A 56,480-nucleotide genomic window follows, 5' to 3' on the forward strand; every position below is an offset into this window, starting at 1 on the left:
TGCACGAGGTCGGCACGGACGTGGGGAACGTCCGCAACAACAGCCCCGAGCTGGTGCGGCCGGTCAGGCCTTGATCGAGCGGGTCACCTGGAACTTGCGGTTGCCGCCGATCCGCTCCGTGGGCCCCACGATCCTCCGCAGCCGCCCCGAGTAGGCGAGCGGCTGGTTCCACACCGCGAGGAGCGTCCCGCCGGGGCGGAGCACCCTCGCCGCGGCCTCGAAGAGCTTGACGGCGATGTCCTCGGTGACCGTGTTGCCAAGGTGGAACGGCGGGTTGAGGACGATGAAGTCCTCGCTCGCGTCGAGCCAGGAGGAGAGGGCATCGTCGGCCATCGTCTTCACCTCGACCCCGTTCGCGGCCGCAGTGAGCCGTGTCGAGCGGATCGCCGCGTGCGAGACGTCCGTGGCGGTGACGCTCACCTCGGGGTCAACGAGCTTCGCGTACGCGCTGACGGTTCCGTTCCCGCAGCCGAGGTCCACGATGCGGGGCGGGGTGGAGGACGCGAGCTCCTCGCGCAGCAGCGGCAGCAGGACGCGGGTGCCCGGGTCGATCCTCGAGGCGCCGAACGCGCCCGGCACGCCGACCGCCGTGAGACGCAAGCCCCGATCCAGCGTGTGCACGGTCCGCTCCTCGAAGCTCAGCTGCGGCAGCCCCGGCCTCGGGCCGGTGCACCACACGAGCCGGGCCTTCTGGCGGGCGCGGGACCCGGCGACGTCCTCGAAGGACTCCGCCAGCGCGGTGTTGAGCCCGGGGGAGAGGTGCTTGACCATCCCGGCGAGCACGAGCGCTCGACAGCCGGGGAGGCGGGCCACGGCGTCAGCCCACTCGTCCGCCACCGCATGCGCCCGGGGGACTGCGCCCACGGCGAGGAACGGATCACCGGAGAGCGCCGCCGCGAGCCCGTCGAGGTCCTCGAAGGCGACGAGCTCGGCGAGGCCTTCCCGCGCGGCGTTCTGGAAGACCGCGCTCCGGTGGACCTGCGAGTCCGTCACAACGAGGACGGGCCCGCCTCCCGGACCGTGCGGACCTGCCGACTGCCTCCCGGCTGGTCCCGCCTCGTCCTCGTCCGGCGTCCGCAGAGCCGCGGCGAGTCCGAGCGCCATGGCGCCGTAGCGCTCGCCGAAGACCACGATCCTCGGCGCGTCCTTCTCCTCCGCGAGGGCCGCGAGCACCGCGTCCACGAGGAGGCGGTCGGCCGCGTCGGCCGCCACGAGGTTCTCCGCCTCGACGTCGGGCCAGCGCGAAAGACGGCCGTACAGCTCCGCGAGCTCGGCGGCGGTTTCGCGGGGAGGGTGCTGACGAAGGGGCTCAGCCATCGATCCACGCCTCGCCTTCTGCCCGCGCCGTGACCTCGCCGTGGGAGAGGGAGGCGAGCAGCGCGTCCAGGTCCGTCGAGGCGTCGCCTGCGTCACCGAGGTGAAGGGTGACGGCGCGGCCGTAGTCGGTCCCGGTGACGGCGAACCCGGCTCGGCGCACCTCGGCCTCGATCCTGCCGGCTTCGGCGTGCGGAGCCTCGACGGCGTAGAGGGCCATCCGCCTCCGGGCGGTCCACCTGGCCTCGGCCACCGCCTCCGAGACAGAGGAGGAATAGGCCCGTGTCAGGCCTCCGGCGCCGAGCAGGACCCCGCCGAAGTAGCGGACGACGACGGCCGCCGTGTCGGAGACGGGCAGCCCGGCGTCGCGTCCCACGGGCGTCACCTCGGCGAGCGTGAGTGCCTCGAGCATGGGACGGCCTGCCGTGCCGGAGGGCTCGCCGTCGTCGTTCGAGCGCTGGACGCGGCGGTCCGGGCCCGCCGCGAAGGCCGTGCAGTGGTGGCGGGCGTCGGGGAAGCGGCGGCGGACGTCCGCGAAGAAGGCGCGGGCCTCCTCCTCCGACTCTGCACGGGAGAGCAGGGTGATGAACCGGGAGCGCTTGATCTCGATCTCGCGCTCGAGCGGGCGCGCGAGGACCGCATAGGCGTCGGCGTCAGGCATAGCGTCCAGTCTAGGCTGGGCACCATGAGCAAGCCTGTGCGCCCGGTGCCCCTCTTCGCGCTGACCGGCGGGATCGCGGCCGGCAAGTCCACCGTCGCGGAGCGGCTCGCAGAGCGCGGAGCGGCCGTCATCGACGCGGACGTGATCGCGCGGACCGTCGTCGAGCCGGGGCGGCCGGCGCTCGCCGCCGTCGTCGAGGCGTTCGGGGAGGGGATCCTCACGCCCGAGGGCAGGCTGGACCGGCCGGCCCTCGGCGCCCGCGTCTTCGGAGACGCGGAGGCTCGGGAAAGGCTCAACGGGATCCTGCACCCCGCGATCCGGGAGGAGGCGGTGGCGCAGACGGAGCGGGCCCGCGCGCAGGGAGCCGAGGTGATCCTCCACGACATCCCCCTCCTCGCCGAGACGGGACGCGGCCCCGAGTTCGCGTTCGCGGCTACCGTGGAGGCCGACGACGAGACGCGGATCTCCCGCATGGTCCGCGACCGCGGAATGACTGCGGAGGACGCCGCTGCTCGGATCGCCGCCCAGGCAACGCGGTCCGAGCGCGAGGAGATCGCCGACGCCGTCCTCGAGAACACGGGGAGCCGGGAGGAGCTGACGACGACGGCGGACGCCCTGTGGAACCGGATGCGGGCGCTGTCCCGGAACGTGACGCACGATGAGCCGGCACAGCGGATCGGCGGCCCTGCGCTGGTGCCGGCAGCGGAGAGGGACTGGGTGCGGACCGGGCGGAGGCTCTGCGCGCGGATCGCGTGGCACGCCGGGGACTTGGCTGCGGGGGTCGAGCACGTCGGCTCCACGGCGGTTCCGGGGCTCGAGGCCAAGGACGTCGTGGACCTTCAGCTCGAGGCGCCCTCGTGGGACGCGGCCGAGCGGCTCGCCGAGCCGCTGGCGGCTGCAGGGTTCGTGCGCAGGCCGGACGTGGTCGGCGACACCCCGCACGGAGGCCTCTCGGCCGAGCACTGGCGGAAGGCCTTCTACCAGAACGCCGACCCGGGGCAGGCGGTCAATCTCCACGTGAGGGTGAGCGGGACGGCGTCGCTCGAGTTCGCCCGGGTTTTCCGTGACGCGCTGTGCGAGGACGGCCGGCTCCGCGAGGAGTACCGGCGGGAGAAGCGGCGTCTGGCGCGGGAGCACGCGGGGGAGGTGGACACGGCGGGCTATGCGGAGGCCAAAGAGGCGTGGTTCGAGCGCGTCGCGTGGCCGGTCTGCGAGGCTCGTGTTCTCCGTCGGCTGAGTCCGTCTGCTTAGAGTGTCCACCCCTCCGCGTAGTCTGAGGATATGAGCCTGGCACAGAAGATCAATCGAGTCGTCGCCCCGTTCGAGGTCGTCAGCCAGTATGAGCCGGCCGGTGACCAGCCGCAGGCCATCAACGAGCTCGCGGAGCGTCTGGAGAACGGTGAGAAGGACATCGTGCTCATGGGCGCCACGGGCACGGGCAAGTCCGCCACCACGGCCTGGCTCATCGAGAAGGTCCAGCGGCCCACGCTCGTCATGGTGCAGAACAAGACGCTCGCCGCGCAGCTCGCCAACGAGTTCCGGGAGCTGCTGCCCAACAACGCGGTGGAGTACTTCGTCTCGTATTACGACTACTACCAGCCGGAGGCCTACGTCCCGCAGACGGACACCTTCATCGAGAAGGACTCCTCGGTCAATGAGGAGGTGGAGCGCCTGCGCCACTCGGCCACCAACTCCCTGCTGACCCGCCGGGACGTCGTCGTGGTGGCCACGGTCTCCTGCATCTACGGCCTCGGCACGCCGGAGGAGTACGTCTCCGGCATGGTCACCCTGAGGCAGGGCGAGGAGATGGATCGGGACGAGCTGCTGCGGCGCTTCGTCCAGATGCAGTACACGCGCAATGACCAGGACTTCCACCGCGGCACGTTCCGCGTCCGCGGTGACACGGTGGAGATCATCCCCATGTATGAGGAGATGGCCGTCCGGGTCGAGTTCTTCGGGGACGAGATCGAGGCCATTTACACCCTCCATCCGCTCACCGGGGACGTGATCCGGGAGGAGACGGAGATGTACGTCTTCCCTGCCTCCCACTATGTGGCCGGGCCGGAGAGGATGGCGCGCGCCATCAAGGACATCGAGGACGAGCTGGCGGAGCGCCTCAAGGAGCTAGAGTCGCAGAACAAGCTCGTGGAGGCCCAGCGTCTTCGCATGCGCACCACGTATGACCTCGAGATGATGCAGCAGATGGGCTTCTGCAATGGCATCGAGAACTACTCGCGGCATATCGACGGCCGCGGGCCCGGCACCGCCCCGCACTGTCTCCTGGACTACTTCCCGGATGACTTCATGCTCGTGGTGGACGAGTCCCACGTGACCATCCCGCAGATCGGGGCCATGTATGAGGGAGACTCGTCCCGCAAGCGCACCCTCGTGGACCACGGCTTCCGCCTGCCGAGCGCCCTGGACAACCGGCCGCTCAAGTGGGACGAGTTCCTGGAGCGGATCGGCCAGACGGTCTACCTCTCCGCGACCCCGGGCAAGTACGAGCTGGGACAGAGTGACGGGGTCGTGGAGCAGATCATCCGCCCCACGGGCCTTGTGGACCCGGAGGTGGTGGTCAAGCCCACCAAGGGACAGATCGACGACCTCCTGGAGCAGATCAAGGTCCGCACGGAGAAGGACGAGCGCGTCCTCGTGACCACCCTGACCAAGCGCATGGCGGAGGACCTGACGGAGTACCTCCTGGACCACGGGGTCAAGGTGGAGTACTTGCACTCGGACGTGGACACCCTCCGGCGCGTCGAGCTGCTGCGCGAGCTTCGCCTGGGGACGTTCGACGTCCTCGTGGGCATCAACCTTCTCCGCGAGGGCCTGGACCTTCCCGAGGTCTCGCTCGTCAGCATCCTGGACGCGGACAAGGAGGGGTTCCTCCGCTCCACCACCAGCCTCATCCAGACCATCGGCCGCGCGGCCCGCAACGTGTCCGGGCAGGTCCACATGTATGCGGACACGGTCACCCCGTCCATGCAGTTCGCCATTGACGAGACCAACCGCCGCCGCGAGATCCAGATTGCCCACAACAAGAAGCACGGGATCGACCCGAAGCCTCTGCAGAAGAGGATCGCGGACATCACGGACCAGCTGGCGCGCGAGGACGCGGACACGGACTCTCTGCTCAGCCAGTTCAACTACGGCAAGGGCAAGCGCGGCTTCAACGCGACGATCACGGACGAGCAGCGCGCCAACCGGGAGAAGGCCAAGGGCTCGGATGCGGCCACGCGGGTCCGCCAGGACGGGCTGTCCACCGGTGGCGCCGAGGACCTGGTCTCGCTCATCCAGGAGCTCACGGACCAGATGAACCAGGCGGCCGAGGAGCTCCAGTTCGAGCTGGCGGCGCGGCTGAGGGACGAGCTCGCGGACCTCAAGAAGGAGCTGCGGCAGATGAAGAGCGCCGGACACGCTTAGGTGCCGGCCGGGGAGGCCCGCTAGGATGGCACGCAGACGTAGGGGAGTATCCCACTTGCGCTGTGGACGTCAGCACGCACGGCACCTGCACTGAGCGGGAAGGCCGCGCCGGGCACAGCGAGCAGCCCCGATGCTGCCGGAGAGACTTGCGCACCTGGTGACCCCGGTACGTCGCGCCCTTGTACGGCCCTGCCGGGCGATCCGCTGACCGCCCGCACGCACACGGAAGGCCATTCCGCCCATGCTTCAGCTCCCTCTCTGGTTCGAGATCGGCTCCTTCGCCGTTCTCGGACTTATCCTCCTCGCAGACCTCCTCCTCGTGGTGAAGAGGCCGCACGAGCCCTCGATGAAGGAGGCCGGCCTCTGGGTCGGCTTCTACGTCGCCCTCGCGCTCGTCTTCGCCGGCCTCATGTACGTCTTCGCGGGACACGAGCACGGGACCCAGTTCATCGCAGGCTGGATCACCGAGTACAGCCTCAGCGTGGACAACCTGTTCGTCTTCATCGTCATCATGGCGCGCTTCTCGGTGCCGCGGAAGTACCAGCAGGAAGTGCTCATGGCGGGCATCATCATCGCCTTGGTGCTCCGCGGGGTCTTCATCCTCGCGGGAGCGGCCATCATCGAGCAGTGGTCCTGGGTCTTCTACATCTTCGGGGCGTTCCTCCTCTGGACCGCCTACAAGCAGGCCACGGATGACGGCGAGGACGAGGCGGGCGAGAACCCGCTCATCGCCCGCCTGCGCAAGGTGCTCCCCATGAGCGAGCAGTTCGACGGAGGAAAGCTCCGCACCCGGGTGAACGGCAAGACGGTGTTCACACCCATGCTCGTGGTGTTCGTGACGATCGGCCTGACCGACCTCATGTTCGCCTTCGACTCGATCCCGGCCATCTTCGGCCTGACGCAGTCGGCGTTCATCGTCTTCACGGCCAACCTGTTCGCGCTCATGGGCCTCCGCCAGCTCTACTTCCTGCTCGGCGGGCTCATGGAGCGCCTCATCTACCTCAAGCACGGACTCTCGCTCATCCTCGCCTTCATCGGCGTGAAGCTCATCCTTCACGCGATGCATGAGAACGAGCTGCCGTTCGTCAACGGCGGCCACCCGATCGAGTGGGCCCCCGAGATCGGCACCTTCGTGTCCCTCGCCGTGATCGTCGGCATCATCGCCGTCGCGACCGTCGCGTCGCTGCTCAGCCCCCAGGGCAAGGTCGCCCAGGCCAGCGCGAATCTCCGCAAGGCGTTCGAGGACTACGAGCGGGCTCACCGCGAGTACGCGGCAGAGCAGGAGGTGGAGCCCACAGGCGGCACGGAGAAGCCAGAGCTGCGCCAGGCCGAGGGTCAGCTTGTCGGCGCCTACGAGAACGCGGTGGCCGTCAACGATCGGACCTCCAAGGCGGACGTCGAGTTCCCTGAGACGGCGGAGGACCAGCCCTCCCTGTCCGAGACGGTGCGAGGACTCAAAGACCGCGGTGTGACCAAGGAGGACGCTTCCAAGAAAACCGCGGAGGACCGCGCACGCTGAGCACGGCGCAACGGATGATATAATCATCTCAACCGTTCAGCCCGCCCCAGCCCCTGCTGGGAGCGGGCTGGATCTTTCTTCGGTCAAGGAATCGGACAAGGATGAGGATGCCGAGGACACTCAAACCCCCAACGTCAGCAGCCGACCAGATCGAAGTCCTGATCAGGCGTGGTATGGCCGTTGAGAGGGCTCAGGCGGAGCAGTGGCTTTCGAACGTGAGCTACTACCGCATGTCGGGCTATTGGCACCCTGCCCGTCTCGAAGACTCAGGCAATGACCGCGGCGACCAGTTCAAGCCAGGGACGTGTTTCGCTGATGCGGCTGCGCTCTACGAAGCAGACCGAAAACTGCGAACCCTCCTCCATGACGGGTTGGAGCGAATTGAAATCGCGTTGCGGACACGTATCGGGGAAGCGCTGACTCTCGAGGGCCCGCTCACTTATACGCGACCTGAATTCTTTCGTCCTACTTTCGACCACGCGGAGTGGATGTCGGTGGCCGAAAAACGAATTTCACGCTCCCAGCGCTGGAACGAGTCGATTCGCCACCACGACCGAGAATATGGGGGACAGTACCCTTTCTGGGTCCTGGCCGAGGTGCTTGACTTCGCGGATGTCTCCAAATTGTTCGCCGGCTTGAGAGCTCCGGTGCAGCGATCTGTTGCTGAAGGACTCGGCATCGCCGTCGACAGGAGTCTCCTTTCAGAGCGACAGTTCAAGAAGGCTTCGAAGAACTCTCCGCTGGCACGGTGGTGTGAACAGCTGACCGTGGTCCGCAATCTCTGTGCGCATCACGGGAGACTGTGGAACAAATCGTTTGTTCCGGCACCGACCCCGGTCCTCAGGGTTCTGCCTGGCTTCCACTCTCTTCCTTCCGGGCAGAACGAGCGCGTATTCGGCGTGCTCGTCGTGATGAGCCAGCTCCTCCGGGTCATTTCTCCCGGAACAACGTGGCCCAACAAGGCTGCACGCCTCGTCAACACTGACTTCGTCCCGAATCCGCCGGTGACACCGGAAGGGCTCGGAATCACCGAAGGATGGAACGGAGAATTCTAATGGATCGGGCTGTCCTCAGACCGGCTAGCCGATCTGCAGCTCGCCCATCTCCTCCCAGCCGGTTCCCTCGACCTGCCGGCTGATGATCTTCGGCGTGGACTCGAGGGCCGGGCGCATCTTCTCCAGGCCGTCCTTGAAGTGCTGGCTCGTGACATGCGGCTCGGCCCCCTCGTCCGTGAAGGCCTCGACGAGCACGTATTCGCTCGGCCGCTCCACGTTCCGGGACCACTCGAACCAGAGGTTGCCCGGCTCCTGACGGGTCGCCTCGGTGAACTCCCGGGTCCGCTCGATCCAGTCCTCGGCGAACTCCGGCTTGACGGTGAACTTCACGACGATGAAATACATGCCTCCACCCTAGGACAGCAAGGCACCCTCGTCGTCTACTGCGCAGACGGCAGGCCGATCCGCCCGGCCAGCTCGCGGAAGATGACCGCGCCGTCCTGGGCGATGCCGTCGTGGTGGAGGTCCGAGCGCTCGTACACGCTCGTGCCCCGGATGGCCTCGGCGGCGGCGAGAGAGAGGCCGCGGTCCACGTAGATGTCGTCCGTGTAGACGCACGCCGCCACCGGCACCTCGTTCCGGGCGAGCTGCGCGCGGTCGTAGAGCGGCCCGAGCTGCGGGTCCTCCGCGATGATCTGCGCGGCTTCCCAGAGCGGGGCCGTGGCCGGGTCGGTCTCCACATGCCAGGGGTAGACCATCTCGCCGGTCAGCCGCGGCACCTCGTCCTCCTCGCCGTACCCGCCGAGCTCGCGTCCCACCCGCCATGCGGACCAGTCCGTGGCCGAGTCCTCGGCGTAGATGCTCTCGTGCATCACGGTGTAGAGCGGCGTGCTCTCCTGCGAGAAGACCTGCCACACGGCGCGCTTGAACGCGTCCGTGAGCCCGCGGCTGCCGTCCGCCCGGGTCTCGAACGCCTCGGAGAGCAGGTAGTGGAGCTGGTGGACGCGGGTGTTGCCGCCGAGGTACATGCCGAGCCGCTGGACGTGTCCCGGGCGCAGCCGGATCCCGTCGATCCGCTCGTCCGCCTCCCGAACCCGGCGCATGATCTCAGCGAGGTGCTCCCGGTCCTCGGGGTACCAGCCGAAGAACTCGTCTTCCCGGCGGGCCACGTCGGCGTAGGTCGCGCGGTAGACGTCGTCGACCCCTGCGGTCAGGGGCGGCAGGCCGCCCGTGAGCATGGAACCGGCGAGGGACTCAGGGTGGTTCGACAGGTACGTGGCGGTGAGGAAGCCGCCGTAGCTCTGGCCGTGCGAGTACCAGGTCTCGGCGCCGAGAGCCCGGCGCAGGCGCTCGGCGTCCTCGACGATCGAGTCGGCCCGGAACCTCCGCAGCGTCTCCGCCTGCTCCTCGGGCGTGCCGCCGAGCGTGTTGCGGTTGAGCGAACGGCTCTGCCCGGTGCCGCGCTGGTCCAGCTGCAGGACGCGAGCGTGCTTGGTGGCCTCGCCGATCCACCCGCCGAGCGAGCCGTAGCGCGTTCCGCCGCTGCCCGGGCCGCCCTGGAGGTAGACGAGCCAGGGGAGCTTCTCGAACTCGCTGCCGGGCCGCCGATACTCCCGCGCGAACACCTCGATCTGCTCGCCGTCCGGCCGCCGGTAGTCGAGCGGGGCGGTCACCCGGTGCTCCGTGATGAGCGCGTCGGAGCCCATGCTCCGCGTGGGGCCTTCCCGGTATCCGAGGCTCTCTGCCATGCGTGCGTCCTTTCGGTTCAGTTCCCGGCGAAGCCGGCTCGGGTGATGCGGACGACGGCGGAGCCGGACTCGTCCGAGGCGTCGAGGTCGATCTCCGCGTCGAGGCCGAAGTCCCGGTTGCCCTCCGGGTCCTTGAGGATCTGGCGGGCGGTCCAGAGGCGTCCGGTGCGGCGGAGGATGAGGAGGTCGGCGGCCCGCGCGGCGGGGGAGTCGTCGATGTCCTCGTACTCCTCGAAGTAGTCGTCGAGCGCGTCGGCCCAGTCGTCCGCCGTGAGCGTTCCCCCGGCGGCGGCCTCGGCGTCCGCGAGGGCCTTGTCCTGCTCGTCCGCGAAGAGCCGGACGCGCCGGAACAGCTCGTTGCGCACCATGACGGTGAACGCCCGCTCGTTGGAGGTGATCCCCGCCGGCGCGGGCGGCGTGGGGGAGGCGTCGTCGTCGGCGTCCTCCGGATGGGAGAGCTGCTCCCACTCGTCGAGGAGGGAGGAGTCCGTCTGCTTCACGAGCTCGCCGAGCCACTCGAGGATGTCCTCGAGCTCGTCGGTCATGGCCTCGCTCGGGATGAGGCGGCTCATCGTCCGGTAGGCGTCCGAGAGGTAGCGCAGGAGGATGCCCTCGCTGCGTGCGAGCCCGTAGTGGTTGATGAACTCCGGGAAGTTGAGGGCCCGGAGGTACATGTCCCGCACCACGGACTTCGGGGAGAGCTCCAGGCCTGCGAGCCACGGCGCGCCGTGTCGGTACGTCTCGAGGGTGGAGGTGAGGAGCTCCTCGAGGGGCTTCTCGAACGTCACCTCGTCGAGCTTCGCCATGCGCTCGTGGTACTCGAGCCCGTCGGCCTTCATGGCGGCGAGAGCCTCGGTCCGGGCCTTCTTGTGCTGCGCGGAGAGGACCTGCCGCGGATCGTCGAGCACCGCCTCGATGACGCTGAGGGCGTCCACGGCGTAGGAGGGCGAGTCCGGGTCGAGGACCGCGAGGACCGCGAGCGCGAACGGGGCCAGCGGCTGGTTGAGGGCGAAGTTCTCCGGGACGTCGGCGGTGAGGGAGTACCGGCGCCCGCAGGAGTCCCGGTTCGGGTGGCGCGCGATGAGGTCTCCGGCCCAGAGCTCGCGGAGGATTCCGAGGCCCTGGCGCTTGAGACCCGCATGGGAGCCCGGAGCCATGTGCGAGTGCTCGATGAGGTGACGAGCGGAGTCCAGGGGGTCCTGGCAGCGCGCGAGGAGGTTGACGGCCATCGAGTGGGTGATGCGCAGGCTGGGGGAGAGCGGCTCCGGGTCCGCGGAGACGAGCTTCTCGAACGTGGGCCGGCCCCAGGAGACGAACCCCTCCGGCGGCTTCTTCTTGGCGACCTGGCGGAGCTTCTTCTCGTCGTCGCCGAACTTGGCCCGGGCCTTGTCCATGGCCTTCTTGTTCTCGATGGCGTGTTCGGGCGCCTGGACGATCACCGTGCCGGCCGTGTCGAAGCCGGCGCGGCCGGCCCGCCCGGCGATCTGGTGGAACTCCCGAGCCTGGAGGATGCGGGACTTGGACCCGTCGAACTTGGACAGGGCCGTGAGCACCACGGTGCGGATCGGCACGTTGATGCCGACGCCGAGCGTGTCCGTGCCGCAGATGGCCTTGAGCAGCCCCTTCTGCGCCAGCTGCTCCACGAGCCGCCGGTACTTGGGCAGCATGCCGGCGTGGTGGACGCCGATCCCGGAGCGCACGAGCCGTGAGAGCACTTTGCCGAACCCGGCGGAGAAGCGGAAGTCCCCGATCACCTCCGCGATGGCCTCCTTCTCCTCCGGCGTGACGAGCTTGAGGCTGGCCAGGCCCTGCGCCCGCTCGATCGCCTCGAGCTGGGAGAAGTGCACCACGTACACCGGGGTCTGGCGAGTGGCGACGAGCTCGGCGAGCTGGTCCTGCAGCGGCTCCTCGGAGTAGGAGAAGTGAAGCGGGATGGGCCGGTCCGCATGCGCGACGACGGCGACCTCCCTCCCCGTCTCGGCCGGAAGCCGCTCCTCGAAGCGGGAGACGTCTCCGAGCGTCGCGGACATGAGGAGGAACTGGGCCTGGGGGAGCTCCACGAGCGGGACCTGCCAGGCCCATCCGCGCTGCGGATCGCCGTAGAAGTGGAACTCGTCCATGATGACGCAGCCGATCTCCGCGTCCGCGCCGTCCCTCAGCGCGATGTTCGCGACGATCTCGGCGGTGCAGCAGATGACCGGGGCGTCGGCGTTCACCGAGGAGTCGCCCGTCACCATGCCCACGTTCTCCGCGCCGAAGACGCGCACGAGGTCGAAGAACTTCTCGGAGACGAGGGCCTTGATCGGCGCGGTGTAGTAGCTGCGGCGCCCGCGGGCGTAGGCGAAGAGGTGGGCGGCGAGGGCCACCATGGACTTCCCCGAGCCGGTGGGCGTGGAGAGGATGACGTGCCGGCCGGCGGCGAGCTCCATCGCCGCCTCCTCCTGGGCCGGGTACAGGCTGAGCCCCCGGCTCTCGGCGTAGGAGACGAACGAGGCGAGCAGGTCGTCCTCGCCCGCCTTCCGGTAGGCGCCGAACAGGCCGCGGTACTCCGGTGTGTCGGGTCTCTCGGGGAGGAAGTCGGTGATCACCCCTCCAGCCTAGGGCGTTCCGCGCGGTCGCGGGGGAGTCGGGCAAGGGGCCTGCGCCCGGCATGACCTCTCCGGCCGGTGGCGGCAGGACTAGTCTTGCGGTGAGAAGCGCCGGGCGCTCGCGCCGCCCGGCCTGAGCCGAAGGAGGCGCGCGTGGCCGATTCACCGTCTTGGGACCCTGAGCAGTATGCGGTGTTCGGAGACCACCGCACACGGCCGTTCCTCGATCTCATCGCGCAGATCCGTCCGGAGTCGCCTCCTTCCCGGGTCCTGGACCTCGGCTGCGGCACCGGCAACCAGACGGAGATCCTCGCGGACCGCTGGCCTGAGGCGGACGTCGTCGGGCTCGACTCCTCGGCGGAGATGCTGCGCACCGCCGAGCGGCGGAGCCGCCCGGGGCTCCGCTTCGAGCTGGGGGACATCAACACGGCGGACGTCTCGGAGGCCGACGTCGTCGTCTCCAACGCCGCGCTGCAGTGGGTGCCGGAGCACCGGCGCCTGCTCGGAGAGTGGGCGGAGAGCATGAGGCCGGGGTCCTGGCTGGCCGTCCAGGTGCCCGGCAATTTCGACGCCCCCTCCCACCGCATCATGAGGGAGCTCGCGGCCGAGGAGCCCTTCGCGGGGCCTCTGCGCGGCGTGCTGCGGCACGAGGACGCGGTGGATACATCCAACGCCTATTTGCTAAACCTCGCGTCACACGGTTTCATAGTGGATGCGTGGGAGACCACGTACTCGCACGTTCTCCAGGGGGAGAACCCGGTGGTGGACTGGGTTCGGGGCACGGGGCTGCGCCCGGTTCTCGAGAGTCTTCGCCCGGAGATGCGCGCTGAGTTCGAAACGGAATATGCGAGGCGGGTTCGCGCGGCGTATCCGCCCGCCGATGTCGGCACGGTGTTCGAGTTCCGCCGGATCTTCTTCGTCGGACGGAAACGGCCGTCAACAGCCTAAGGAAACCCATGGAATCCCCAATCCCCACGTGGCTCTCGAAGGCCTCTCTGCAGGAGTACCCCGGGCCTCCGGTCGTGCAGATCACCGGCGCTGTCGTGGACGCCATCAACCGCGCGGACGCCGAGGCGGGAGATCAGCTCCCGCCCGTGCGCAAACTGGCGCTGCACCTTGGCGTCGCGGTGAACACGGTGGCCAAGGCCTACAAGCGCCTGGAGGAGTGGAACCTCGTGGAGGGGAGGGGCCGCGCGGGGACGGTGGTCTCCACGGACTCCGTCAAGGTCCGGTACGACGTCCAGCAGATGGTCGCCTCCCTCGTGAAGCTCGCGCGCCGCTCCGGCGTCTCGGCAGAGGATCTCCACGCGATGCTCGACGCCGCGATCGGGCGCCAGAAAGACGCGGCTTCGTCTGCGGCGAACTGAGTTGAATCGAACACCCGTTCGACTAGGCTGGCACAGTGACCTCTCAGCAGACTGACGCAGCCGCCCCCCACCGCTCATCCCTGAACCGCCTCGTGGTCCAGGGCGCGCGCGAGCACAACCTGAAGAACGTCAACCTCGAGATCCCGCGCGACGCGCTCGTGGTCTTCACGGGCCTCTCGGGCTCCGGCAAGTCCTCCCTCGCGTTCGACACGATCTTCGCCGAGGGCCAGCGCCGCTACGTGGAGTCCCTCTCCGCGTATGCCCGCCAGTTCCTCGGCCAGGTGGACAAGCCGGACGTGGACTTCATCGAGGGACTGTCTCCCGCGGTGAGCATCGACCAGAAGTCGACGAGCAAGAACCCTCGCTCCACCGTCGGCACCATCACCGAGATCTACGACTACATGCGCCTGCTCTGGGCGCGCATCGGCCGTCCCCACTGCCCGGTCTGCGGAGAGGCCATCTCGAAGCAGTCTCCTCAGCAGATCGTGGACCAGCTGCTCGAGCTGGAGGACCGGACGCGGTTCCAGGTGCTCGCGCCCGTGGTGCGCGGGCGCAAGGGCGAGTTCGCGGACCTCTTTCCGGACCTGGCCGCGCGCGGGTACTCGCGCGCGAGGGTGGACGGGAAGACCGTTCAGCTGCAGGACCCGCCCAAGCTGGCCAAGCAGTACAAGCACACCATCGAGGTCGTCGTGGACCGCCTGGCCATGAAGGAGGGAGTGCGCCAGCGCCTCACGGACTCCGTGGAGACGGCGCTCGGCCTCGCCGAAGGCCGCGTCCTCATCGAGTTCGTGGACCGCCCGGAGGACGCGCCTGACCGGGTCCGGGCGTTCTCGGAGAATCTGGCCTGCCCCAACGAGCACCCCCTCGCCCTGGACGAGGTGGAGCCGCGCAGCTTCTCCTTCAACAACCCCTTCGGCGCGTGCTCCGAGTGCTCCGGCATCGGCTCCCGCCTGGAGGTGGACGAGGAGCTCGTGGTCCCCGATCCGGACCTCTCTCTCGCGGAGGGCGCCATCGCGCCCTGGTCTCTCGGCGCGGCCACCACGGAGTACTGGGTGCGGCTCATGTCGGGCCTCGCGAAGGAGCTCGGCTTCTCCATGACGGAGCCGTGGAGCAGCCTGCCCGCCAAGGCCCGCAAGGCCGTCCTCCACGGCAAGGACTACAAGGTCACCGTCGCCTACCGGAACCGGTTCGGGCGCGAGCGCAAGTACACCTCGGGCTTCGAGGGCGTCGTCGCCTACATCCACCGCAAGCACGAGGAGACGGAGTCGGACCACGCCCGGGACCGCTACGCGGAGTACATGCGGGAGATCCCGTGCCCGGCGTGCAACGGCGCGCGGCTCAACCCCACGGCGCTCTCCGTGACGGTGGACGGACGGTCCATTGCGGAGGTCTCGGCGCTGCCGATGGGGGAGGCGTCCGCCTTCTTCTCCGCCCTCGAGCTCACACCGCGCGAGGCGCGGATCGCTGAGCAGGTCCTCAAGGAGATCGACGCGCGCCTGAAGTTCCTCCTCGACGTCGGTCTCGACTACCTCAACCTCGAGCGCTCGGCGGGCACGCTCTCGGGCGGAGAGGCTCAGCGCATCCGCCTCGCCACGCAGATCGGCTCCGGCCTCGTGGGCGTCCTGTACGTGCTGGACGAACCGAGCATCGGACTCCACCAGCGGGACAACCGCCGGCTCATCGAGACGCTCACCCATCTGCGGGACCTCGGCAACACGCTCATCGTCGTCGAGCATGACGAGGACACCATCCACGAGGCGGACTGGATCGTGGACGTGGGGCCCGGCGCGGGAGAGCACGGCGGCGTGATCGTGCACTCCGGCTCGGTCGAGGGGCTCGTGGAGAACACGGACTCGATCACGGGCGACTACCTTGCGGGCCGCCGCGCCATCGAGATCCCGTCCGAGCGCCGCCCGGTGGACCGCAAGCGGATGGTGCGCGTCGTCGACGCCCGGGAGAACAACCTCAAGAACGTCACCGCGGACTTCCCGCTCGGCGTGCTCACGGCCGTCACCGGCGTCTCCGGGTCCGGCAAGTCCACGCTGGTCAACGACATCCTCTACAAGACCCTCGCGAACAAGCTCAACGGCGCCAAGCAGGTGGCCGGCCGCCACAAGCGGGTCGAGGGCCTGGAGCACCTGGACAAGGTCATCCACGTGGACCAGTCGCCCATCGGCCGCACGCCGCGCTCCAACCCCGCCACGTACACGGGGGTGTTCGACAACATCCGCAAGCTGTTCGCGGAGACGAGCGAGGCGAAGGTGCGCGGATACCAGCAGGGCCGCTTCTCCTTCAACGTCAAGGGCGGCCGCTGCGAGAACTGCTCGGGAGACGGCACCATCAAGATCGAGATGAACTTCCTGCCGGACGTCTACGTGCCCTGCGAGGTCTGCCACGGCGCCCGCTACAACCGCGAGACGCTCGAAGTCCACTACAAGGGCAAGAACATCGCCGAGGTCCTCGACATGCCCATCGAGGAGGCGGCGGAGTTCTTCGAGGCGTTCGCGCCGATCCACCGCCACCTCAAGACGCTCGTGGACGTGGGACTCGGGTACGTCCGCCTCGGCCAGCCCGCCACCACCCTCTCCGGCGGCGAGGCGCAGCGCGTCAAGCTGGCCTCCGAGCTCCAGAAGCGCTCCAACGGCCGCTCGGTCTACGTGCTGGACGAGCCCACCACGGGCCTGCACTTCGAGGACATCCGCAAGCTGCTCCTCGTGCTCCAGGGCCTCGTGGAGAAGGGCAACTCGGTCATCACGATCGAGCACAACCTGGATGTCATCAAGGCGGCTGACTGGATCATCGACATGGGCCCGGAGGGAGGATCCGGCGGCGGCGAGGTCATCGCGGCGGGAACCCCGGAGGAGGTCGCCCAGGTGGAGGCCAGCCACACCGGGCGCTTCCTCGCGGAGATCCTCCCGCAGCGCTGATCCCGGGCATCGGCCCCTGCGGCCGATAGAGTTGGACCACCCCGGGAGGGCCGGACGCGGACGAGAACGCGGAAGAAGAGGAGCGATGAAAGCCTACGACGTCACCTACCAGGCCGTGCGCACGGCCATCAAGGGCCTGTGCCGTCCCACGATCACGGGGATCGAGAACGTCCCCGAGACCGGCTCGTTCATCGTGGCCTCGAACCACCTCTCCTTCCTCGACTCCGTCATCATCCAGGCCCTCATGCCCCGTCCCGTCTCCTTCTTCGCCAAGGCGGAGTACTTCACCACGCCGGGTGTGAAGGGACGCCTCATGAAGTCCTTCTTCACGGCGGTGCGCTCCATCCCCGTGGAGCGCGGGGAGCAGGCGGAGGCCGTGGCGGCCCTCAAGACCCTCCTCGGCATCCTCGAGAAGGGCGACGGCGTCGGCATCTACCCCGAGGGCACGCGCTCCCGGGACGGGCGCCTCTACCGCGGACGCACGGGTGTCGGCTGGCTCGCCCTCGCGTCCGGCGCGCCTGTGGTCCCGGTGGGCCTCATCGGCACCGAGCGCCTCCAGCCGGCGGACAAGAACTGGATCCGGCCGCAGCACTTCACCATGAAGATCGGCGCTCCGCTGCAGTTCGAGCACCTCGGCCAGAAGCACGCCCTGCCCGCCCGGCGCCAGGCCACGGAGGCGGTCATGGACAGCATCGCGGCGCTCACAGGACAGCCGCGCTCGGACAAGTACAACGAGCGCCCCGCGGCCGCGGTCTAGGCGTGGCCGACCCGAAGTCCTACCGTCCCGCCCCGGGGGAGATCCCCACCCAGCCGGGCGTCTACCGCTTCCGCGAGGCCAACGGCCGCGTCGTCTACGTCGGCAAGGCGAAGAGCCTGCGCTCCCGCCTCAACTCCTACTTCGCGGACCCCGCGGGCCTCTCGCCCAAGACCCGCCAGATGGTCACGACGGCGGCGAGCGTCGAGTGGACCGTCGTCGGCTCCGAGCTGGAGGCCCTCCAGCTCGAGTACACCTGGATCAAGGAGTACGCGCCCCGGTTCAACATCATGTTCCGGGACGACAAGAGCTACCCCTATCTCGCCATCTCCATGAACGAGCGCTTCCCGCGCGTGCAGGTCATGCGCGGGGACAAGCGCAAGGGCGTCAAGTACTTCGGCCCGTTCCACCCGGCCAAGGCGATCCGGGAGACCATGGACACCATGCTGCGCGTCTTCCCGGTCCGCAGCTGCACCGCCGGAGTCTTCAACCGGGCCGAGCGCTCGGGCCGGCCGTGCCTCCTCGGCTACATCGGCAAGTGCTCGGCCCCGTGCGTGGGCCGGATCAGCCAGGAGGAGCACCGGGAGCTCGCGCAGGAGTTCGTCTCCTTCATGAACGGCCACACGGGCCCGACGACGCGCGACCTCACCCGCCGCATGAAACAGGCCGCGGCGGAGCAGGACTTCGAGCTCGCGGCCCGGCTCCGGGACGACCTGCAGGCTCTGACCCGCGTCTTCGAGCGGAACGCCGTCGTCCTCGCCGAGTCCGCGAACGCGGACGTGTTCGCCTTCGCGGTGGACGAGCTCGAGGCGAGCGTCCAGGTCTTCCACGTCCGGGACGGCCGCATCCGGGGCCAGCGCGGCTGGGTCATGGAGCGCGTCGAGGACGTCTCGGACGAGGCGATGGTGGCGCAGCTGCTCACCCAGGTCTACTCGGACATGCAGGACGCCGAGCGCATCCCGCCGGAGGTGCTCGTGCCCGTTCTGCCGCAGGACGAGCCGGCAGTCTCGGCCGCCCTCGGAGAGATCCGCGGAGCCCGGGTCCGCATCCGCGTGCCGCAGCGCGGCGAGAAGGCGGAGCTGCTCGGCACGGTCCGGGAGAACGCCGAGCAGGCCCTCGCCCTCCACAAGTCGCGCCGCTCGAACGACCTCACCCAGCGCTCGGCCTCCCTCTCCGAGCTGCAGGACGCGCTGGGGCTGCCCGAGCCGCTCATGCGGATCGAGTGCTACGACGTCTCGCACGTCCAGGGCACCAACGTCGTCGCCTCCATGACGGTGGTGGAGGACGGGCTTCCGCGGAAGTCCGAGTACCGGAAGTTCTCCATCCGCGGCGAGGCCGCCCGGGATGACACGGCCTCCATGCGGGACGTCATCCGGCGCCGCTTCTCGCGCCTGATCGAGGAGGAGAAGTCTCCCGAGGCCGTGCCGAAGTTCGGGTACCGCCCCAACCTCGTCGTCGTCGACGGCGGGCCGCCGCAGGTCGCCGCCGCGCACGAGACCCTCCAGGAGATGGGGTTGGAGGACATTTACGTCGTGGGCCTCGCCAAGCGCCTCGAGGAGGTCTGGATCCCCGAGGACGAGTTCCCCGTCATCCTGCCCCGCGCGAGCCAGGGCCTCTACCTGCTCCAGAGAATCCGAGACGAGGCCCACCGGTTCGCCATCACGTTCCACCGCAGCAAGCGCAGCCGCTCCATGACGGCCTCGCTCCTCGACGGCGTGCCCGGGCTGGGGCCGGCCCGGAAGGCGGCGCTCATCGAGGAGTTCGGGTCCGTCTCCCGGCTGCGCGAGGCGACCCCGGAGGACCTGACCCGCGTCAAGGGCGTGGGGCCGGCCCTCGCGGAGAGCATCTCCGCGCACCTCGCGGCGGAGGGAGAGGACTCCGCTGCCGAGCCGGAGGAGGCCGGCTCCCAGCGGGAGAAGAGCCAAGAGCGGTAGCCTGGAGGAAACGCCGCTCGACTCTAGGAATGCAGCCGTGAGCTCTTCACCCCTCGTCGTCCCGGACTCGTCCGAGATGCTCGTCGTGACCTCCCTCTCGGGCGCCGGCCGGACCACCGCGGGCAACGCCCTCGAGGACATCGGCTGGCACGTCGTGGAACAGCTGCCTCCCCAGATGATCGAGGTCTTCGCCACCTCGCCGTCCGTGGAGACGCCCATCCCGAGGCTCGCGGTGACCACGCTCATCACCTCCGAGGAGCTCGCGCAGAAGCAGGCCGAGGCCGTGGACCGCCTGCGCGAGCGCGGCATCCGCGTGCGCACGCTCTTCCTCGAGGCGGAGGACGAGGTGCTCGTGCGGCGCTTCGAGGCAGGCCGCCGCCCCCACCCGTTCGTGGGCCCGCGCCGGATCCTGGACGCCATCGCGGCCGAGCGGGAGGTCATGGAGCCTCTGCGCCGGGACGCGGACCGGGTGCTGGACACCACGGGGTTCAACGTCCACGACCTCACGCGAGCCATCCGCGAGCTCTACGCGGAGGAGGAGCGGATCGCGCTCGAGGTCACCGTCATGAGCTTCGGCTTCAAGCGGGGACTCCCCATCGACGCGGACATCGTCGCGGACGTGCGCTTCATCCCGAACCCGCACTGGGTGCCCGAGCTGCGCCCGCTCACCGGCGAGTCGGAGGAGGTGAGCGGCTACGTGCTCAACGCGGACGGCGCCGGCGAGTTCCTCGACAGCTTCGAGGACGCCCTCCGCCCCGTGTTCACCGGCTACGTGCGGGAGAACAAGTCGCACGCCCTCATCGCGGTGGGCTGCACGGGCGGCAAGCACCGCTCGGTGGCCACGGCCGTCGAGCTCGCCCGCCGGCTCGACCAGATGCCAGGGGTGCGCGCCCGCGCCCACCACCGCGACCTGGGCATGGAGTGATGTCGGTCTTCACGGGCGCGCTGCCCGTCGTCGCCCCCGGGTCCGCCATGCGCGGGACCCCGCGCGTGGCCGCTCTCGGCGGCGGCCACGGCCTCTCCGCCACCCTCCAGGCCCTCCGCTACGTCACGCCGGACATCTCCGCGATCGTCACCGTGGCCGACGACGGCGGGTCCTCGGGGCGTCTGCGCCGCGAGTTCGGCGTCCTGCCGCCGGGCGACCTCCGCATGGCCCTCGCCGCGCTCTGCGACGACACGGACTGGGGGCGCACCTGGCGGGACGCGATGCAGCACCGCTTCTCCCCGCTGCCGGAGCAGGAGTCGGAGCTTGAGGGCCACGCCCTCGGCAACCTGCTCATCATCTCCCTCTGGGAGCTCCTCGGCGACCCGATCGCGGGCCTGCAGTGGGCCGGCGCCCTGCTCGGCGCGCGGGGCCGCGTTCTGCCGATGTCCCGGACGCCGCTCGTCATCGAGGGAGACGTCCTCGTAGGGGAGCCCGGGTCCCAGACGCGAGAGCGCGTGGTGGGGCAGTCCGCCCTCGGCCACGCGAGCCGCCGCCAGACGATCGAGCGGATCTCCCTGACTCCCTCGGACGCCGTGGTCTGCGACGAGGCGGCGGACGCGATGGACGAGGCCGAGTGGATCGTGGTCGGCCCCGGCTCCTGGTACACGTCCGTGCTTCCGCACCTGCTGCTGCCCTCCGCGCGGGACGCCCTGTGCGAGGCCCCCGGCCGCAAGATCCTCACGATGAACCTCGTCGCGGAGACACAGGAGACCGCCTCCATGACGGCGGCGGACCACATCCGGGTCCTCTGCGAGACGGCGCCGGAGCTGCGCTTCGACGTCGTCCTCGTTGACCCCGCCGTCGTCGACGACCGAGAGCGCTTCGAGGAGTGCGCGCGTGAGTTGGGAGCGACGGTCAAGTACGCTCGACTGGGCCGGGCCGAGAGCCCCGAGGCGCACGACGTCCTGCGCCTCGCGACCGCCTACCGCGAGATTTTCGAGGAACACGAGGAGAAGTAGCCAGGTGTCACTGACCGAAGCCGTCAAAGAGGAGCTCTCCCGACTCGAGGTCACGAAGGCCGCGGTGCGCAAGGCCGAGGTCTGCGCGCTGCTGCGGTTCGCGGGCGGTCTGCACATCGTCCAGGGCCGTGTGGTCATCGAGGCCGAGGTGGACTCCGCCGCGACGGCGCGGCGCCTTCGCCAGGCCCTGGCCGAGCTCTACGGCGCGCCGAGCGAGATCCTCGTGGTCTCCGGCGGCGGGGCCCTGCGCAAGGGGAGCCACTACGTGGTCCGCGCTTCGCGCAACGGCGAGGTTCTGGCCCGCCAGACGGGCCTGCTCGACGGCCGCGGCCGCCCCGTCCGGGGCCTTCCCGCCGCGCTCGTCAACGGCTCCCTGGCCGAGGCCGAGGCGGTGTGGCGCGGGGCCTTCCTGGCCCACGGCTCGCTGACCGAGCCGGGCCGCAGCTCGTCGCTCGAGATCACGTGCCCCGGCCCTGAGGCCGCGATGGCCCTCGTCGGAGCCGCCCGCCGCATGGAGATCGCCGTCAAGCCGCGCGAGGTCCGCGGCGCGGACCGCGTCGTCGTGCGCGACGGCGACGCGATCGCCGCCCTCCTCACCCGCCTGGGGGCCCACGAGACCCTCCTCGGGTGGGAGGAGAAGCGGATGCGCCGGGAGGTCCGGGCCACGGCCAACCGGCTCGCGAACTTCGACGACGCCAACCTTCGCCGCTCGGCGCAGGCCGCGGTCGCCGCGGGACAGCGCGTGGAGCGCGCGCTCGAGATCCTCGGCGAGGACGCGCCGGAGCACCTGCGCTACGCCGGCCAGCTGCGCGTCGAGCACAAGCAGGCCAGCCTCGACGAGCTGGGCCGCCTGGCCGAGCCGCCCATGACCAAAGACGCGGTCGCGGGACGCATCCGCCGTCTGCTCGCCCTCGCCGACAAGCGGGCCGCAGAGCAGGGGATCGCGGACACGAGCTCGCGCGCGAGCTGACTCGCCCCGCCCGGGGCGGGCAGATCAGAGTTTCCGGCGAATCCGGGAATGAGCCTGGCCAATGCGGCGTTGTCCGTGAATAGGATGGACACGCAAGCCATCCCCACCGATGTAGGAGGAAAAGTGACTGTCTACACTCTGCCTGACCTTCCGTATGACTACGCCGCGCTTGAGCCGCACATCTCGGCGCGCATCATGGAGCTGCACCACGACAAGCACCACCAGACCTACGTCGACGGCGCCAACAAGGCCGTCGAGGCGATGGCGGCGGCCCGTGAGAACGAGGACTTCGCGAACGTCGGCAAACTGCAGAAGGACTTCGCCTTCAACCTCGGCGGCCACACGAACCACTCGATCTTCTGGAAGAACCTCTCTCCGGAGGGCGGCGACAAGCCCGAGGGCGAGCTCGCCGCTGCGATCGACGACGCGTTCGGCTCGTTCGACAAGTTCCGCGCGCACTTCACGAACGCGGCCACGACCATCCAGGGCTCCGGCTGGGCGTTCCTCGCCTACGAGCCGATCTCCGGCAAGCTCGTGGTCGAGCAGCTCTACGATCAGCAGGGCAACGTCCCGGTGGCCCAGACGCCGCTCCTCATGCTCGACATGTGGGAGCACGCCTTCTACCTCGACTACGTCAACGTGAAGGCGGACTACGTCAAGGCGTTCTGGAACATCGTCAACTGGGCGGACGTCGCCGAGCGCTTCGAGGCCGCCCGCAACGGCGCCTCCAAGCTCATCACGCCGTAAGGCCTCGCGGCCTCACCGGTCGCGCAGCACAGGCGGACCGGCGCCCCGAAGTCTGGGTGACCGGATTCCGCCGTCGGCTTGAGGGCCCCGCGCCCCTCCTCACGGGAGGGGTGCGGGGCCCTTTCCCGTGTTCGCTCTCGGAGTGATCCTGCCGCCCGGAAATCGCCGACGGACACTGCGCGAACCGGGTGAACAGGTCTAGGATGGACAGTGACCAGAAGGCACAGCGTCGTGTCTGGAGAACCCCCTAGGTGAAACAGAAAGGCGCTTCCCATGACCATTCGGGTTGCCATCAACGGCTTCGGCCGCATCGGCCGCAATTTCCTCCGCGCTGTCGTCGCGGATCCGGGCGAGATCGAGGTCGTCGCGATCAACGATCTGACGGACAACGCAACGCTCGCGCACCTCCTCAAGTACGACTCCGTCTCGGGCGTCCTCCCGGTCGAGGTCTCCCACACCGACACGGCGCTGATCGTGGACGGCAAGGAGGTCAAGGCCTACGAGGAGAAGGACCCGGCGCAGCTGCCCTGGGGCGAGCTCGGCGTGGACATCGTCATCGAGTCGACGGGCCGCTTCACGGACGCGAACCAGGCCCGCAAGCACGTCGAGGCCGGCGCCAAGAAGGTCATCATCTCGGCGCCTGCCAAGAACGAGGACGCCACCGTGGTCATGGGCGTGAACGAGGACACGTATGACCCCGAGAAGGACGTCATCATCTCGAACGCGTCCTGCACCACGAACTGCCTCGCGCCGATTGCCAAGGTCATCAACGACAACTTCGGCATCGTCCGCGGCCTCATGACCACGGTCCACGCGTACACCGCGGACCAGAACCTCCAGGACGCTCCGCACAAGGACCTGCGCCGCGCCCGCGCCGCCGCCCTCAGCATCATCCCGACCTCCACGGGCGCCGCGAAGGCCATCGGCCTCGTCCTCCCGGAGCTCAAGGGCAAGCTGGACGGCTTCGCCATGCGCGTGCCGGTCCCCACGGGCTCGGCCACGGACCTCACGGTGACGCTCGAGCGCGAGGTCACCAAGGAGGAGGTGGACGCCGCGGTGAAGAAGGCCGCTGAGGGCGAGCTCAAGGGCATCCTCGAGTTCTCGGACGCGCCGCTCGTCTCGCAGGACATCGTCCACAACCCGCATTCGTCGATCTTCGACTCGGGCCTGACGCGCATCGTGGGGGACCAGCTCAAGATCGTCTCGTGGTACGACAACGAGTGGGGCTACACCCGCCGTCTCGTGGACCTGGCCAACTTCATCGGCGAGAAGCTCTGAACGGTCTTCTCCCGCCGCTCAGCCCCAGGCAGAGACGCCTGCCCGGTCCTGAGGCCGGAGGAGCGTTGAGCTCCGAGCGCTGACCCGAGCGCTGACAGGGGCAGCCCCGGGCCCCGCACGCACCCGTGACACCGGGCCGCGTGCGGGGCCGCGCTGCATCTGAGGCGATAGGCTGGACGGACACAGAGTCCGCGACTCACCGAGACGAAGAGGAGCGCGCAGATGAGCGCACAGAACCTTGATGCCCTGCTCGAATCCGGCGTGAAGGGCCGGACCGTGATCGTGCGGTCTGACCTGAACGTGCCTCTCAAGGACGGCGCCGTGACGGATGACGGGCGCGTCCGCGCCTCGATCCCCGTCATCGAGAAGCTGGCCAAGGCGGGCGCCCGCGTCGTCGTCGTCGCGCACCTCGGCCGCCCGAAGGGCGAGCCGAACCCGGAGTTCTCCCTGAAGCCCGCCGCGGACCGGCTCCGCGAGCTGTCCGGGCTTCCGGTGGAGCTGGCCGCGGACGTCTCGGGCGAGGACGCGCAGAAGAAGGCCGCGGGGCTCGAGGACGGCCAGGTGCTCGTGCTGGAGAACGTGCGCTTCGACGCCCGGGAGACGAGCAAGGACGCGGGTGAGCGCGAGGCCCTCGCCGCGGAGCTCGCGGCTCTCGCGGGGGAGAGCGGCGCGTATGTCGACGACGCCTTCGGCGCCGTCCACCGCAAGCACGCCTCGGTGTTCGACATCGCCTCGAAGCTGCCGGCCTACACGGGAGACCTCGTCTCCACGGAGCTGGAGGTTCTCCAGCGTCTGACCGAGCACCCGGAGCGCCCGTACGTGGTGGTGCTCGGAGGCTCGAAGGTCTCGGACAAGCTCGCGGTGATCGAAAATCTGCTGGACCGCGCGGACACTCTGCTCGTCGGCGGCGGCATGGTCTTCACCTTCCTCGCCGCGCAGGGGCACGACGTCGCGGCGAGCCTCCTCGAGAAGGACCAGATCCCCACGGTGCAGGCGTACCTGAAGCGGGCGGAGGAGCTCGGCAAGGAGTTCGTGCTCCCCACGGACATCGTCGTGGCGGCGTCGTTCGCCAAGGACGCGGAGCACGAGGTCGTGGACGCGGACAAGATCGGCGAGTCCCGCTTCGGCGAGTCCGGACTGGGGCTCGACATCGGGCCGAAGTCCGCCCAGGCCTTCGCCGAGAAGATCCGCGGAGCCAAGACGGTCTTCTGGAACGGGCCGATGGGCGTGTTCGAGTTCCCCGCGTTCGCCAACGGCACCAAGGCCGTGGCCGAGGCCATGACGCAGACGCAGGGCTTCGGCGTCGTGGGCGGCGGAGACTCCGCCGCCGCGGTCCGGCAGCTCGGCTTCGCCGATGACCAGTTCGGCCACATCTCCACCGGCGGCGGCGCCAGCCTGGAGTACCTCGAGGGCAAGTCCCTCCCCGGCATCGAGGCCCTCTCCTAGGCCTCGCTCAGGCCTCATCGAGTCTCCGGAACCGAAAGGACCGAACCATGACTGTCATGAAGGACGGAAGCTACGTCCGCACGCCGCTCATCGCCGGCAACTGGAAGATGAACATGGACCACGTCCAGGGCATCACGCTCCTGCAGAAGCTGGCGTGGACGCTCCAGGACGCGCATCACGACTTCGCCCGCGTCGAGGTCGCCGTGCTGCCCCCGTTCACGGATCTCCGCGGTGTCCAGACCCTGGTCAACGGGGACGAGCTTCCGGTGCGCTACGGCGCCCAGGACCTCTCGGAGCACGACGCCGGCGCGTACACCGGTGAGATCTCCGGGCAGTTCCTCGCGAAGCTCGGTTGCACGTATGTGCTGGTGGGCCACTCGGAGCGTCGCTCCCTCCACCGCGAGGGCGCTGAGGTGCTCCGGGGCAAGATCCAGGCCGCCCTGCGGCACGGGCTCGTTCCCATCGTGTGCGTCGGCGAGCCGCTTGAAGTGCGCAAGGCCGGGGAGCACGTCGAGTACACCGTGAACCAGCTGCGTGAGACCCTCGAGGGCCTCACTGCGGAGCAGGTCAAGGACCTCGTCGTGGCGTACGAGCCGGTCTGGGCCATCGGCACGGGTGAGGTGGCGAGCGAGCAGGATGCGCAGGAGATGTGCGCCGCTCTGCGCCGGTCGATCGCGGACGAGTTCTCGCCGGAGGCCGCCGAAGGCGTTCGCCTGCTCTACGGCGGTTCCGTCAAGGCGGCGAACGCCGCGGCGACCCTCGGGCAGACCGATGTGGACGGCGTTCTCGTCGGCGGTGCCAGCCTCGACGCATCCGAGTTTGCTAACATCGTCAGGTTCGAACACCACGTCGTGGCCTAGCGGCCGCACATCGAAAGGACACCGTGGACGTTCTCAAGATTGTCCTCCTCTGCGTTCTCGCGCTGACGAGCCTCCTGCTGACCAGCCTGGTCCTCTTCCACAAGGGTCAGGGCGGCGGTATGAGCGACGTGTTCGGCGGCGGAGTGAGCTCTTCCCTCAACTCGTCGGGCGTGGCGGAGCGCAACCTCAACCGCCTCACCGTCACCGTCGGCCTCATCTGGGGCCTGACCATCGTGGGCCTCGCGCTCATCGAGCGGTTCACGCAGCAGGCGGGCTAGAGCCCCCCGTAAGCCGGCCGCAACCCGGGCGGAAGTTCCGGCCACGCGTCAGCGGGGCTTCAGCCAAGGCTGAACCACCGCTCCGTGCAAGGCTTTACCTACCCCCAACGGGCAAGGCTGCACCACTGATACGGGCAACGGCCCGACCCCTCCAGGGGTCGGGCCGTTTTCGTGCTGTGGCCAGCCGTGGCCGGTCTGGCGTGTGAGCGCTGTCGACTGCGTCGGGCCGGTCCCGTTACGCCGCCCCGCTCAGCAGCTCCCAAGCTCGCCTAGCCCCCCCCAAACCTGGATTTGTGGCGCGTTTCGTGCGAAATCGGGGCTGAAATCGCACGAAACGCGCCACAAACGCCAGCCAGGCCTGATGACACGCACGAAACGCGCCACAAACGCCAGCCTGGCCCGATGACACGCACGAAACGCGCCACAAACCCGGGATCCTGACAGGCTGGGCCCGGTCAGAAGCCCCTCAAACGCCCCTCAGAAGCCCCTCAGGCGCCCCGCTCCGCCGCCTTCGAGTGAGCGGCCTCGTCGAGGAACCAGCGCGTCGACTCCACGCCTGCCACGGCGCCCGCCGGGACCACGTCCGCCGGCTCGCCCGCGAACGCAGCGGCCACCGGGTCCGCCTTGCCTTCGCCCGTGACGACGAGCCAGACCTCGCGCGCCGAGCTGATCGTGCTGCGCGTCAGCGAGACCCGCTCCGGCGGAGGCTTGGGGGAGTCGCGCACGGCCGTCGTGAGCCCCTGGGCGTCGATGAGACCCGTGCCGGGGAAGAGCGAGGCGATATGCCCGTCCGGGCCCATGCCGAGCAGGAGCACGTCGAACCGCGGCAGCGTCGAGTCGGCCGCGGCGTGGGCCGTGAGCTCGCGCGCGTAGGCCTCAGCGGCCTCCTCGACCGTCTCGAACTCGCCGGCCGCGCCCATCGCGTGGATGCGGTCCTCGGGGACGCCCACGTGGTCGAGGAGAGCCTCCCGGGCTTGCTTCTCATTGCGCTCGTCCGAGGCGCGGGCCACGAAGCGCTCGTCGCCGAACCAGAACTCCACCTTGGAGAAGTCCGCCTCGGTGAAGCCGTTCTCCACGAACGCGCGGACGTCTCGCAGCACCTGGATGCCGATGGTCCCGCCCGTGAGCACCACGCTCGCGACGCCGAAGGAGCGCTGCGCCTGCTCGATCGAGCTGAGCAGCTCCCGAGCGGCTCGCTGGCTGACCGCCGTGTCCGTGGGCAGGACGGTGATGGGATCCTTAGCGTTCACTGGGACGCACACTCCTCAGGGTTGAGCGGATGACGGGGCTGCGGACCACCTCGCCGAAGACCACGTCCGGGTCGAGCCGCCGCAGCTCTTCGGAGAGGCACTCGTGCAGGGGGCGCTCGGGAAGCGAGATGCGCTGGACCCGCTGGTGGGGCTGGTAGAGCTCCACGACGCCGTCGCCGCTGCGCACCAGCTCGATGTCTCCCTCAGGCCGGGAGATGCGGATGCGTCGGATTCCCTCGGGGATCCGGTTCGGGGCGGCCGCCACGGTGACGCGGGCGCGCAGCTTGGGGGAGAGCCAGGCGGCGAGGAGGGTGGTGCTCGGCGAGTCCGGCGCGCCCTCCACCGTCACCTGAGTGATGGTCGATGGGTCGATCTGGTCGAACGTCGCCGCGAGCTGCCCGCGCCAGAGGGTGAGCCGCGTCCAGGCGAGGTCCGTGTCGCCGGGCTCGTAGTGCTCGGCGATGCTGAGCAGGGCGTCCTTCGGCTTGCTCGCCGCGAAGGAGTCGGTGATGCGGCGGGTGGCCATGCGGCCGAGCGCGCGCTCCTCGGGCGCCTGCGCGACGCCGTCCGGCCACCACACCACGATCGGCGCGTCCGGCAGGAGCAGGCCCGAGACGAGGGACTCCGGCTTGGCGCTGAGCGGACCGTGCGCGTGGAGCACGATCACCTCGGACGCGCCGGCGTCTCCGCCGACTCGGATCTGCGCGTCGAGCCGGGCCTCGCCCTTCGGGTCGCAGGCCACGAGCACCACAACGCGGCACGGGTGCTCCCGGCTCGCGCGGTTCGCGGCGTCGATGGCGTCCTCGAAGCTCTCGGAGCGCACCTGGACGAGCAGCGTCAGCACCCGACCCACGGCGGTCACGCCGCCTTCCTTGCGGAGCCGGTTGAGGGCCTTGCCCACCTTGGAGACGGTGGTCTCCTCCAAATCCACGATCATGGGCGGCGCCACGTCCTTCCGTCTCGGGCGAGCAGGTCATCGGCGGAGTCGGGTCCCCACGAGCCGGGGGAGTACTGCTCCGGGCGGGTGCCGCTCGCGGCCCACGCCTCCTCGAACGGGTCGAGGATCTTCCAGGAGAGCTCCACCTCCTCGTGGCGGGGGAAGAGCGGCGGCTCGCCGAGGAGGACGTCGAGGATGAGCCGCTCGTACGCCTCCGGGGAGGACTCGGTGAAGTTCTGCCCGTAGCTGAAGTCCATGCTCACATCGCGGACTTCTCGCTGGGTGCCGGGCACCTTGGAGCCGAAGCGGATCGTGGCGCCCTCGTCCGGCTGGACGCGGATGACGACGGCGTTGTGCCCCAGCCCCGGCTCGCCCGCGTAGAGCCCGCCCGGCGCCTTCTTGAAGACGACGGCGATCTCCGTCACCCGCCGCCCGAGCCGCTTGCCCGCACGCAGGTAGAAGGGGACGCCGGCCCAGCGGCGCGTGTTGATGTCCAGCCGGATCGCCGCGTAGGTCTCCGTGGTGGACTCCGGGTTGAAGCCCTCCTCGTCGAGGAACCCGGTGACGCGCTCTCCGCCCTGCCAGCCGCTGGCGTACTGCCCGCGCGCGGAGTTCGCCTCGGGGTCGTCCGGCACGACGACGGCCGCGAGGATCTTCTCCTTCTCTGCCCGGAGGTGCTCCGCGGCGAACGAGATCGGCTCCTCCATCGCCGTCAGGGCGAGGAGCTGGAGGAGGTGGTTCTGGATGACGTCGCGGGCAGCGCCGACGCCGTCGTAGTAGCCCGCGCGGCCGCCGATGCCGATGTCCTCGGCCATCGTGATCTGGACGTGGTCCACGTTGGAGGCGTTCCAGATCGGCTCGAAGAGCTGGTTGGCGAAGCGCAGCGCCAGGAGGTTCTGGACCGTCTCCTTGCCGAGGTAGTGGTCGATGCGGAAGATCGAGTCGGCGGGGAAGACGGACTCGACCACCTTGTTGAGCTCCCGCGCAGAGGCCAGGTCGTGCCCGAAGGGCTTCTCGATGACGACGCGCTTGAACGGCCCGCCCTCGGGCTGCTCGGCGAGGCCGTGGCTGTTGAGCTGGGCGCAGACGTCCTCGAAGCTCTTCGGCGGGATCGAGAGGTAGAAGGCGTGGTTGCCGCGCGTGCCCTGGGTCTGCTCCAGCTCCTCGAGCGTTTCGCGGAGGGTCTCGAACGCGTCGTCGTCGTCGAAGCCTCCGGAGACGAAGCGGATGCCGGCGGCGAGCTGGTTCCAGACGTTCTCGTCGAAGCCGGTGCGGGTGTGGGCCTCGACGTGCTCGCGGACCTCCTCCGCGAACCGCGCGTGGGACCAGTCGCGGCGTCCGAAGCCGACGAGGCCGAAGCTCGGCGGCAGGAGGCCGCGGTGTGCGAGGTCGTACACGGCGGGGAGGAGCTTCTTCCGGGCGAGGTCGCCCGTGACCCCGAAGAAGACGATGGAGCTGGGGCCGGCGATGCGGTTGAGCCGGCGGTCGCGGGGATCCCTCAGCGGGTTCGCCGTCCCATCCGCCGTCTGCGGGCGGCCGCTGGGGCGGCGCGCGGGGTTCTTCGGTGCTGTCACGTCTCTGGTGCGCCTTCGGGGTTCAACGTCAGTGGTCTCGTCGTGCGGACCGCGGGGTGCCGGCCGCTGCGGGTGCGGGGGAGAGGCGCGTCCCGCCCGGAGAGCCCGGGCGGGACGCTGCGCCGCTACTTCTTGGCGGCGTCCAGCTCCTTCTGGAGGTTCTCGAGGAGGTCCTCCCAGGAGGCCACGAACTTCTCGAGCCCCTCCTTCTCAAGCTGGGCGACGACGTCGTTGTAGTCGACGCCAGCAGCGGCGACGGCGTCGAGGACCTTGTTCGCCTCGTCGTAGGACCCGGTGATCGTGTCCCCGGTGACCTTCCCGTGGTCGGCCACCGCGTCGAGGGTCTTCTCCGGCATGGTGTTGACCACGTTGTGGGCCACGAGGCCGGTCACGTAGAGCGTGTCCGGCAGGCTCGGGTCCTTGACGCCCGTGGAGGCCCACAGGGGCCGCTGCGGGTTGGCGCCCTTGGACGCGAGGAGCTCCCAGCGCTCGGTGGCGAAGGCCTGCTCGTACACCTGGTAGGCGAGCTGGGCGTTGGCCACGCCGGCCTTGCCCTTGAGCTTCGCCGCGTCGGCGTCCTGCGAGGCGTCGAGGCGCTTGTCGATCTCCGTGTCCACGCGGGAGACGAAGAAGGACGCCACGGAGTGGATCCTCGAGATGTCCTTGCCCGCCTCGAGGGCCTTCTCGAGGCCGAGCTGGTAGGCGTTGATGACCGCGCGGTAGCGCTCGAGGGAGAAGATGAGCGTCACGTTGACGCTGATCCCGGCGGCGATCGTCTCCGTGATCGCCTCGAGTCCCTCGACGGTGGCCGGGATCTTGATGAGGACGTTGTCCTTGCGGATCTTCTCCGTGAGGCGCTTGGCCTCCTCGATCGTGGCCTTCGCGTCCCGGGCGGAGCGCGGGTCCACCTCGATGGAGACGCGCCCGTCCACGCCCTGGGTCTTCTCGAAGACCTCGGTGAAGACGTCGGCCGCGTTCGAGACGTCCTGCGTGGTGATCTCGAAGACCGCCTCCTCGAGCGGCGTGCCCTTCGCGGCCAGCTCGTTCACCTGGTCCTGGTACGCGGCGCCGTCGGAGAGCGCTGCGGCGAAGATCGAGGGGTTGGTGGTCACGCCCACCACGTTCTTCTCGGCGATGAGCTCCTGGAGGTTCCCGGACTTGAGGCGGTTGCGGGACAGGTCGTCGAGCCAGATGGAGACGCCCGCGTCGCTGAGCGCCTGGGTGTTCTTGTTCTGCGTCATGCGTGTTCTCCCTTTCGCGGAGAGGTCTGTGCTTCTGCGGTGCGGCTCGCGCTACTCGCCTGCGGCCGTGATGGACTCCTTGGCCTTCGCGACGACGTTCTCCGCCGTGAAGCCGTACTTCTCGAAGAGGACCTTGTCCGAGGCCGAGGCGCCGAAGTGCTCGATGGTGACCGTCCGGCCGGCATCGCCCACCATCCGGTCCCAGGACATGGCGTGCCCGGCCTCGACCGCCACGCGGGCCTTGACCGAGGGGGGCAGGACCTCGTCCTGGTAGGCCTTGGACTGCTGGAAGAACCACTCGTGGGACGGCATGGAGACCACGCGGGCGGTCACGCCGTCTTGCGCGAGCTGCTCGCGGGCCTGGACGGCCAGCTGCACCTCGGAGCCCGTGGCGATGAGGAGCACGTCCGGCGTGACGTCCTTGCCGTCCTTCTGGGCCTCCGCCAGCACGTAGGCGCCCTTGAGGACGCCTTCAGCGGACGCGAGCTTCCCCTCGCCGCGCTCGAAGACCGGGAGGTTCTGACGGGAGAGCACGATGCCCGCCGGGCGGTCCGTGTGCTCGAGGATGCCCCGCCAGGCGTAGGAGACCTCGTTGGCGTCGGCGGGGCGGACGATGTCCAGATCCGGGATGGCGCGCAGCGAGGAGAGCTGCTCGATCGGCTGGTGGGTGAGGCCGTCCTCGCCGAGGCCGATCGAGTCGTGCGTCCACACGTAGATCGACGGCGAGCCCATGATCGCCGCGAGCCGGACCGCGGGACGCTGGTAGTCGGAGAAGATGAGGAAGGTTCCGGCGAACGCGCGGGTCTTCGAGGAGATCGTGATGCCGTTGACGATGGCCGCGGCGGCGTGCTCGCGGATGCCGAAGTGCAGGACACGGCCGTACGGGTCGCCGTCCCACTTCTTCGTGGTCCACTTCGTCGGGATGAAGGACTTGGCGCCCTCGATGGTCGTGTTGTTGGAGCCGGCGAGGTCGGCGGAGCCGCCCCACAGCTCGGGCAGCACCGGGCCGAGCGCGGTCAGCACCTTGCCCGAGGCCGAGCGGGTGGACACGTCCTTGCCCGCCTCGAACTCCGGGAGGGCGTCCGTCCAGCCCTCGGGGAGCTCCATCTTCTGCACCCGCTCGTGGAGCTCGGCGAGATCCTGGTGCTTCTGCGCCCAGGCGTCGAACTCCTTCTGCCAGGCCTTGTGCTCCTCCGCGCCGCGGTCCTTGACCTTGCGGGCGTGCTCGAGGATCTCCGGCTCGATCTGGAAGCTCTTCTTCGGGTCGAAGCCGAGCAGCTCCTTGACCGCCGCGAGCTCCTCCCCGCCGAGAGCGGAGCCGTGGACACTGCGGGTGTTCTGCTTCGTGGGGGCGGGCCAGCCGATGATCGTGTTGAGCGCGATGATCGACGGCTTGTCCGTGACCTTCTTGGCCTCCTGGACGGCGTCGAAGAGGGACTGGACGTCCTCGTGGTACTCGTCCTCGGCGCGCCAGTCCACGCGCTGGGTGTGCCAGCCGTACGCCTCGTAGCGCTTGAGGACGTCCTCGGAGTAGGCCACGTCCGTGTCGTCCTCGATGGAGATCTGGTTCTGGTCGTAGATGACCACGAGGTTGCCGAGCTCCTGGTGGCCCGCAAGGGAGCCGGCCTCAGCGGTGATGCCCTCCTGGAGGTCGCCGTCGGAGGCGATGACGTAGACCATGTGGTCGAACGGCGAGGTTCCGGGCTCCGCCATCGGATCGAACATGCCGCGCGTGCGGCGCTGTCCGTAGGCGAAGCCCACGGAGGTGGCGAGGCCCTGGCCGAGCGGGCCGGTGGTCATCTCGACGCCGTTCGTGTGGTGGTACTCCGGGTGGCCCGGGGTCAGCGAGCCGAAGGTGCGGAGGGACTCGATGTCCTTTATCTCGAGGCCGTAGCCCGAGAGGTAGAGCTGGAGGTAGAGCGTCAGAGCCGTGTGCCCCGGGGACAGGATGAAGCGGTCGCGGCCGGGCCACTGCGAATCGTTCGGGTCGTGGCGCATCACCTTCTGGTAAAGCATGTAGGCCACGGGGGCGAGGCTCATCGCCGTGCCCGGGTGGCCGTTGCCGACCTTCTCGACGGCGTCCGCGGCGAGGACGCGGATGGTGTCGACGGCGCGCTGATCCTTCTCGCTCCATTCGAGCTTCTGCTCAGTCATGTCTGCGTGACCCTTTCGTCTCTGAGGTCTGTTGCCCTTGTCCATCGAGTCTAGTGTCCGTCCGCCCACGGTGAAGGGCGGTTCGGCATTCGGCCTTTTCCCTCCGCAGAGCGTAAACTCAAGGTTGAATATTCCTGCCCTCGGCTCGTGGACGGTCGGCGTCGTCGTCGGGCCGTTCGGGCCGCAGGTCCCCGGCAGCACGAAGAAAGGTGCCGCACCCGTGCACGTTGCCCTTCCGCAGCAGACTCAGCACCGCGTCGAGTCTTCGTCCGAGCCTGCCTGGCAGCGGAAGACGAAGGCGTACGTTTCGCTGACGAAGCCGAGGGTCGTGGAGCTGCTGCTCGTGACCACGCTGCCCACCATGATGTTCGCTGTCGGGGGAGCGCCGGACCCGTGGGTGGCGCTCGCCACGATGATCGGCGGCGCGCTGGCCGCGGGAAGCGCCTCGGCGTTCAACTGCTACATCGACCGCGACATCGACAAGCTGATGCACCGCACCGAGAACCGGCCGCTCGTCACAGGCGAGGTCTCGCCGCGTGAGGCGTTCGTGTTCGCGAGCGTGCTCGGCGTCGTCGCCATCGCGCTGCTGTGGTTCGGGGCGAACCCGCTCGCCGGGCTCCTCGGCATCGGGGCGATCTTCTTCTACGTGGTCATCTACACGATGATCCTCAAGCGCCGCACAGCGCAGAACATCATCTGGGGCGGCGCCGCCGGCTGCTTCCCGATCCTCATCGCCTGGGCCGCCGCCACGGGCACGGTCGAGGTCGGGGCGTGGATCCTCTTCATGGTGGTCTTCCTCTGGACGCCGCCGCACTACTGGCCGCTGTCCATGAAGTACGGCGAGGACTACCGGAATGCGGACGTCCCGATGCTCGGCGCCTTTGCAGGCGGGCGCATCGTCTCGGCGCAGGTGGTGCTCTATGCGTGGGCCACGGTTATCTGCTCGCTGCTGCTCGTTCCCGCGTCGGGCGCCGGCTGGGTCTACGGCATCGGTGCCGTCCTCTCGGGCGGATGGTTCATCTACAAGTCCCACCGCCTCCGGCACCTCGCGCTCACCCAGCGCATGACGAACAAGTCCGCCATGAGCGTCTTCCACGGATCGATCATCTACCTCTCGATCCTCTTCCTGGCCCTGGCTCTGGACCCGTTCGCCATGAGGCTCTTCCAGTAGGGTCTCGGACAGCGGGCCCTCGGACTGCTCGGCCTGGGGCCGGGACTGCTAGCGCTTCGACTGTGTCAGCGCCGCGCGTCAGACCTGTACGTCAGAGGTGCGGACTCGTGCGCATTCGCTCATCCTCGTCCGGGGACGGTATCGCGCTCCTTCGGTGCGGACGGCGTGCAGGGGCTCGGGGAACAGCTTCCTCGGGGACATCCTCCTCGGGGACAACTCTTCGGCCGAGAATCCCGTCTGCGCACAGGCGCGGACCGAGAACGCCTGGATTCCGGAACGCCTCGATCCTGAGACGTCCCCATCGCCCTCGAAATGCACGTGATCGAGGGCGATGACACCCCAAAACGTGCACGCTCCCTTTTCACACCCGGTTCTGAGCAATACACCCGCTTTCGCACGCCATTTTGAGCGGAAAGCGGGTGTGGTGGCGAAAAGGGGTGTGGCGCGGGGCGAGGGGGCCAGAGCGCTCGGTCCTGGCGCGTTGGCGGTGGGTGCAGGCCGACGGAACGGCGGGAACTCGAGGCCCGGTCAGCGGCGCGAGGAGTTCAGGCTCCGAACGGAGGCACTCGGCTGGTGCAGCGCACTCGGTTGCGTGCGTCGTTAACTCATCACACCCCGTTCTGAGCAATACACCCGCTTTCGCACGCGATTTTGAGCGGAAAGCGGGTGCGAAGGCGAAAAGGGGTGTGACGGCGCTGAGGGGGGGGGCGACGGCGCAGGGGGGGCGGCGAAAGCGGGTGCGAAGGCGAAAAGGGGTGCAGCGGCGAAAGGAGGGGGGGCGACGGCGCTCACGGGCGCCGCGGTGCTGCCCCCGGACTCAGGCCTCGCGGGGCGAGCGGACCGCGTGGGCCACGTTCGCCGTCGCGGCGACGACCATCGTGGAGCCGATCATGTGGACGGCCACGACCGCGATGGGCAGGTGCATGAAGTGCTGGATGTACCCGATGACACCCTGGAAGAGGACCACGCCGAGAGCCAGCCACACCGTCTTGGCGGCTCGCTTGTCCTCGTGGCCGAGCTTGACGCCCAGGATCACGAGCAGCGCGATGAGGATGTAGATGAGGGCGGAGTGGAACGGCGTGACCACCTGGGGGTCGAGGCCTGTGCGGGCGGCGCCGTGGTCGCCGGCGTGCGGGCCGGACCCGGTCAGGATGGTGCCGGCGATGAGGATCGCCGCCGTCGTGAGGCTGACCAGCCGCGCCAGCACGATGTTGGTCCGGCCCGTCGTGTGCCGCGGCGTCCCGTAGACGCGGTTGCACAGCAGAGACGCCCAGGCCACCAGCGGCATCGAGATGATGAAGTGCGCGGAGACCACCCACGGATTGAGGTGGCTCAGCACCGTCACCATGCCCACGATCGCCTGGAAGGGAACGAAGAGCAGGAGCGAGAGCGCGAGGTAGCACAGGTCGCGGCGGCCCGTGCGCCACACGGCCAGGATGGTCAGGGCGGCCACCACGATGAGCACGAACGTGAGAAGCCGGTTACCGAACTCGATGTAGCTGTGGATGCCGAGCTCGGGGGTCGCCGTGAGGGAGCTCGCGGAGCAGCGCGGCCACGTCGAGCAGCCGAGGCCGGATGCCGTGAGCCGGACGAGCCCGCCCGTGAGGACGATGAGCATCTGCGAGGCGAGCGAGGCCACCGCGAGGCGCCGGGTGTACGGCGTGAGCGTCCTCGGCATGAGGCGGTCGAGGAGCGTGGCGTCCTTGCCGCGGGGTGCGCGTGCCGGGTGAATGCTGGAGTGCGAGGTCATGTCTATGCGGTCCAGGTGAAGGTCTTGACCACGCCGAACGTGCAGACCGCTCCCCAGACCGTGAGGACGAGGAGCGCGAAGGGATCCCACGCGCCGTGGCTGAGCGCGGCGCGGAAGGAGTCGGCGAGGGCGGAGGTGGGCAGGAGCGGAATGAGGCGGTCGAGCGGCGCGGGCATCGTGTGAGCGGGCACGAGCAGCCCGCCGACGCCCGCGAAGACGATCCAGAGGAGGTTGGTCACGGCGAGGGTCGCCTCCGGGCGGACGAGGCCCGCGATGAGCAGGCCGAACGCCGTGAGGGCCCAGACGCCGAGCAGCGCCGAGACGGCCAGTGGCAGGATCGCCGAGGGCTGCGGACGGAGTCCGAGGACGAGGGCGATCCCCCCGATGAGGAGGAACTGGAGCACGACGACGGCCAGGACCGCCCCCGTCTTGCCGGCCAGGAGGCCGAAGCGCCCGAGGGGCGTGGTCGCCGCGTGGGTCAGCACGCCGTAGCGGCGGTCGAACCCAGTGGCGATCGCCTGGCCCGTGAACGCCGTGGAGACGACGGCCAGCGCGAGCGCGCCGGGTGTGGCCGCCTCGATGCGGGGCACCCCCAGTCCGTCCAGCACGGGGGTCTGGGACAGGGCCACGAGGGCCAGCACGGGCATGAAGGCGATGAGCACGAGCTGCTCGCCGTTCTTGAGCATGGCGAGCGTCTCCCACCGCACCTGGTTCGCGATGCGGGCGAGCGGCGGAGCGGCAGCGGTTCTCACGCGTCCTCCCGGGCGGTCTGGAAGAAGATGTCGGTCAGGTTGGCGTGCGTCAGCGAGAGCGAGACCGGCGGCTCCTCGGGCGTCCGGCCGCAGGCGGAGGCGAGGTCCAGGACCTCGCGCGGCACGTCCCCCGTGACGACGACGCTGTGCGAGCGGGGCGTCCGCTCCTCCTGCACCTCGAGCCCCCGCCGGCGCGCGGCCTCGAGCAGCGCGGCCACGGCCCGTTCCGCATCGGGGTGGGCGGTGAGCCGCAGCGTCCGGCTCGAGCTTCCGGCGACGAGCTCCTCGACGGTGCCCGACTGCCGCACCTCTCCGCGGGACATGATGTGGACCGTGTCAGAGAGGCGCTCGGCGTCGTCGAGCAGATGGGTGGTGAGCACCACGGAGGTGCCCTCCGCGCGGAGCCCCTCGACGAACTCGACCACGGTCTCCCGGGAGATCGGGTCCAGCCCCGCGGACGGCTCGTCCAGCATGCAGAGCTCCGGGCGTCCGACGACGGCGGCCGCGAGGGCGACCCGCTGCCGCTGGCCCCCGGAGAGCCGGCGGATCTGGGTGCCGGCGAACTCGTCGATGCCGAGGGAGCGGGCCAGCTCGTCCACGGGCCGCGGCGAGGCGTAGAAGCGGCTGAGGTGCCGCAGGAAGGGCAGGGGGCGCGAGGCCGGGGGAAGGCCGGTCTCCTGGAGCATGACGCCCACGCGGGCGCGCAGCTCGGGCGAGGACGCAGTCACGTCCGTGCCGAGCACCTCGGCCGAGCCGGAGGTGGGGGAGACGAGTCCGTGGAGGACGTTGAGGAGGGTGGACTTGCCGGCGCCGTTGGTCCCGAGGATCGTGGTGATCTCGCCGCGCTCAGCGGTCAGGCTGAGTCCGCGCAGCGCCTCGACGCTGGAGTGGCGGGAGGAGAACGCGACGCGGAGGTCGTCGACGCGCACAGCGGGGCCGGGTGAGGATCGCACCAGACCATTCTATGTCCGCCGCGGGATTTCTCTACGGAGCGTCGAACCCGCTCCGAGCGTCCAGGAGCAGCGCCTCCCGCCGCTGCGGGAGTCTTTCGGCCCTCTGTGAACTTAGCCGCGCCTTGCTAGCCGTGGCGCAGGCAATACGTGATGATGAAGTGGTGTATTCGGAGACCGATGGCGAGACAGGGACGCGCGAGCGGGTGCTTGCGGCCGTGCTGCGGCACGGCCCTGTCTCCGCGCTCGAGCTGGGGCGCCTGCTCGGGCTGACCGCAGCCGCCATCCGCCGGCACCTCGACGCCCTCCAGAAGGAGGAGCGCATCGAGGTCAAGCTCGTCCGCGGAGAAGGGGGAGCGGGACGTCCCGCCCGCCGCTTCGTGGCCTCCCGCCGCAGCCATGACGTGCTGGAGGACGACTACTCCGCGATCGCCGTCCAGGCCCTCCACGCCCTCGCGGAGATCGGGGGCGAGGACGCCGTGCGCGCCTTCGCCAAGGAGCGGTTCGAGGACATGTACGCTCGGTACGCTCCGCTCGTCGAGCAGGCGGGGCCGGACGTGGGCGCGCGGGCCCGCGCCCTGGTGGAGGCCCTCACGGCGGACGGGTTCGCGGGAACCAAGAGAGACGTCGGAGCAGGGCTTCCGGCGGCCATGAAGAGCGTCCAGGTCTGCCAAGGACACTGCCCCATCCAAGACCTCGCAGCAGAGTTCCCCGAGTTCTGCGCGGAAGAGACCACTGTCTTCGCCAAGCTCCTCGGCGTGGACGTCAGACGGCTGTCGACGCTGGCCACCGGCGGGCACGTGTGCACCACGCACGTCCCCGTCAGCCGGCGCCGGCCGCAGCAGACACCAGGTGCGACACCGAAGTGACCCAACAGATGAAGGAAGGTGCGCGATGACCGAGCAGATCGGACAGAGCCAGCACACCGACACCACGATCTCGGACATCCTCGAGAAGAACCCCGAGCTCCACGGCATCGGCAACTACGAGTACGGCTGGTCGGACAAGACCGACGCCGGCGCGAACGCCCGCCGCGGCCTCGACGAGGACGTCGTGCGCGACATCTCCTCGAAGAAGTCCGAGCCGGAGTGGATGCTGGACCTGCGGCTCAAGGGCTACAAGTACTTCGAGCGCAAGCCGATGCCGGACTGGGGCGCAGACCTCTCGGGCATCGACTTCGACAACATCAAGTACTTCGTCCGCTCCACGGAGAAGCAGGCGCAGACGTGGGAGGACCTCCCGCAGGACATCCGCGAGACGTACGAGAAGCTCGGCATCCCCGAGGCCGAGCGCGCCCGCCTCGTGGCCGGCGTGGCCGCCCAGTACGAGTCCGAGGTGGTCTACCACCAGATCCGCGAGGACCTCGAGGCGCAGGGCGTCATCTTCATGGACACGGACACGGCCCTCCGCGAGCACCCGGAGTTCTTCGAGGAGTACTTCGGCACGGTCATCCCGGCCGGCGACAACAAGTTCGCGGCCCTCAACACGGCCACCTGGTCCGGCGGCTCCTTCGTGTACGTCCCGAAGGGCGTCCACGTGGAGATCCCGCTCCAGGCCTACTTCCGCATCAACACGGAGAACATGGGCCAGTTCGAGCGCACGCTCATCATCGCGGACGAGGACTCCTACGTCCACTACATCGAGGGCTGCACGGCGCCGATCTACAGCTCGGACTCGCTGCACTCCGCCGTCGTCGAGATCATCTGCAAGAAGGGCTCCCGCGTCCGGTACACGACCATCCAGAACTGGTCCAACAACGTGTACAACCTCGTGACCAAGCGCGCCATCTGCGAGGAGGGCGCCACGATGGAGTGGATCGACGGCAACATCGGCTCCAAGGTCACGCAGAAGTACCCCGCGGTCTACCTCACGGGCGAGCACGCCAAGGGCGAGACGCTCTCCATCGCGTTCGCGGGCGAGGGCCAGCACCAGGACACGGGCTCCAAGATGGTCCACCTGGCGCCGAACACCTCGAGCTCCATCGTCTCCAAGTCGGTGGCGCGCGGCGGCGGCCGGGCGGCGTACCGCGGCCTGGTCCAGGTCCGCGAGGGCGCCAAGAACTCGAAGAACTCGGTGGTCTGCGACGCGCTCCTCGTGGACACGGTCTCCCGCTCGGACACCTACCCGTACATCGACATCCGCGAGGACGATGTCACGCTCGGCCACGAGGCCACGGTGTCCAAGGTCTCGGAGGACCAGCTGTTCTACCTCATGAGCCGCGGTCTCGCCGAGGACGAGGCCATGGCCATGATCGTCCGCGGCTTCATCGAGCCGATCGCCCGCGAGCTCCCCATGGAGTACGCGATCGAGCTCAACCGCCTCATCGAACTCCAGATGGAAGGGTCTGTGGGCTAAGACATGACGCTTGACAGCAAGAACGTAGAGACCGGCGAGGGCCGGGTCGCCATCGAGGGCATGGACCTCGAGGGCGAGCACCTGGCCCCCAACGTCGGCGGCACGGAGCAGCACGGCGCCAAGGCGCACTCGGACGGACGCGGCGTCACCAAGCCCGCGGGCTCGCGCGGTGAGCGCGTCTCGAGCTTCGACCTCGCCCAGTTCCCGCTGCCCAAGGGCCGCGAGGAGGAGTGGCGCTTCACCCCGATCGAGAAGCTCCAGTCCCTCATGGCGGACGGCGTGGAGAGCGGCTCGCTGAAGAACGAGTTCCAGCTCCCCGAGGGCGTGACGCAGCGCGGCATCTCCGCCGAGGAGATGCGCCAGATCGTCGAGATGGCCCCGGCGGACCGCCTCGCCGCCACCGCGGTGTCCAATGCGAAGGGCTCCTGGCTCATCGACGTCCCGGCGGAGACGGAGCTCGCCGAGCCGCTGCGCCTCAAGATGACGGGGCAGGGCGGGGACCCGGTCTTCGCCCACCTCGTCATCCGCGTGGGGAACTTCTCCAAGGCGCTCGTCATCCTCGAGCACGAGGGCACGGCGGACGTCAACGCCCTCGTCTCCGTGGTGACGGGCGACTCCTCGGACGTCCGCGTGGTCACCACCCAGATGTGGGACGACGCCGCGACGCACGCCGCCCAGCATGACGCGCTCGTCGGACGGGACGCCACGTTCAAGTACGTGACGGTCTCCCTCGGCGGCGGCCTGGTGCGCCTCAACACGAACGTCCGCTTCGCGGGCCCGGGCGGAGACGCCTCCGTCTACGGCCTCTACTTCGCGGACGCGGGTCAGCACCTCGAGCACCGCTCGTTCGTGGACCACAACGTGGGGAGCTGCACCTCCAACGTCCTCTACAAGGGGGCGCTGCAGGGCGAGAGCGCGCGGACCGTGTGGGTCGGCGACGTCCTCATCCGCAAGGAGGCCGAGGGCACGGACAGCTACGAGAAGAACCAGAACCTCGTGCTCACCGACGGCGCCCGCGCCGACTCGGTGCCGAACCTCGAGATCGAGACGGGCCTCATCGAGGGCGCGGGCCACGCGTCCTCCACGGGCCGGTTCGACGACGAGCACCTCTTCTACCTCATGGCCCGCGGCATCCCGGAGAAGGAGGCCCGCCGCCTCGTCGTGCGCGGCTTCCTCAACGAGATCATCCAGAAGATCGGCAGCGAGGAGCTCGAGGAGCGTCTGCGGGACGCCGTCGAGGCCGAGCTCGCCGCGAGCGAGAACTGACGCCGTGAGCGCCGAAGTCGCCGCACAGGTCAGCGACCTCAAGCCGGGCAGCGCGCTGCGCGTCGTCGTCGGCGGGGTCGCCGTCGCCCTGGCGCGGAACTCGGACGGCGAGATCCACGCTCTCGCCGACCGCTGCTCGCACGACGACGTCAGCCTCTCCGAGGGGGACGTGGTCCGGAACCGGATCGAGTGCTGGGGCCACGGCTCCGAGTTCGATCTGGAGACGGGCCAGCCCCAGCAGCTTCCCGCGACCGAGCCGGTGGCAGTGTACCCCGTGCAGGTCGACGGAGACTCCATCCTCGTCGACACGTCCCGGACCCTCAACGGCCTGTGACGGCGTCGACCGATCTTCCAACGAAAAGGACCCACACTCATGTCGACTCTTGAAATCAAGGACCTGCACGTCTCCATCGAGACGGAGCAGGGCAGCAAGGAAATCCTCAAGGGCGTCACCCTGACCATCAAGACGGGCGAGACGCACGCGATCATGGGCCCCAACGGCTCCGGCAAGTCCACGCTCGCCTCGACCATCGCGGGTCACCCGCGCTACGAGGTCACGGGCGGCGAGATCCTCCTCGACGGCGAGAACGTCCTCGAGATGTCCCCGGACGAGCGGGCCCGCGCCGGCCTCTTCCTGGCGATGCAGTACCCGGTGGAGGTCCCGGGCGTCACGATGACGAACTTCCTCCGCACGGCCAAGACCGCGATCGACGGCGAGGCGCCCTCGATCCGCCACTGGACCAAAGACGTGAAGAACGCGATGGAGAAGCTGCGCATCGACGCGGACTTCGCCAACCGCAACGTCAACGAGGGCTTCTCCGGCGGCGAGAAGAAGCGCGTCGAGATCCTCCAGCTCGAGCTCTTCAAGCCGAAGTTCGCAGTCCTCGACGAGACCGACTCGGGCCTCGACGTCGACGCGCTCAAGATCGTCTCCGAGGGCGTCAACCGCGCCCAGGAGGAGAACGAGATGGGCACCCTCCTCATCACCCACTACACGCGCATCCTCCGCTACATCAAGCCGGACTTCGTGCACGTGTTCGTGGACGGCCGGGTGGCCGAGCAGGGCGGCCCGGAGCTGGCCGACCAGCTCGAGGAAGAGGGCTACGACCGTTTCATGGCGAAGGCCTGATCCCGATGGCCGGAGCAGAGCTGACACCGCTCGAGGACGTGGAGGAGGCGCTCAAGGACGTCATCGACCCGGAGCTCGGCGTCAACATCGTCGACCTGGGCCTCCTCTACGGCCTGAAGTACGACGACGAGGGCACCCTCCTCATCGACATGACGCTCACCACGGCTGCCTGCCCGCTGACGGACGTCATCGAGGAGCAGACCTCGAAGTCGATCTCGCCGCTCGTCGACGACTACCGCGTCAACTGGGTCTGGATGCCGCCGTGGGGTCCCGAGCGGATCACCGAGGACGGCCGGGATCAGATGCGGGCCCTCGGGTTCAACATCTGAGTCGCGTTCCACCGGATCCCGCCTGAGACGGCATGAGAACGGCGCCCCTCCGCACGGAGGGGCGCCGTTCTCATCTCTGCGGCGTCAGGATCCCGGCGGGGTCGTGGGACCCCAGCCGGCTCAGGACCCCGGCCGGTCGAGGTCGGCCGCGCGGAAGGTGTTGCACGCGCCCATGCTCTGGGCCCTGTAGCCCTGCATGAACCAGGCCTGCCGCTCGGCGGAGGAGCCGTGGGTCCACGCGTCCGGGTTGATCCGGCCGGACGCGGTCTCCTGGATGTGGTCGTCTCCCACGCTCGCGGCGGCGGCCAGGGCGTCCTTGATCTGGGTCTGCGTGATGGGCTTGATGAAGGTCTTGCCGGACTCGGGGTCCTTGGTTCGGGCCGCGTGGCCTGCCCAGAGTCCCGCGTAGCAGTCGGCCTGCAGCTCGGTGCGCACCGCTCCGGACGACTTGCCCTGCGGATCGTGCTGGGACTCGCTCAGGTCGCCGGCGAGGTTCTGGACATGGTGGCCGTACTCGTGCGCCACGATGTACATCTGCGCGAGCGGTCCGGAGGAGCCTCCGAACTGGCGGGTGAAGTCCTTGTAGAAGCTCGTGTCCACGTAGGCCGTCTCGTCCACGGGGCAGTAGAAGGGGCCGGTGTCCGAGGTCGCCTGTCCGCAGCCCGAGCGGGTCTGGCCGGAGAAGAGCACGGCCTCCGGGCGGTGGAAGCGGATGCCGTTGTCCGCGGTCTCCGTCTTCCAGTACTCGTCCAGGCTCTCCATCGTGGCGATGAGCCGGCAGCCGTCGTCGGAGTTGGCGGCCTTGCCGCTCGTGCAGCGGGCGGAGTCCGCCTGGGGCTGCTGCTGGGACTGCGCGCCCCCGCCGCCCTGGCTGCCCGAGTCTCCGCCCTGGTCCAGGACCTGCGGCCCGAAGATGAGGGCGAGGATGAGCCCGACGACGCTCACTCCGCCGCCGGCCACGAGGCCGCCTCGGCCCCCGCCGCCGCGCTGGTCCGAGACGCGTCCCGGGTCGATCTGCACATCGTCATTGAAGCTCATGGCTCAAGAATAGACAGACCTTGAGGTTTCCTCAGTGTTTGGGCCGCGTCGTCTCCTCGTCGGGCGGCAGCATGCGGGCGGCCATGGCCTCGCTCATGGCGATGGTGGAGGCGACGCCCGCCATGGCAACAGGCACGCCGACGCTCCTCGGCGAGCGCTTGAGGCCTCGGGCGGCGTGCGCGGCGGAGACGGACTCGACCACGCCGCCGAGGACCGGAACCGTGCGGATGAAGAGCGCGACGGCGAGCGCGAAGGTCTGCGGCTTGGCCCCGAGGGGGCGGAGCCTCTCGGCCGCGGCCACGAGCGTGTCGACGAGGTCGCTTGTGCGGGTGGTGGCGACGAGCAGCCGGGCCGCGAGCATGACCGCGACGACGGAGGAGCTCTGTCCCGCGACGAGCATCCAGCCGTCCCCGTCCGCGGGGGAGCCGACGAGCCGGACGAGCGCCAGGGCGCCCACCACCCACAGCGCGGGCCGCACCCACAGGCCTGCGGTCCGCCAGGGGAAACCGGCCCAGACCGTCAGGCCGAGCACTCCCGCGAGCAGGAGGAGTCCCGCGCCGAGACCGGCCGCGGCCGGTGGGATCCTCCACACGAGCGAGGCTGCGAGGGCGAGGACGGCGAGTCCGAGCAGCTTGGGCCCGGGCGAGAGCGCGTGGAGGCGGCGGGCGTCCCCGAGGCGGCCGGGCTCGAACACGCCCAGTGCGAAGTGGCGGCCTCTCACAGCGGCTCCGCGTCGGCCCGCTCGGCGTAGCGCCGGACGACGTCCGCGGCCGCGCCGTCGTCGACCACCCGACCGCCGTCCACGGCGAGGGCGCGGGGGAAGCGCGAGGCGACCCCGAGATCGTGGGTGGCCAGGAGAACCGGAACGTCGAGGGAGTCCACGAGCGCTTCGAGGCGGCGGGTGTGGATGCGGTCGAGGAGGGTCGTGGGCTCGTCGAGAACGAGCAGTCCCGGCTCCGCTGCGAGGACGGAGGCCAGAGCGACTCTCTGGCGCTCTCCGCTGGAGAGCTCGTAGACGCTGCGCTCGGCGAGGTGCCTTGCGGAGCAGCGCTCGAGCCAGCCCAGGGCCGCCGCGCGCTGCTCCGCGCCCCGGAGGCTGCGCAGGGAGAGGCGGACGTCCTCCAGCGGCGTCGGAAGCAGCAGCTGCGCCAGCGGGTCGGAGAAGACGAAGCCGACGTGGGAGCGCGCCCCGGCCAGGTCCTCGGCGACGTCCACCCGGCCCTCCTCCGTCTCGAGCGTCAAGGTGCCCTCATCCGGGACGGCGAGTCCGTTGAGCAGCCGGAGGAGCGTGGACTTGCCGGAGCCGTTGGGGCCCACGACGGCGATGCGCGGCGAATCCAGGACGAGCTCGGGGACCTCCAGGAGGACGCGGTCCCCGTCCCGCACCACGACGTCCCGGTAGACCGCCCGGTGCACCCTCCGCCGCAGGGGAGCGCTGGAGGGGGTCATGCCGAGCGCGGCGCCACGAGCTGCCGGCGGAACGCGGAGAGGACCGCGAGGGCGATCACCGCGGCGAAGACCACCTTGAGGAGGTCCGGGAGGATGAACGCGGCCGTCACGGCGAGGGCCTTGGGCAGCGTGAAGCCGGCCACCGCGATGAGGCCGATGACGCCGCAGAGGTGGATGACGGCCACGCCCGCGATCCCCGCCCCGAGAAGGACGGCGAACGCGGCCCCGGTCCGGCGGCGCGAGATCGCGCCGTGCGAGCGCGCGGCGAGGGCTCCCATGACGGCGGCTGCGGCGATGTAGCCGAGCAGGTATCCGCCCGTGGGGCCGACGACGACGGCTGCGCCCGACTTGAACCCGGCGAAGACCGGCAGTCCGATGACCCCGAGCAGCACGTAGAGGGCCGTTCCCGCGGCAGCGGCCCGAGCGCCGAAGAGGAAGGAGATGAGGCACAGCGCCACGATCTGCATCGTGAGGGGCACCGCCGGGGTGAGGTGGAAGGCCGGCACGAGCACGGAGGCGGCGAGGAGGGCCGCGCCCATGACGACGGCCGCGAGCTGTCCGCTCGGGCTGCGCAGGAGGAGGGGACGGCGGGCCGCGCGAGACGGCCGCCCTGAACGCTGTTCAACGGCGGGCGCGGTGGGGCGAGGCGAAGAAGACATGGTGCTCCCGTGGAGTGTGTGCGGTCCGGGCCCTAGAATGTTGGGGTTGCCCGATCACTCCCACGATACGCCAGGAGCGCCCCTCGCATGATCACCGTCACCGACCTGGAACTGCGGGCCGGAGCCCGTCTGCTCATGGACGAGGTGAGCTTCCGGGTGGACAAGGGGGACAAGATCGGCCTCGTGGGCCGCAACGGAGCCGGGAAGACCACCCTGACCAAGGTGCTCGCGGGCGAGGCCCTTCCTGCGGCGGGCACTGTCTCCCGCTCGGGGGAGATCGGCTACCTTCCCCAGGACCCGCGCACCCCGGACATGGAGCAGCTCGCCCGAGACCGCATCCTCTCCGCGCGAGGCCTGGACGGCGTCGTCGCCAAGATGCGCCGCACGCAGGACGAGATGGCGAGCGAGGACCCGGACACGGCCGCCAAGGCCATGAAGCGCTATGACCGGCTCGAGGCCCAGTTCCTCGCGCAGGGCGGGTACGCCGCGGAGTCCGAGGCCGCGGCGATCTGCGGGAACCTGGCCCTCCCGGACCGTCTCCTCGACCAGCCGCTGCGCACCCTCTCGGGCGGCCAGCGCCGCCGCGTCGAGCTGGCCCGGATTCTGTACTCGGACGCGGACACGATGCTCCTCGACGAGCCCACCAACCACCTCGACGCGGACTCGATCGCCTGGCTGAGGGACTTCCTCAAGAGCTTCGAGGGAGGCATCATCCTCATCTCCCACGACGTGGGGCTGCTGGAGGCCACGGTGAACAAGGTCTACCACCTCGACGCGAACCGGGCGACGATCGACATGTACAGCCTCGGCTACAAGAAGTACCTGCTCCAGCGCGAGACGGACGAGAAGGCCCGGCGCCGCGAGATGCAGAACGCGCAGAAAAAGGCCTCGGCCCTCATGGCCCAGGCGGAGAAGATGCGGGCCAAGGCCACCAAGGCCGTCGCGGCGCAGAACATGATCAAGCGCGCCGAGCGGATGCTCGCCGGCGTCGAGGGGGAGCGGCAGCAGGACCGCGTGGCCGCGCTGCGCTTCCCCAAGCCGGCGCCGTGCGGGAAGACCCCGCTCACGGCCACGGACCTCTCCAAGTCCTACGGCTCGCTCGAGATCTTCACGGGCGTGGACCTCGCCATCGACCGTGGCTCGCGCGTGGTCATCCTCGGCCTCAACGGCGCGGGCAAGACCACGCTGCTGAGGATGCTCGCCGGGGTCTCCGAGCCGGACACCGGCGAGGTGACGGCGGGCCACGGCCTCAAGGTGGGCTACTACGCCCAGGAGCACGAGACCCTGGACCACAGCCGGACCGTGCTCGAGAACATGAAGTCCGCGGGCGGCCACCTCAACGACACGGAGGTGCGGAACATCCTCGGCTCGTTCCTCTTCCAGGGGGACGACGTGGACAAGCCCGCGGGCGTCCTCTCGGGCGGCGAGAAGACCCGTCTGGCCCTGGCCACGATCGTGGCGTCCTCCGCGAACGTGCTCCTGCTCGACGAGCCCACGAACAACCTGGACCCCGCCTCCCGCGCCGAGATCCTCGGAGCCCTCGAGACCTACGAGGGCGCGGTGGTCATGGTGAGCCACGACGAGGGCGCCGTGGAGGCGCTCAACCCCGAGCGCGTCGTCGTGCTGCCGGACGGGTTCGAGGACCACTTCAGCCCGGACTACCTCGAGCTCGTCACGCTCGCGTAGCCGCGCGGAACCGGTGCGCCCGCACTGGTTCAGCCCTCCCAGTGCTCGAGGAGCGCGTCCTCCTCGTCCTCATCCGTCCGGTGCCGGCGCCTGCGCCGCTTCCGCTCCTCGCGGCGCTGGGCGTTCTCGGCCGCGCGCAGAACGGGGTTGACCACGGGCTCCCGGCGCTCGCCGGCCTCGCCCGTCTCGTCCTCGCCCTCCGCCTCCGCGTCCCGGGCCCTCATCTGGGCCCCCCACTCGCGGTCGTCGTCGGTCTCGATCGCGTGACGGCGGGCCGCATAGCCGAAGCCCACGAACGCGAGGATGCCGAAGGTGTTCCACTGAAGGGCGTAGGAGAGGTGCGTGCCGTCGTCCACCTGCGGACGCTCGGCGGGGCGGAGTGCCGTGGCAGGGGCGGGCTTCTCCTCCTTGAGCTGGCCGTAGGCGCCCTCCTGGACGGGCAGCCCGGTCAGCCGGGCCACGCCGGGCAGCTCGATCGTGGCGATCTGGCCGTGCGGCGCGCTCCGGTTGAGCGCGGGCTCGCTCGGCCGGAGGCGCGCCACCACCGTCACCGTGCCCTGAGGCGGGGCGGGGACGTTCTGAGGGCGGCCCTTGCCGGCGCTGGCAAGCGGCACCCAGCCGCGGTCGATGACGACGACGTCCCCCGAGTCGGTCTTGAACGGGACGAGGACGTCATAGCCCGTGTCGCCGTCATTGGTCCTGTTGCGGACGACGAGCTGCTTCTCCGGCACATACCGCCCGGTCAGCCGGACCTGGCTCCACTCCTGCACGGGGTCGAGATGCCGGAAGGCTCCCTTCAGCTCCTCGTAGGACTTCGGAGCCGCGTCATAGTTGGCCGTCACCTTGGCGTTGACCGCCCGCACCTCGTCTCGCCGGTGGAACTGCCACTGGCCGAGCATCCAGCAGACCACGGCCACGGCGCAGGCGAAGAGGAACCACCCGATCCAGGAGCCGCTGACGAGGAAGCGCCACCGGTCCCAGCCACGCAGCGGGCGCGTGAGCCGCTCCTCGGGAAGCGGGGCGCTCACGCGGAGAGGCTCTCGGTGGAGCGGTACAGGCCGCGCTCATTGAGGTACGCGGACAGCCAGGCCTCGTGGTCCGGGCAGGCCAGCCACGTCTTGCGGCGCTCGGGCCTGTGGATCCTGGGGTTGTTCCAGAGGAGGGCGGCCGTGGCCCGCTGCCGGCATCCGCGGCGGGAGCACTGGCGTTCGGGGGCCTCTTCGGGCCCGGTGCCCATGAGATCTTCGAGGTTCACTGGGCGGTCCCTCCTTCAGGCCGTCCGTCCGCGCGGGTGCTGCCGTGCGAGCCGTGCGGCCGCAGGAACTCGTCCCTGGCCTCGTCCCGCTCGGGCTCGACGACGATCACGGTGTCGTCTCGGCCGCCGTCCTGCGAAGCGGCCCCGGACGAATCCGACGCGGACGCGGACGGCTGGGAGTCAGCGCCGTCGAAGCCCCAGTCTCTGGGGTCCTCCCCGCCGGCCGACGACGACGCGGGCGCCGCGGAGGGGAGCGCCTGGGACTCGTAGGACGCCATCTGATCCAGGCGGCCTCGCATCTCGGCCCCGGCGTTGGCCGCGACCACGGCGAAGTAGGGGATGAAGATGGCCCCGACGGCCAGCACGGCCTTGGCCCACGGCTGCGGGACGAAGAAGATCAGGACGAGGCAGACCACGCGAATGGTCATGGAGAGCACGTAGTTGCGGCGGCGGCGGGCGAGGTCCTCTGCGTGGGACGTCGGAGCGCTGGTGATGACGTATTCCCGGCCGTCATCCGCGGAGCGCTTGCGCTTGGGGCTCATCGCGGCCACCTCCCTGAGGTCATCGGCACTTCGGCCAGCGGCACACACCGGACTCTCCATCATCGCACGCCCGCCTGTGCGGTCACTGGAGAAGCCGAGGCCGGTAAAGTGAACGCCTGTGACGAACATTCAGGAGAACTCAGAGCCCCGTTCCGTCCTCATCACCGGCGGAAACCGCGGAATCGGCCTCGCAATCGCCAAGGCGTTCGCCGCCCAGGGAGACAAGGTCGCCGTGACGTGCCGCTCCCAGGCGGACCTCCCGGACGGCATCCTCGGCGTGCAGGCGGACGTCACGGACTCCGCGTCGATCGACTCCGCCTTCAAGGAGGCCGAGGCGGCGCACGGCCCGGTCACCGTCGTCGTCGCCAACGCGGGCATCACGAACGACCAGCTCCTCATGCGCATGTCGGAAGAGGACTTCACGTCCGTCATCGACACGAACCTCACCGGCGCGTTCCGCACCGTCCAGCGCGGCATCAAGGGCATGCTGCGCAAGAAGACGGGCCGCGTTGTCCTCATCAGCTCGGTCTCCGGCCTCTACGGGGCGCCGGGCCAGTTCAACTACTCCGCGTCCAAGGCCGGCCTCGTGGGCATGGCGCGCTCGCTCACGCGCGAGCTCGGCAGCCGGGGCATCACGGCGAACGTCGTCGCCCCCGGATTCATCCGGACGGACATGACGGACGCGCTGAGCGAGGAGAAGCGCAAGGAGTACCTGGAGAACGTGCCGGCCAAGCGCTTCGCGGAGGCGGACGAGGTGGCCAAGGCGGTCACCTGGCTCGCGAGCGACGACGCCTCCTACATCTCCGGCGCCGTGATCCCCGTCGACGGCGGCCTGGGCATGGGCCACTAGCCTCCCGCCGGACACCAGCAGACTGCGTCCCTTCGCACGCGCGGCGTGCACCCCATCGAGAGCAGAGGACTTCACATGACTGAGAACACCGAGGCACAGCACACCGGAACCGAGAGCACGGGAGCGCTCGCGCAGAAGGGCGCCATCGTGACGGGCTCGTCCCGTGGGATCGGAGCCGTCGTCGCGCGCCTTCTCGCCGAGCAGGGGGCGGGCGTCGTCGTGAACTACCGCCAGAAGGCGCCGCGCGCCAACAAGGTGGTCGGCGAGATCGAGGCTGCGGGCGGCCGGGCCGTTGCCGTCCAGGGCGACCTGACGAGCGATGAGGGCCGCGAGGCGATTGTCGGCGCCGCCGTCGAGTCCTTCGGCCACGTGGACGTGCTCGTCCTCAACGCCTCCGGCGGCATGGAGTCCGGCATGGGGGAGGACTACGCGCTGCGCCTCAACCGGGACGCCCAGCTCGCGATGCTCGACGCCGCGCTGCCGCACATGCCGCACGGGTCCCGCGTGGTGTTCGTCACGAGCCACCAGGCGCACTTCATCGAGTCGCACCCCACCCTGGACGCCTACGAGCCCGTGGCCCGCAGCAAGCGTGCCGGCGAGGTGGCGCTGCGCGACCGCGCGGAAGAGCTGGAGAAGAAGGGCGTCTCGCTCGTCGTGGTTTCCGGCGACATGATCGAGGGCACCGTCACGGCCACCCTCCTCAACCGCGCGGAGCCGGGCGCCATCGAGGCCCGCCGGGAGGCCGCCGGACGTCTCTATTCGGTGGAGGAGTTCGGCGCGGAGGTGGCCAAGATGGCGACGGCGGATGTGCCCACCGGCCACACGGAGTACGTCGGCGGTGCCGCCCACTTCGGCGTCTCGGAGGCCTAGGCCGGGCCTCCTCCCACCTGAACAAGAATGGAGCGATCCGTGCGGAATCCAGGGTGATTCTGCACGGATCGCTCCATTTTCGGCCGCGACGCCGCCACACCCCTCCGGGCGGCGGGCAGTGCCGGCCCGTCAGGCCCCCGCAGCCGCTGGGGGAGTCGGGTTGAGGTTGACGATCGCCGCAAGGGCGCCGAGGTGCCGGACCTCGAGCCGGAGATGGGCGGCCTCGGCCAGGACCGGCTTGGCGCAGAAGGCCACGCCGAGGTCCGCGGCCTGGACCATGAGCACGTCGTTCGCGCCGTCGCCGACAGCGACGCGGGCCGTCGTCTCAGGCCCTCCGAGCCGCAGGCAGAAGTCCCGCTTGGTCTCGGCCGTGACGATCTCGCCCTCGACGGCTCCCGTCAGGCGTCCGTCCTCGACGCCGAGCCCGTTGGCGAGCGTGTCCGTGAGGCCCCATTCCTCGGCGTGAGGAGTGAGCACCCGCGTGAATCCGCCCGAAACGGCTCCCACGGCGTGCCCGCGGGCCGTGGCGAACGCGATGAACTCGCGGGCGCCCGTGGTGGGAGTGATGCTGCCGGCCGTCTCCTCGAGGACCGACTCGGGCAGGCCCTCCAGCGTCTTCACCCGGGCGCGGAGGGACTCAGCGAAGTCCAGCTCTCCGCGCATGGCTGCTGCGGTGACCTCGGCCACCTGCTCGCGCTTGCCGGCCCGCTCCGCCAGGAGCTCGATGACCTCTTGCTCGATGAGCGTCGAGTCGACGTCGAACGCGATCGCCTTCGGTCCGGGCGCCGCGGCCGGGCCGACGACGAACGCGAACTCGCCCGGCTCCGCCTGCTGGGAGAGCAGTTCACCGAGTTCGGGCAGCGATTCCTCGGGCGCCCGGCCGGTCCAGGAGCAGGCGGCGAGCACGGGGTCCGTCGTCGTGTCCTGGTGCGTGTTCATGACGCCGCCGCGGCTCGCGGCGAGGTCGCGCAACAGCGGCGGGACCTGGGCTCCCGGACGGACCGAGAACCAGGAGGCGCGCCACCACGCTAGCGGCGCCTCTGGCTGAGCGGGGGGAACCTGGGCGGCAGGGGCGAACTCGTTCTGCATGGGGCCAGCGTATCCCGCGAATCGCCCGAGGCTCCGCGATAGGCTGGGACGCATGACTGACGTGCTCTCGCTCCAAGACGTCACCGTGGTGCGCGGTGGGAAGAAGCTCCTCGACTCGGCCAGCCTCACCGTCAAGGAAGGCGAGCGGTGGGTGGTCATGGGCCCCAACGGCGCGGGCAAGACCACTCTGCTCCAGATGGCGGCGGCTCGCCTGCATCCCACGAGCGGCACGGCGGAGATCCTCGGCGAGACCATGGGCCGCGTGGACGTGTTCGAGCTGCGCCCGCGCGTGGGGCTCGCCTCGTCCTCGCTCACGGGCCACATCCCGGACGATGAGAAGGTGCTGGACGCCGTCGTCACCGCGGCCTACGGCGTCACGGGCCGCTGGCGGGAGGAGTACGAGCGGTTCGACGAGCGCCGCGCCTTCATGCTCCTCGAGAAGTGGGGTGTGGGCACGCTGTTCCACCGCCGCTTCGGCCAGCTGTCCGAGGGGGAGAAGAAGCGCGTACAGATCGCCCGCGCGCTCATGACAGACCCCGAGCTGCTCCTCCTGGACGAGCCGGGCGGCGGGCTGGACCTGGGCGGCCGCGAGGACCTCGTGGCGCGGCTCAACCACCTGGCGCGCAACCCTGACTCTCCGGCGATGGTCGTCGTGACGCACCACGTCGAGGAGGTCCCGCCGGGGTTCACCCACGCGGCGCTCATGGCGGACGGCAAGGTGGTCCACGCCGGCGAGATCGACTCGGTCCTCACGGACGAGAAGCTCTCCGAGGTCTTCGACATGCCCCTCCAGATCCGCGAGGTCGAGGGCCGTCGTTTCGCCTCGGCCCGCTGACCCGCGTGCCGTGCCTCTGACCCGCCGCGCCCTGTCCGCCCGAAGCTAACCCGATGAGCCTTCTCGACGTCGTCCTCATCGCCCTCGCGGGGCTGTGGGCCGGCGGCATCAACGTCGTCGTCGGCTCGGGCACGCTCGTCACGTTCCCCGTGCTCGTGGCACTCGGGTTCCCGCCCGTCACGGCCACGATGTCCAACGCGATGGGCCTCATCGCCGGCAACGCGTCCGGCGTCATCGCCTACCGCCGCGAGCTGAAGACCGTCCGCCGAGAGCTCGCCGTGCTGGCTCCGGCCTCTCTGCTCGGCGGCATCGCGGGCTCTTCGCTCCTGCTGCACCTGCCGGAGTCGGTGTTCGGGTACGTGGCGCCGTTCCTCACGCTCGTAGCGATCCTGTGCGTCGTCTTCCAGCCGAGGCTCGCGCGGATCGTGGCCGCGAGGCGCGAGGAGGCCGCGCAGAGCGGCCCGACGGCGGAGGGGAGCGCTGTGCAGGGGGAGGCGAGTGCGCGGAAGCCCCGCCGCCGCGTCACGCCGCTCACCGTCCTCCTCGTCTTCCTCACGGGCGTCTACGGCGGGTACTTCGTGGCGGCGCAGGGCGTGCTGCTCATGGGCATCCTCGGCATCTTCCTCATGGCCGGGATCCAGCGCGAGAACGCCCTCAAGAACCTCCTCGTCATGCTCGTCAACCTCGTGGCGGCCGTCAGCTACGTGCTCCTCGCCTTCGACCGCATCAACTGGTGGGTGGTCCTCGTCATCGCCGTCTCGAGCTTCGCAGGCGGCACGCTCGGCGGGAAGATCGCCCGGCGGCTCAAGCCCGTGGTCCTGCGCGGCATCATCGTGGCGCTCGGCGTGGTGGCCCTTGCGGTCATGATCGGGAAGCTCGTGGCATGAGCGGTTCGAATCTGCGCTGGCTTCCCGAGGACGCGGACCCCCGGGAGCTCGCGAACCTCACGGCCGACGACGACGGCGACGCCGCCCTGCTCGCTGACTTCGCCCGGCTCACGGACGCCGCGCTGCGCCAGAAGCAGGACGTGGAGCGCGGCCGCTTCATCGCGGAGACCACGCTCGTGGTCAAGCGCGCCCTGGCGGCCGGATACCGGCCCCGGTCCTTCTTCCTCGCGGAGAAGCACCTGCCGGACCTCGAGGAGGAGCTCACCGCGTGGCCGGACGTTCCCGTGTTCGTCGGCTCGGAGCGCGCACTCGAGCGGATCGCGGGCTTCCACCTCCACCGCGGAGGGCTGGCCTCCTTCTGGCGCAAGCCGCTGCCGAGTGTGGGGGAGCTGGCGTCACGGGCACCGAGCCGCTCCCGCGTTGCGATTCTCGACGGGCTTGTGGACCACACCAATGTCGGGGCGTGCTTCCGCTCCGCGGCGGCGATGGGAGTCGACGCAGTGCTGGTCACACCTGACTGCGCAGATCCGCTCTACCGACGAGCGATTCGCGTCTCGATGGGCACCGTCTTCCAGGTGCCGTGGACCCGGCTCGCTGCATGGCCTTCAGGCGTGGAGGAGCTCCAGGCAGAAGGCTACGTTGTGGCGGGAATGACCTTGGGTGCGGGGTCAATCACCCTCGACGAGCTCGTGGCCCAAGACCATGATCGTCTGGCCCTCGTGTTCGGCAACGAGGGCCATGGACTCTCAGCAGCCACGGAGGCCGCGCTGGACAGGCGAGTGATCATCCCGATGATGGCGGGCGTCGATTCGTTGAACGTTGCTGCGTCCTCGGCCGTGGCGTTCTACGCAACTCGGTGATGTAGCTGATCCGTACTCATTCGAGGTGACGGTTCCAGAAGTGATCATCGGCCCAGCCTTGAGAGATGCCCATTCCATCGAGGTTCCACTTCGGTCGGGTCCTGAGCAGGTCATGAAGTCTCAGGGCCCATGTGCTGTGAGGGGAGATGGTGTCGAGTACGGACTGAAGTGAGACCAGAACCGGATATAGACGCTTCCTGGACTGGACAGGCAACGAATCGGAGCTCGTCAGCCATGAGATTGTCGAGGAGGTCGGGATGGCAGGATAGACGCCGAGCCCCACGTTCCACAGGCGGCCGTGGTGAGCGCAGATGTTTCTGACCCGAACGTACGTATGAAGCCAAGATTCCAGAAGCGGTGCCGTGAGCCCCAGGCTCTTGGCCACCGTCGTGCGGTCAGAACGACGCCGCAGATTTCGGTAAGAATTGGCCAGCTGACCGATCGTCAGAGTTTCGACAACAAGCCAAGATGGCGGCAACTCGGGCTGCGCATAGGTAGTCAGGTAGTGCTCCAGGGCCGAGCGGTGCACCAACGAGCCATCTTCCGTTTCTGGTATCCCGCGCAGTCGCTCATCGCAGGTGCTTTTCACGATGCTCAACAGCCTGGAGTGCTTTGACTGGTTCGCGAAATGCTCCCCCTTCATATACCAGTGGGGATCGGAATAGGCTGTGGACATGTGGTCCGTCAGCGCGGCACGGATTGTTACCTCGACTCTTTCGAGTGCGTCCAACACCAGCAAACGCAGAGCTCGGTCGAAGACGTAGAGATCCAAAACGTCGTCGAAATCTGTTCCCTCGCGGAAGTGATGATCAAGATTCTTTTTCCGAAAGGGGATCGTATATGGCGAGA

Annotated in this window: 52 protein-coding genes and 1 pseudogene (2 of these 53 running past the window's edge); 31 read left to right on the top strand and 22 right to left on the bottom strand. The window is 69.5% G+C overall.

What is annotated here, in order from left to right:
- Positions 1–74, top strand: the 3' end of a protein-coding gene (locus H9I38_RS01355; protein ID WP_226336829.1) for an SOS response-associated peptidase. Its footprint begins 682 nt before the window's first position; 74 of the gene's 756 nt are visible here — the last part of the coding sequence; the start codon falls outside the window, past its left edge; the stop codon is at positions 72–74.
- On the opposite strand, the gene H9I38_RS01360 is transcribed toward H9I38_RS01355, so the two are convergent.
- Both H9I38_RS01360 and H9I38_RS01365 read right to left on the bottom strand, forming a co-directional pair.
- Positions 64–1,317, bottom strand: a complete 1,254-nt coding sequence (locus H9I38_RS01360) for a class I SAM-dependent methyltransferase (RefSeq protein ID WP_226336830.1) — start codon at positions 1,315–1,317, stop codon at positions 64–66. The two genes, H9I38_RS01355 and H9I38_RS01360, sit on opposite strands and share 11 nt — an antisense overlap.
- Positions 1,310–1,975, bottom strand: coding sequence for an IMPACT family protein (locus tag H9I38_RS01365; protein WP_226336831.1), 666 nt, complete (start codon positions 1,973–1,975; stop codon positions 1,310–1,312). The genes H9I38_RS01360 and H9I38_RS01365 overlap by 8 nt, the downstream gene beginning before the upstream one ends.
- Positions 1,976–1,999: 24 nt before the next feature.
- Between H9I38_RS01365 and coaE the strand changes: the two genes are divergently transcribed.
- The 4 genes and pseudogenes from coaE to H9I38_RS01385 all read left to right on the top strand — a co-directional run bounded on the left by coaE (position 2,000) and on the right by H9I38_RS01385 (position 7,972).
- On the top strand, positions 2,000–3,226 hold the full coding sequence (gene coaE, locus H9I38_RS01370) for a dephospho-CoA kinase (protein WP_226336832.1): 1,227 nt from the start codon (positions 2,000–2,002) through the stop codon (positions 3,224–3,226).
- Between the two features lie 30 nt (positions 3,227–3,256).
- Positions 3,257–5,398, top strand: coding sequence for an excinuclease ABC subunit UvrB (uvrB, locus tag H9I38_RS01375; protein WP_226336833.1), 2,142 nt, complete (start codon positions 3,257–3,259; stop codon positions 5,396–5,398).
- 241 nt (positions 5,399–5,639) lie between these two features.
- Positions 5,640–6,659: pseudogene (locus tag H9I38_RS01380) on the top strand (TerC family protein); the annotation flags it as partial.
- A gap of 365 nt (positions 6,660–7,024) precedes the next feature.
- Complete coding sequence (locus H9I38_RS01385) at positions 7,025–7,972, top strand: Abi family protein (protein WP_413463498.1); 948 nt, start codon at positions 7,025–7,027, stop codon at positions 7,970–7,972.
- A 24-nt stretch (positions 7,973–7,996) separates the two neighbouring features.
- On the opposite strand, the gene H9I38_RS01390 is transcribed toward H9I38_RS01385, so the two are convergent.
- Genes H9I38_RS01390 through H9I38_RS01400 form a run of 3 tightly spaced genes read right to left on the bottom strand, consistent with a single transcriptional unit; the run spans position 7,997 to position 12,197 of the window.
- Complete coding sequence (locus H9I38_RS01390; RefSeq protein WP_226336834.1) at positions 7,997–8,317, bottom strand: putative quinol monooxygenase; 321 nt, start codon at positions 8,315–8,317, stop codon at positions 7,997–7,999.
- Positions 8,318–8,352: 35 nt separating this feature from the next.
- Positions 8,353–9,660 carry an alpha/beta fold hydrolase gene (locus tag H9I38_RS01395; protein WP_226336835.1) on the bottom strand — a complete coding sequence of 436 codons (1,308 nt, stop codon included), beginning with the start codon at positions 9,658–9,660 and terminating at the stop codon, positions 8,353–8,355.
- 17 nt (positions 9,661–9,677) lie between these two features.
- Positions 9,678–12,197 (bottom strand): DEAD/DEAH box helicase, encoded by a 2,520-nt coding sequence (locus tag H9I38_RS01400; RefSeq protein WP_226337333.1) that lies wholly within the window; start codon positions 12,195–12,197, stop codon positions 9,678–9,680.
- A 204-nt stretch (positions 12,198–12,401) separates the two neighbouring features.
- Between H9I38_RS01400 and H9I38_RS01405 the strand changes: the two genes are divergently transcribed.
- The 13 genes from H9I38_RS01405 (at position 12,402) to secG (ending at position 26,753) form a co-directional block, all read left to right on the top strand.
- Complete coding sequence (locus tag H9I38_RS01405) at positions 12,402–13,196, top strand: methyltransferase domain-containing protein (protein WP_226336836.1); 795 nt, start codon at positions 12,402–12,404, stop codon at positions 13,194–13,196.
- Positions 13,197–13,204: 8 nt separating this feature from the next.
- Positions 13,205–13,615 carry a GntR family transcriptional regulator gene (locus H9I38_RS01410; protein WP_226336837.1) on the top strand — a complete coding sequence of 137 codons (411 nt, stop codon included), beginning with the start codon at positions 13,205–13,207 and terminating at the stop codon, positions 13,613–13,615.
- Positions 13,616–13,650: 35 nt separating this feature from the next.
- Positions 13,651–16,542 carry an excinuclease ABC subunit UvrA gene (uvrA, locus tag H9I38_RS01415; protein WP_226336838.1) on the top strand — a complete coding sequence of 964 codons (2,892 nt, stop codon included), beginning with the start codon at positions 13,651–13,653 and terminating at the stop codon, positions 16,540–16,542.
- Positions 16,543–16,627: 85 nt separating this feature from the next.
- The gene (locus H9I38_RS01420; RefSeq protein ID WP_226336839.1) at positions 16,628–17,299 is read left to right on the top strand and encodes a lysophospholipid acyltransferase family protein; all 672 of its coding nucleotides are present in this window, start codon (positions 16,628–16,630) and stop codon (positions 17,297–17,299) included.
- Positions 17,300–17,301: 2 nt separating this feature from the next.
- Positions 17,302–19,230, top strand: a complete 1,929-nt coding sequence (gene uvrC / locus H9I38_RS01425) for an excinuclease ABC subunit UvrC (RefSeq protein WP_226336840.1) — start codon at positions 17,302–17,304, stop codon at positions 19,228–19,230.
- Position 19,231: 1 nt separating this feature from the next.
- The gene (rapZ, locus tag H9I38_RS01430) at positions 19,232–20,155 is read left to right on the top strand and encodes an RNase adapter RapZ (protein WP_413463506.1); all 924 of its coding nucleotides are present in this window, start codon (positions 19,232–19,234) and stop codon (positions 20,153–20,155) included.
- A complete protein-coding gene (locus tag H9I38_RS01435; RefSeq protein WP_226336841.1) occupies positions 20,155–21,174 on the top strand; it encodes a gluconeogenesis factor YvcK family protein in 1,020 nt (339 codons plus the stop codon). The genes rapZ and H9I38_RS01435 overlap by 1 nt, the downstream gene beginning before the upstream one ends.
- A 4-nt stretch (positions 21,175–21,178) precedes the next feature.
- On the top strand, positions 21,179–22,144 hold the full coding sequence (gene whiA, locus H9I38_RS01440) for a DNA-binding protein WhiA (protein ID WP_226336842.1): 966 nt from the start codon (positions 21,179–21,181) through the stop codon (positions 22,142–22,144).
- Positions 22,145–22,267: 123 nt separating this feature from the next.
- A complete protein-coding gene (locus tag H9I38_RS01445) occupies positions 22,268–22,891 on the top strand; it encodes a superoxide dismutase (protein WP_319002160.1) in 624 nt (207 codons plus the stop codon).
- A gap of 273 nt (positions 22,892–23,164) precedes the next feature.
- Entirely contained in the window at positions 23,165–24,169 is a 1,005-nt protein-coding gene (gene gap, locus H9I38_RS01450) for a type I glyceraldehyde-3-phosphate dehydrogenase (RefSeq protein WP_226336844.1), read from the top strand.
- Between the two features lie 222 nt (positions 24,170–24,391).
- On the top strand, positions 24,392–25,615 hold the full coding sequence (locus H9I38_RS01455) for a phosphoglycerate kinase (RefSeq protein ID WP_226336845.1): 1,224 nt from the start codon (positions 24,392–24,394) through the stop codon (positions 25,613–25,615).
- Between the two features lie 47 nt (positions 25,616–25,662).
- Complete coding sequence (tpiA, locus tag H9I38_RS01460) at positions 25,663–26,475, top strand: triose-phosphate isomerase (protein ID WP_226336846.1); 813 nt, start codon at positions 25,663–25,665, stop codon at positions 26,473–26,475.
- 23 nt (positions 26,476–26,498) lie between these two features.
- Positions 26,499–26,753: a preprotein translocase subunit SecG gene (gene secG / locus H9I38_RS01465; protein ID WP_226336847.1), complete on the top strand. Its 255-nt coding sequence runs from the start codon at positions 26,499–26,501 to the stop codon at positions 26,751–26,753.
- A 488-nt stretch (positions 26,754–27,241) separates the two neighbouring features.
- Here the strand turns inward: secG and pgl are convergent, their stop codons facing one another.
- From pgl to tkt, 5 genes are all read right to left on the bottom strand, one after another.
- Positions 27,242–28,003, bottom strand: a complete 762-nt coding sequence (gene pgl / locus H9I38_RS01470) for a 6-phosphogluconolactonase (RefSeq protein WP_226336848.1) — start codon at positions 28,001–28,003, stop codon at positions 27,242–27,244.
- Positions 27,993–28,940, bottom strand: a complete 948-nt coding sequence (locus H9I38_RS01475; protein ID WP_226336849.1) for a glucose-6-phosphate dehydrogenase assembly protein OpcA — start codon at positions 28,938–28,940, stop codon at positions 27,993–27,995. The genes pgl and H9I38_RS01475 overlap by 11 nt, the downstream gene beginning before the upstream one ends.
- On the bottom strand, positions 28,937–30,442 hold the full coding sequence (zwf, locus tag H9I38_RS01480; protein WP_226337335.1) for a glucose-6-phosphate dehydrogenase: 1,506 nt from the start codon (positions 30,440–30,442) through the stop codon (positions 28,937–28,939). Before zwf ends, H9I38_RS01475 begins: the two co-directional genes overlap by 4 nt.
- Positions 30,443–30,639: 197 nt before the next feature.
- Positions 30,640–31,755 (bottom strand): transaldolase, encoded by a 1,116-nt coding sequence (tal, locus tag H9I38_RS01485; protein WP_226336850.1) that lies wholly within the window; start codon positions 31,753–31,755, stop codon positions 30,640–30,642.
- A 51-nt stretch (positions 31,756–31,806) separates the two neighbouring features.
- Entirely contained in the window at positions 31,807–33,909 is a 2,103-nt protein-coding gene (gene tkt / locus H9I38_RS01490; RefSeq protein WP_226336851.1) for a transketolase, read from the bottom strand.
- 220 nt (positions 33,910–34,129) lie between these two features.
- On the opposite strand from tkt, the gene H9I38_RS01495 reads away from it, so the two are divergent.
- A complete protein-coding gene (locus tag H9I38_RS01495; protein ID WP_226337336.1) occupies positions 34,130–35,080 on the top strand; it encodes a heme o synthase in 951 nt (316 codons plus the stop codon).
- Positions 35,081–35,897: 817 nt separating this feature from the next.
- Here the strand turns inward: H9I38_RS01495 and H9I38_RS01500 are convergent.
- From H9I38_RS01500 to H9I38_RS01510, 3 genes are read right to left on the bottom strand one after another with little or no spacing between them, the layout of a single operon-like run.
- Complete coding sequence (locus H9I38_RS01500; protein WP_226336852.1) at positions 35,898–36,830, bottom strand: COX15/CtaA family protein; 933 nt, start codon at positions 36,828–36,830, stop codon at positions 35,898–35,900.
- A 2-nt stretch (positions 36,831–36,832) separates the two neighbouring features.
- The gene (locus H9I38_RS01505; RefSeq protein ID WP_226336853.1) at positions 36,833–37,582 is read right to left on the bottom strand and encodes an ABC transporter permease; all 750 of its coding nucleotides are present in this window, start codon (positions 37,580–37,582) and stop codon (positions 36,833–36,835) included.
- Complete coding sequence (locus H9I38_RS01510; RefSeq protein WP_226336854.1) at positions 37,579–38,535, bottom strand: ABC transporter ATP-binding protein; 957 nt, start codon at positions 38,533–38,535, stop codon at positions 37,579–37,581. Before H9I38_RS01510 ends, H9I38_RS01505 begins: the two co-directional genes overlap by 4 nt.
- A gap of 161 nt (positions 38,536–38,696) precedes the next feature.
- Here H9I38_RS01510 and H9I38_RS01515 point away from each other — a divergent pair, with 161 nt between their 5' ends.
- The 6 genes from H9I38_RS01515 to H9I38_RS01540 are packed head-to-tail and all read left to right on the top strand — an operon-like array spanning position 38,697 to position 43,611.
- Positions 38,697–39,401, top strand: coding sequence for a helix-turn-helix transcriptional regulator (locus H9I38_RS01515; protein WP_226336855.1), 705 nt, complete (start codon positions 38,697–38,699; stop codon positions 39,399–39,401).
- Positions 39,402–39,426: 25 nt separating this feature from the next.
- Positions 39,427–40,887, top strand: a complete 1,461-nt coding sequence (sufB, locus tag H9I38_RS01520) for a Fe-S cluster assembly protein SufB (RefSeq protein WP_226336856.1) — start codon at positions 39,427–39,429, stop codon at positions 40,885–40,887.
- A gap of 3 nt (positions 40,888–40,890) precedes the next feature.
- Complete coding sequence (gene sufD / locus H9I38_RS01525) at positions 40,891–42,153, top strand: Fe-S cluster assembly protein SufD (protein ID WP_226336857.1); 1,263 nt, start codon at positions 40,891–40,893, stop codon at positions 42,151–42,153.
- Between the two features lie 4 nt (positions 42,154–42,157).
- On the top strand, positions 42,158–42,487 hold the full coding sequence (locus tag H9I38_RS01530; RefSeq protein ID WP_226336858.1) for a non-heme iron oxygenase ferredoxin subunit: 330 nt from the start codon (positions 42,158–42,160) through the stop codon (positions 42,485–42,487).
- A 39-nt stretch (positions 42,488–42,526) separates the two neighbouring features.
- Complete coding sequence (gene sufC / locus H9I38_RS01535) at positions 42,527–43,282, top strand: Fe-S cluster assembly ATPase SufC (RefSeq protein ID WP_226336859.1); 756 nt, start codon at positions 42,527–42,529, stop codon at positions 43,280–43,282.
- Positions 43,283–43,287: 5 nt separating this feature from the next.
- Positions 43,288–43,611 (top strand): metal-sulfur cluster assembly factor, encoded by a 324-nt coding sequence (locus H9I38_RS01540; RefSeq protein ID WP_226336860.1) that lies wholly within the window; start codon positions 43,288–43,290, stop codon positions 43,609–43,611.
- A 120-nt stretch (positions 43,612–43,731) separates the two neighbouring features.
- Here H9I38_RS01540 and H9I38_RS01545 read toward each other — a convergent pair whose 3' ends face one another.
- From H9I38_RS01545 to H9I38_RS01560, 4 genes are read right to left on the bottom strand one after another with little or no spacing between them, the layout of a single operon-like run.
- Entirely contained in the window at positions 43,732–44,649 is a 918-nt protein-coding gene (locus tag H9I38_RS01545; protein WP_226336861.1) for a neutral zinc metallopeptidase, read from the bottom strand.
- A 31-nt stretch (positions 44,650–44,680) separates the two neighbouring features.
- Positions 44,681–45,370 (bottom strand): energy-coupling factor transporter transmembrane component T, encoded by a 690-nt coding sequence (locus H9I38_RS01550; protein WP_226336862.1) that lies wholly within the window; start codon positions 45,368–45,370, stop codon positions 44,681–44,683.
- On the bottom strand, positions 45,367–46,098 hold the full coding sequence (locus tag H9I38_RS01555) for an energy-coupling factor ABC transporter ATP-binding protein (protein WP_226336863.1): 732 nt from the start codon (positions 46,096–46,098) through the stop codon (positions 45,367–45,369). Before H9I38_RS01555 ends, H9I38_RS01550 begins: the two co-directional genes overlap by 4 nt.
- Positions 46,095–46,757, bottom strand: a complete 663-nt coding sequence (locus H9I38_RS01560) for a biotin transporter BioY (RefSeq protein ID WP_226336864.1) — start codon at positions 46,755–46,757, stop codon at positions 46,095–46,097. The genes H9I38_RS01555 and H9I38_RS01560 overlap by 4 nt, the downstream gene beginning before the upstream one ends.
- A gap of 87 nt (positions 46,758–46,844) precedes the next feature.
- On the opposite strand from H9I38_RS01560, the gene H9I38_RS01565 reads away from it, so the two are divergent.
- Entirely contained in the window at positions 46,845–48,443 is a 1,599-nt protein-coding gene (locus H9I38_RS01565; RefSeq protein WP_226336865.1) for an ABC-F family ATP-binding cassette domain-containing protein, read from the top strand.
- A gap of 29 nt (positions 48,444–48,472) precedes the next feature.
- On the opposite strand, the gene H9I38_RS01570 is transcribed toward H9I38_RS01565, so the two are convergent.
- From H9I38_RS01570 to H9I38_RS01580, 3 genes are read right to left on the bottom strand one after another with little or no spacing between them, the layout of a single operon-like run.
- Positions 48,473–49,471 (bottom strand): SURF1 family protein, encoded by a 999-nt coding sequence (locus H9I38_RS01570; protein ID WP_226336866.1) that lies wholly within the window; start codon positions 49,469–49,471, stop codon positions 48,473–48,475.
- Entirely contained in the window at positions 49,468–49,698 is a 231-nt protein-coding gene (locus H9I38_RS01575) for an acetone carboxylase (RefSeq protein ID WP_413463499.1), read from the bottom strand. The genes H9I38_RS01570 and H9I38_RS01575 overlap by 4 nt, the downstream gene beginning before the upstream one ends.
- Positions 49,695–50,240 (bottom strand): DUF3099 domain-containing protein, encoded by a 546-nt coding sequence (locus H9I38_RS01580; protein WP_226336867.1) that lies wholly within the window; start codon positions 50,238–50,240, stop codon positions 49,695–49,697. Before H9I38_RS01580 ends, H9I38_RS01575 begins: the two co-directional genes overlap by 4 nt.
- Positions 50,241–50,367: 127 nt before the next feature.
- Here H9I38_RS01580 and H9I38_RS01585 point away from each other — a divergent pair, with 127 nt between their 5' ends.
- Both H9I38_RS01585 and H9I38_RS01590 read left to right on the top strand, forming a co-directional pair.
- Entirely contained in the window at positions 50,368–51,090 is a 723-nt protein-coding gene (locus tag H9I38_RS01585; RefSeq protein WP_319002169.1) for a beta-ketoacyl-ACP reductase, read from the top strand.
- A 75-nt stretch (positions 51,091–51,165) separates the two neighbouring features.
- Entirely contained in the window at positions 51,166–51,960 is a 795-nt protein-coding gene (locus H9I38_RS01590) for an SDR family oxidoreductase (RefSeq protein ID WP_226336869.1), read from the top strand.
- A 129-nt stretch (positions 51,961–52,089) separates the two neighbouring features.
- On the opposite strand, the gene serB is transcribed toward H9I38_RS01590, so the two are convergent.
- Positions 52,090–53,049 (bottom strand): phosphoserine phosphatase SerB, encoded by a 960-nt coding sequence (gene serB, locus H9I38_RS01595; protein ID WP_226336870.1) that lies wholly within the window; start codon positions 53,047–53,049, stop codon positions 52,090–52,092.
- A gap of 52 nt (positions 53,050–53,101) precedes the next feature.
- Here serB and H9I38_RS01600 point away from each other — a divergent pair, with 52 nt between their 5' ends.
- From H9I38_RS01600 to H9I38_RS01610, 3 genes are read left to right on the top strand one after another with little or no spacing between them, the layout of a single operon-like run.
- A complete protein-coding gene (locus H9I38_RS01600) occupies positions 53,102–53,884 on the top strand; it encodes an ABC transporter ATP-binding protein (protein WP_226336871.1) in 783 nt (260 codons plus the stop codon).
- Positions 53,885–53,937: 53 nt separating this feature from the next.
- Complete coding sequence (locus tag H9I38_RS01605; RefSeq protein WP_226336872.1) at positions 53,938–54,771, top strand: sulfite exporter TauE/SafE family protein; 834 nt, start codon at positions 53,938–53,940, stop codon at positions 54,769–54,771.
- Complete coding sequence (locus H9I38_RS01610; protein ID WP_226336873.1) at positions 54,768–55,631, top strand: TrmH family RNA methyltransferase; 864 nt, start codon at positions 54,768–54,770, stop codon at positions 55,629–55,631. Before H9I38_RS01605 ends, H9I38_RS01610 begins: the two co-directional genes overlap by 4 nt.
- A gap of 16 nt (positions 55,632–55,647) precedes the next feature.
- Here the strand turns inward: H9I38_RS01610 and H9I38_RS01615 are convergent, their stop codons facing one another.
- Positions 55,648–56,480 carry the 3' portion of an Abi family protein gene (locus H9I38_RS01615; RefSeq protein WP_226336874.1) on the bottom strand. 172 nt of this gene lie beyond the right edge of the window, so the window shows 833 of its 1,005 coding nt (coding positions 173–1,005); its start codon lies beyond the right edge, outside the window — the gene reads right to left on this strand; the stop codon is at positions 55,648–55,650.

Origin of the sequence: Arthrobacter sp. UM1 (assembly GCF_020483305.1) — a bacterium.
Taxonomy (GTDB): Bacteria; Actinomycetota; Actinomycetes; order Actinomycetales; family Micrococcaceae; genus Falsarthrobacter.

Excerpts from the sequence above, each read along its gene's own strand:
- H9I38_RS01410 (WP_226336837.1), top strand. The coding sequence starts at position 13,205 with ATGGAATCCCCAATCCCCACGTGGCTCTCGAAGGCCTCTCTGCAGGAG.
- H9I38_RS01605 (WP_226336872.1), top strand. The coding sequence starts at position 53,938 with ATGAGCCTTCTCGACGTCGTCCTCATCGCCCTCGCGGGGCTGTGGGCC.
- tal (WP_226336850.1), bottom strand. The coding sequence starts at position 31,755 with ATGACGCAGAACAAGAACACCCAGGCGCTCAGCGACGCGGGCGTCTCC.
- H9I38_RS01590 (WP_226336869.1), top strand. The coding sequence starts at position 51,166 with ATGACTGAGAACACCGAGGCACAGCACACCGGAACCGAGAGCACGGGA.
- H9I38_RS01435 (WP_226336841.1), top strand. The coding sequence starts at position 20,155 with ATGTCGGTCTTCACGGGCGCGCTGCCCGTCGTCGCCCCCGGGTCCGCC.
- sufC (WP_226336859.1), top strand. The coding sequence starts at position 42,527 with ATGTCGACTCTTGAAATCAAGGACCTGCACGTCTCCATCGAGACGGAG.
- tpiA (WP_226336846.1), top strand. The coding sequence starts at position 25,663 with ATGACTGTCATGAAGGACGGAAGCTACGTCCGCACGCCGCTCATCGCC.
- H9I38_RS01545 (WP_226336861.1), bottom strand. The coding sequence starts at position 44,649 with ATGAGCTTCAATGACGATGTGCAGATCGACCCGGGACGCGTCTCGGAC.
- H9I38_RS01455 (WP_226336845.1), top strand. The coding sequence starts at position 24,392 with ATGAGCGCACAGAACCTTGATGCCCTGCTCGAATCCGGCGTGAAGGGC.
- H9I38_RS01390 (WP_226336834.1), bottom strand. The coding sequence starts at position 8,317 with ATGTATTTCATCGTCGTGAAGTTCACCGTCAAGCCGGAGTTCGCCGAG.
- H9I38_RS01610 (WP_226336873.1), top strand. The coding sequence starts at position 54,768 with ATGAGCGGTTCGAATCTGCGCTGGCTTCCCGAGGACGCGGACCCCCGG.
- H9I38_RS01475 (WP_226336849.1), bottom strand. The coding sequence starts at position 28,940 with ATGATCGTGGATTTGGAGGAGACCACCGTCTCCAAGGTGGGCAAGGCC.
- H9I38_RS01420 (WP_226336839.1), top strand. The coding sequence starts at position 16,628 with ATGAAAGCCTACGACGTCACCTACCAGGCCGTGCGCACGGCCATCAAG.
- sufB (WP_226336856.1), top strand. The coding sequence starts at position 39,427 with ATGACCGAGCAGATCGGACAGAGCCAGCACACCGACACCACGATCTCG.
- H9I38_RS01365 (WP_226336831.1), bottom strand. The coding sequence starts at position 1,975 with ATGCCTGACGCCGACGCCTATGCGGTCCTCGCGCGCCCGCTCGAGCGC.
- sufD (WP_226336857.1), top strand. The coding sequence starts at position 40,891 with ATGACGCTTGACAGCAAGAACGTAGAGACCGGCGAGGGCCGGGTCGCC.
- H9I38_RS01360 (WP_226336830.1), bottom strand. The coding sequence starts at position 1,317 with ATGGCTGAGCCCCTTCGTCAGCACCCTCCCCGCGAAACCGCCGCCGAG.
- tkt (WP_226336851.1), bottom strand. The coding sequence starts at position 33,909 with ATGACTGAGCAGAAGCTCGAATGGAGCGAGAAGGATCAGCGCGCCGTC.
- H9I38_RS01540 (WP_226336860.1), top strand. The coding sequence starts at position 43,288 with ATGGCCGGAGCAGAGCTGACACCGCTCGAGGACGTGGAGGAGGCGCTC.
- H9I38_RS01500 (WP_226336852.1), bottom strand. The coding sequence starts at position 36,830 with ATGACCTCGCACTCCAGCATTCACCCGGCACGCGCACCCCGCGGCAAG.
- H9I38_RS01600 (WP_226336871.1), top strand. The coding sequence starts at position 53,102 with ATGACTGACGTGCTCTCGCTCCAAGACGTCACCGTGGTGCGCGGTGGG.
- H9I38_RS01560 (WP_226336864.1), bottom strand. The coding sequence starts at position 46,757 with ATGTCTTCTTCGCCTCGCCCCACCGCGCCCGCCGTTGAACAGCGTTCA.
- H9I38_RS01555 (WP_226336863.1), bottom strand. The coding sequence starts at position 46,098 with ATGACCCCCTCCAGCGCTCCCCTGCGGCGGAGGGTGCACCGGGCGGTC.
- coaE (WP_226336832.1), top strand. The coding sequence starts at position 2,000 with ATGAGCAAGCCTGTGCGCCCGGTGCCCCTCTTCGCGCTGACCGGCGGG.
- uvrB (WP_226336833.1), top strand. The coding sequence starts at position 3,257 with ATGAGCCTGGCACAGAAGATCAATCGAGTCGTCGCCCCGTTCGAGGTC.
- serB (WP_226336870.1), bottom strand. The coding sequence starts at position 53,049 with ATGCAGAACGAGTTCGCCCCTGCCGCCCAGGTTCCCCCCGCTCAGCCA.
- gap (WP_226336844.1), top strand. The coding sequence starts at position 23,165 with ATGACCATTCGGGTTGCCATCAACGGCTTCGGCCGCATCGGCCGCAAT.
- H9I38_RS01565 (WP_226336865.1), top strand. The coding sequence starts at position 46,845 with ATGATCACCGTCACCGACCTGGAACTGCGGGCCGGAGCCCGTCTGCTC.
- H9I38_RS01395 (WP_226336835.1), bottom strand. The coding sequence starts at position 9,660 with ATGGCAGAGAGCCTCGGATACCGGGAAGGCCCCACGCGGAGCATGGGC.
- H9I38_RS01385 (WP_413463498.1), top strand. The coding sequence starts at position 7,025 with ATGCCGAGGACACTCAAACCCCCAACGTCAGCAGCCGACCAGATCGAA.
- H9I38_RS01580 (WP_226336867.1), bottom strand. The coding sequence starts at position 50,240 with ATGAGCCCCAAGCGCAAGCGCTCCGCGGATGACGGCCGGGAATACGTC.